This window comes from Krasilnikoviella flava (genome assembly GCF_900167525.1).
GTDB classification, from domain to species: domain Bacteria; phylum Actinomycetota; class Actinomycetes; order Actinomycetales; family Cellulomonadaceae; genus Isoptericola; species Isoptericola flavus.
This window is the reverse complement of sequence record NZ_FUZQ01000005.1, coordinates 496,780-548,769: the sequence shown is the minus strand read 5'-3', so window position 1 is coordinate 548,769 and position 51,990 is coordinate 496,780. Positions and strand designations below refer to the sequence as shown.

Annotated in this window: 46 protein-coding genes (1 of these 46 only partly in view); 16 read left to right on the top strand and 30 right to left on the bottom strand. The window is 72.4% G+C overall.

The genetic code is table 11. The features are described 5' to 3' along the window. The 5 genes from B5Y66_RS16130 to ctaE all read right to left on the bottom strand — a co-directional run. Nucleotides 1-555, bottom strand: a 555-nt coding sequence (locus B5Y66_RS16130; RefSeq protein WP_079575477.1) for a superoxide dismutase, incomplete at its 3' end; no start/stop codon positions are given. Nucleotides 556-726: 171 nt separating this feature from the next. Beyond that, on the bottom strand, nt 727-2,427 hold the full coding sequence (gene qcrB, locus B5Y66_RS16125) for a cytochrome bc1 complex cytochrome b subunit (protein ID WP_079575476.1): 1,701 nt from the start codon (nt 2,425-2,427) through the stop codon (nt 727-729). Further along, nucleotides 2,424-3,470: a cytochrome bc1 complex Rieske iron-sulfur subunit gene (gene qcrA / locus B5Y66_RS16120; RefSeq protein WP_079575475.1), complete on the bottom strand. Its 1,047-nt coding sequence runs from the start codon at nt 3,468-3,470 to the stop codon at nt 2,424-2,426. Before qcrA ends, qcrB begins: the two co-directional genes overlap by 4 nt. After that, the gene (qcrC, locus tag B5Y66_RS16115; RefSeq protein WP_079575474.1) at nt 3,467-4,246 is read right to left on the bottom strand and encodes a cytochrome bc1 complex diheme cytochrome c subunit; all 780 of its coding nucleotides are present in this window, start codon (nt 4,244-4,246) and stop codon (nt 3,467-3,469) included. The genes qcrA and qcrC overlap by 4 nt, the downstream gene beginning before the upstream one ends. Before the next feature lie 68 nt (nt 4,247-4,314). Further along, nucleotides 4,315-4,968, bottom strand: a complete 654-nt coding sequence (ctaE, locus tag B5Y66_RS16110; RefSeq protein ID WP_079575473.1) for an aa3-type cytochrome oxidase subunit III — start codon at nt 4,966-4,968, stop codon at nt 4,315-4,317. Between the two features lie 264 nt (nt 4,969-5,232). Here ctaE and B5Y66_RS16105 point away from each other — a divergent pair, with 264 nt between their 5' ends. Next, a complete protein-coding gene (locus tag B5Y66_RS16105) occupies nt 5,233-5,685 on the top strand; it encodes a response regulator (protein WP_245807164.1) in 453 nt (150 codons plus the stop codon). Between the two features lie 124 nt (nt 5,686-5,809). Further along, entirely contained in the window at nt 5,810-6,871 is a 1,062-nt protein-coding gene (gene trpD, locus B5Y66_RS16100; RefSeq protein ID WP_139820935.1) for an anthranilate phosphoribosyltransferase, read from the top strand. Between the two features lie 69 nt (nt 6,872-6,940). On the opposite strand, the gene B5Y66_RS16095 is transcribed toward trpD, so the two are convergent. From B5Y66_RS16095 to B5Y66_RS16085, 3 genes are all read right to left on the bottom strand, one after another. Then, nucleotides 6,941-7,222 carry an Lrp/AsnC family transcriptional regulator gene (locus B5Y66_RS16095; protein ID WP_079575472.1) on the bottom strand — a complete coding sequence of 94 codons (282 nt, stop codon included), beginning with the start codon at nt 7,220-7,222 and terminating at the stop codon, nt 6,941-6,943. After that, nucleotides 7,216-9,015, bottom strand: a complete 1,800-nt coding sequence (locus B5Y66_RS16090; protein ID WP_079575471.1) for a DEDD exonuclease domain-containing protein — start codon at nt 9,013-9,015, stop codon at nt 7,216-7,218. Before B5Y66_RS16090 ends, B5Y66_RS16095 begins: the two co-directional genes overlap by 7 nt. A gap of 112 nt (nt 9,016-9,127) precedes the next feature. Further along, nucleotides 9,128-10,942: an AMP-dependent synthetase/ligase gene (locus B5Y66_RS16085; RefSeq protein WP_079575470.1), complete on the bottom strand. Its 1,815-nt coding sequence runs from the start codon at nt 10,940-10,942 to the stop codon at nt 9,128-9,130. Between the two features lie 244 nt (nt 10,943-11,186). On the opposite strand from B5Y66_RS16085, the gene B5Y66_RS16080 reads away from it, so the two are divergent. After that, nucleotides 11,187-12,131, top strand: a complete 945-nt coding sequence (locus B5Y66_RS16080; RefSeq protein WP_079575469.1) for an ROK family glucokinase — start codon at nt 11,187-11,189, stop codon at nt 12,129-12,131. A gap of 15 nt (nt 12,132-12,146) precedes the next feature. Here the strand turns inward: B5Y66_RS16080 and B5Y66_RS16075 are convergent, their stop codons facing one another. Beyond that, a complete protein-coding gene (locus tag B5Y66_RS16075) occupies nt 12,147-12,677 on the bottom strand; it encodes a hypothetical protein (RefSeq protein ID WP_079575468.1) in 531 nt (176 codons plus the stop codon). A gap of 118 nt (nt 12,678-12,795) precedes the next feature. Between B5Y66_RS16075 and B5Y66_RS16070 the strand changes: the two genes are divergently transcribed. After that, nucleotides 12,796-13,521 (top strand): lysophospholipid acyltransferase family protein, encoded by a 726-nt coding sequence (locus B5Y66_RS16070; RefSeq protein ID WP_079575467.1) that lies wholly within the window; start codon nt 12,796-12,798, stop codon nt 13,519-13,521. A 23-nt stretch (nt 13,522-13,544) separates the two neighbouring features. On the opposite strand, the gene B5Y66_RS16065 is transcribed toward B5Y66_RS16070, so the two are convergent. Continuing rightward, a complete protein-coding gene (locus tag B5Y66_RS16065) occupies nt 13,545-14,120 on the bottom strand; it encodes a GNAT family N-acetyltransferase (protein ID WP_079575466.1) in 576 nt (191 codons plus the stop codon). Between the two features lie 168 nt (nt 14,121-14,288). Here B5Y66_RS16065 and B5Y66_RS16060 point away from each other — a divergent pair, with 168 nt between their 5' ends. Next, a complete protein-coding gene (locus B5Y66_RS16060; protein ID WP_079575465.1) occupies nt 14,289-15,515 on the top strand; it encodes a pyrophosphate--fructose-6-phosphate 1-phosphotransferase in 1,227 nt (408 codons plus the stop codon). A 49-nt stretch (nt 15,516-15,564) separates the two neighbouring features. Next, nucleotides 15,565-16,929, top strand: coding sequence for a class II 3-deoxy-7-phosphoheptulonate synthase (locus B5Y66_RS16055; protein WP_176168895.1), 1,365 nt, complete (start codon nt 15,565-15,567; stop codon nt 16,927-16,929). Nucleotides 16,930-16,940: 11 nt separating this feature from the next. On the opposite strand, the gene pknB is transcribed toward B5Y66_RS16055, so the two are convergent. Beyond that, nucleotides 16,941-18,953, bottom strand: a complete 2,013-nt coding sequence (pknB, locus tag B5Y66_RS16050; RefSeq protein WP_079575464.1) for a Stk1 family PASTA domain-containing Ser/Thr kinase — start codon at nt 18,951-18,953, stop codon at nt 16,941-16,943. Between the two features lie 48 nt (nt 18,954-19,001). Here pknB and B5Y66_RS16045 point away from each other — a divergent pair, with 48 nt between their 5' ends. After that, on the top strand, nt 19,002-19,409 hold the full coding sequence (locus B5Y66_RS16045) for an Rv2175c family DNA-binding protein (RefSeq protein WP_079575463.1): 408 nt from the start codon (nt 19,002-19,004) through the stop codon (nt 19,407-19,409). Nucleotides 19,410-19,421: 12 nt separating this feature from the next. Here the strand turns inward: B5Y66_RS16045 and B5Y66_RS16040 are convergent, their stop codons facing one another. Both B5Y66_RS16040 and B5Y66_RS22315 read right to left on the bottom strand, forming a co-directional pair. Continuing rightward, nucleotides 19,422-20,528 carry a polyprenyl synthetase family protein gene (locus tag B5Y66_RS16040; protein ID WP_079575462.1) on the bottom strand — a complete coding sequence of 369 codons (1,107 nt, stop codon included), beginning with the start codon at nt 20,526-20,528 and terminating at the stop codon, nt 19,422-19,424. Between the two features lie 61 nt (nt 20,529-20,589). Then, nucleotides 20,590-21,225: a hypothetical protein gene (locus B5Y66_RS22315; protein ID WP_139820917.1), complete on the bottom strand. Its 636-nt coding sequence runs from the start codon at nt 21,223-21,225 to the stop codon at nt 20,590-20,592. Between the two features lie 177 nt (nt 21,226-21,402). Between B5Y66_RS22315 and B5Y66_RS22310 the strand changes: the two genes are divergently transcribed. The 3 genes from B5Y66_RS22310 to B5Y66_RS22590 all read left to right on the top strand — a co-directional run bounded on the left by B5Y66_RS22310 (nt 21,403) and on the right by B5Y66_RS22590 (nt 24,932). Continuing rightward, nucleotides 21,403-22,662, top strand: coding sequence for a DUF4192 domain-containing protein (locus B5Y66_RS22310; protein ID WP_139820916.1), 1,260 nt, complete (start codon nt 21,403-21,405; stop codon nt 22,660-22,662). Between the two features lie 9 nt (nt 22,663-22,671). Continuing rightward, entirely contained in the window at nt 22,672-23,028 is a 357-nt protein-coding gene (locus B5Y66_RS16030; protein ID WP_079575460.1) for a universal stress protein, read from the top strand. 308 nt (nt 23,029-23,336) lie between these two features. After that, nucleotides 23,337-24,932, top strand: coding sequence for an RNA polymerase sigma factor (locus B5Y66_RS22590; RefSeq protein WP_245807163.1), 1,596 nt, complete (start codon nt 23,337-23,339; stop codon nt 24,930-24,932). An 80-nt stretch (nt 24,933-25,012) separates the two neighbouring features. Here the strand turns inward: B5Y66_RS22590 and B5Y66_RS16020 are convergent, their stop codons facing one another. Both B5Y66_RS16020 and B5Y66_RS16015 read right to left on the bottom strand, forming a co-directional pair. Then, nucleotides 25,013-26,437 carry an FAD-binding oxidoreductase gene (locus tag B5Y66_RS16020; RefSeq protein WP_079575458.1) on the bottom strand — a complete coding sequence of 475 codons (1,425 nt, stop codon included), beginning with the start codon at nt 26,435-26,437 and terminating at the stop codon, nt 25,013-25,015. 206 nt (nt 26,438-26,643) lie between these two features. Further along, nucleotides 26,644-26,859: a DUF7455 domain-containing protein gene (locus B5Y66_RS16015; RefSeq protein ID WP_245807162.1), complete on the bottom strand. Its 216-nt coding sequence runs from the start codon at nt 26,857-26,859 to the stop codon at nt 26,644-26,646. Between the two features lie 135 nt (nt 26,860-26,994). On the opposite strand from B5Y66_RS16015, the gene B5Y66_RS16010 reads away from it, so the two are divergent. The 4 genes from B5Y66_RS16010 to B5Y66_RS15995 all read left to right on the top strand — a co-directional run bounded on the left by B5Y66_RS16010 (nt 26,995) and on the right by B5Y66_RS15995 (nt 30,666). Continuing rightward, a complete protein-coding gene (locus B5Y66_RS16010; RefSeq protein WP_079575456.1) occupies nt 26,995-29,121 on the top strand; it encodes a DNA gyrase/topoisomerase IV subunit B in 2,127 nt (708 codons plus the stop codon). A 93-nt stretch (nt 29,122-29,214) separates the two neighbouring features. Next, nucleotides 29,215-29,646 carry a DUF4430 domain-containing protein gene (locus B5Y66_RS16005; RefSeq protein ID WP_176168894.1) on the top strand — a complete coding sequence of 144 codons (432 nt, stop codon included), beginning with the start codon at nt 29,215-29,217 and terminating at the stop codon, nt 29,644-29,646. Beyond that, nucleotides 29,643-30,257 (top strand): DUF6580 family putative transport protein, encoded by a 615-nt coding sequence (locus B5Y66_RS16000; RefSeq protein WP_079575454.1) that lies wholly within the window; start codon nt 29,643-29,645, stop codon nt 30,255-30,257. Before B5Y66_RS16005 ends, B5Y66_RS16000 begins: the two co-directional genes overlap by 4 nt. Nucleotides 30,258-30,297: 40 nt before the next feature. After that, on the top strand, nt 30,298-30,666 hold the full coding sequence (locus B5Y66_RS15995) for a DUF2200 domain-containing protein (RefSeq protein WP_079575453.1): 369 nt from the start codon (nt 30,298-30,300) through the stop codon (nt 30,664-30,666). A 45-nt stretch (nt 30,667-30,711) separates the two neighbouring features. Here B5Y66_RS15995 and B5Y66_RS15990 read toward each other — a convergent pair whose 3' ends face one another. From B5Y66_RS15990 to B5Y66_RS15955, 8 genes are all read right to left on the bottom strand, one after another. Then, nucleotides 30,712-31,119: a RidA family protein gene (locus B5Y66_RS15990; protein WP_079575452.1), complete on the bottom strand. Its 408-nt coding sequence runs from the start codon at nt 31,117-31,119 to the stop codon at nt 30,712-30,714. A 109-nt stretch (nt 31,120-31,228) separates the two neighbouring features. Continuing rightward, on the bottom strand, nt 31,229-31,789 hold the full coding sequence (locus tag B5Y66_RS15985) for a small multidrug efflux protein (protein WP_079575451.1): 561 nt from the start codon (nt 31,787-31,789) through the stop codon (nt 31,229-31,231). 221 nt (nt 31,790-32,010) lie between these two features. Continuing rightward, entirely contained in the window at nt 32,011-32,289 is a 279-nt protein-coding gene (locus B5Y66_RS15980; RefSeq protein WP_079575450.1) for a hypothetical protein, read from the bottom strand. 51 nt (nt 32,290-32,340) lie between these two features. After that, nucleotides 32,341-33,444, bottom strand: a complete 1,104-nt coding sequence (locus B5Y66_RS15975; RefSeq protein WP_079575449.1) for a dihydrodipicolinate synthase family protein — start codon at nt 33,442-33,444, stop codon at nt 32,341-32,343. After that, complete coding sequence (locus tag B5Y66_RS15970) at nt 33,444-34,460, bottom strand: NAD-dependent epimerase/dehydratase family protein (protein ID WP_079575448.1); 1,017 nt, start codon at nt 34,458-34,460, stop codon at nt 33,444-33,446. The genes B5Y66_RS15975 and B5Y66_RS15970 overlap by 1 nt, the downstream gene beginning before the upstream one ends. 116 nt (nt 34,461-34,576) lie before the next feature. After that, nucleotides 34,577-35,560 carry a Gfo/Idh/MocA family protein gene (locus tag B5Y66_RS15965; RefSeq protein ID WP_079575447.1) on the bottom strand — a complete coding sequence of 328 codons (984 nt, stop codon included), beginning with the start codon at nt 35,558-35,560 and terminating at the stop codon, nt 34,577-34,579. Then, nucleotides 35,557-36,609 (bottom strand): Gfo/Idh/MocA family protein, encoded by a 1,053-nt coding sequence (locus B5Y66_RS15960; protein WP_079575446.1) that lies wholly within the window; start codon nt 36,607-36,609, stop codon nt 35,557-35,559. Before B5Y66_RS15960 ends, B5Y66_RS15965 begins: the two co-directional genes overlap by 4 nt. Then, nucleotides 36,606-37,835, bottom strand: coding sequence for a DegT/DnrJ/EryC1/StrS family aminotransferase (locus tag B5Y66_RS15955; RefSeq protein ID WP_079575445.1), 1,230 nt, complete (start codon nt 37,833-37,835; stop codon nt 36,606-36,608). Before B5Y66_RS15955 ends, B5Y66_RS15960 begins: the two co-directional genes overlap by 4 nt. A gap of 141 nt (nt 37,836-37,976) precedes the next feature. Between B5Y66_RS15955 and B5Y66_RS15950 the strand changes: the two genes are divergently transcribed. After that, the gene (locus tag B5Y66_RS15950) at nt 37,977-39,224 is read left to right on the top strand and encodes a DegT/DnrJ/EryC1/StrS family aminotransferase (RefSeq protein ID WP_079575444.1); all 1,248 of its coding nucleotides are present in this window, start codon (nt 37,977-37,979) and stop codon (nt 39,222-39,224) included. Continuing rightward, entirely contained in the window at nt 39,221-40,174 is a 954-nt protein-coding gene (locus B5Y66_RS15945; protein ID WP_079575443.1) for a Gfo/Idh/MocA family protein, read from the top strand. Before B5Y66_RS15950 ends, B5Y66_RS15945 begins: the two co-directional genes overlap by 4 nt. On the opposite strand, the gene B5Y66_RS15940 is transcribed toward B5Y66_RS15945, so the two are convergent. The 7 genes from B5Y66_RS15940 to B5Y66_RS15910 all read right to left on the bottom strand — a co-directional run. After that, nucleotides 40,171-43,377 carry a heparinase II/III domain-containing protein gene (locus B5Y66_RS15940; RefSeq protein ID WP_079575546.1) on the bottom strand — a complete coding sequence of 1,069 codons (3,207 nt, stop codon included), beginning with the start codon at nt 43,375-43,377 and terminating at the stop codon, nt 40,171-40,173. The two genes, B5Y66_RS15945 and B5Y66_RS15940, sit on opposite strands and share 4 nt — an antisense overlap. 43 nt (nt 43,378-43,420) lie before the next feature. Further along, complete coding sequence (locus B5Y66_RS15935) at nt 43,421-45,154, bottom strand: dipeptide ABC transporter ATP-binding protein (RefSeq protein ID WP_079575442.1); 1,734 nt, start codon at nt 45,152-45,154, stop codon at nt 43,421-43,423. Continuing rightward, nucleotides 45,151-45,951: an ABC transporter permease gene (locus B5Y66_RS15930; RefSeq protein WP_217700821.1), complete on the bottom strand. Its 801-nt coding sequence runs from the start codon at nt 45,949-45,951 to the stop codon at nt 45,151-45,153. The genes B5Y66_RS15935 and B5Y66_RS15930 overlap by 4 nt, the downstream gene beginning before the upstream one ends. Nucleotides 45,952-45,967: 16 nt before the next feature. Next, entirely contained in the window at nt 45,968-47,023 is a 1,056-nt protein-coding gene (locus B5Y66_RS15925) for an ABC transporter permease (RefSeq protein WP_079575440.1), read from the bottom strand. 2 nt (nt 47,024-47,025) lie between these two features. Beyond that, entirely contained in the window at nt 47,026-48,807 is a 1,782-nt protein-coding gene (locus B5Y66_RS15920) for a peptide ABC transporter substrate-binding protein (RefSeq protein ID WP_176168892.1), read from the bottom strand. Nucleotides 48,808-49,008: 201 nt separating this feature from the next. Next, a complete protein-coding gene (locus B5Y66_RS15915) occupies nt 49,009-50,277 on the bottom strand; it encodes a hypothetical protein (protein WP_079575438.1) in 1,269 nt (422 codons plus the stop codon). After that, nucleotides 50,274-51,990: the 3' portion of a polysaccharide deacetylase family protein gene (locus B5Y66_RS15910; RefSeq protein ID WP_245807161.1), read on the bottom strand. The gene runs 50 nt beyond the window's last position; only the last 1,717 of its 1,767 coding nucleotides appear in the window; its start codon lies beyond the right edge, outside the window; the stop codon is at nt 50,274-50,276. Before B5Y66_RS15910 ends, B5Y66_RS15915 begins: the two co-directional genes overlap by 4 nt.

The following is a 51,990-nucleotide window of genomic DNA, read 5'->3' as shown; positions in this document are numbered from 1 at the left end:
GGCGATGTTCCACACGGCCTTGACGTAGTCGGCCTTGACGTTGAGGTAGTCGAGGTAGAAGGCGTGCTCCCACATGTCCAGCATGAACAGCGGGGTGATGCCGACGGGCACGTTGGCCTGCTGGTCGAAGAGCTGGAAGATGGCGAGGCGCTGGCCGATGGAGTCCCAGCCGAGCACGGCCCAGCCGGAGCCCTGGATGCCGGTGGCGACGGCGGTGAACTGCGCCTGGAACGTCGAGAAGGAGCCGAAGGCGTCCTTGACGGCCTCGGCGAGCTCGCCCTCGGGCTGGCCGCCGCCCTCGGGGGACAGGTTGTGCCAGAAGACGGTGTGGTTGGTGTGGCCGCCGAGGTTGAACGCGAGGTTCTTCTCGTGCAGGTTCACCGCGGCGAGGTCGCCGGACTCGCGGGCCTCGGCGAGCTTGTCCAGGGCGGTGTTGGCGCCGGTGACGTAGGCGGCGTGGTGCTTGTCGTGGTGCAGCTCCATGATCTTGCCGCTGATGTGCGGCTCCAGGGCGCTGTAGTCGTACGGCAGGTCGGGAAGCGTGTAGACAGCCATGCTGAGTTACCTCCGGTTGCGTGCCGCACGTCGTGGCCGGCGTGCGGTGGGGACGTCGTCGAGGGCTGCGATCCCGCCGGGCTCACCGGCGGGGGACGACGATGGCCCGCGCACCCCGCCCGAACGATCGGGGGAGGGGAGCGCGGGCCATCGTTCCAGCCTGCAGGAGACTCAGTGCTCCCGCTCGACGGTTCCAGACCCCGAGACCAGCTCGGGGGTGTCGTGGGCCGGCTCGAGCTCGTCGTGCTCGCCGTGAGCATGTGCCGCCGCCAGCTCGGCGGGCGTCACGGGCTCCACGCGGTCCTCGTAGAAGAACCGCGAGAGCTTCTGCCAGCGCTTGTCCTTCTTGTAGCCCTTGCGCTTGACGCCGCGGGAGTCGGTCGCCGGCTCGATCGCCAGAGGCTGGCGCGCCTCGTAGTTGACGCGCAGCCAGCGCTCCTGCTCGTCGAGCGGGCGGTGGACCTCGATGTACTCGCCGTTCGCGAACCGCACGATGCGACCGGTCTCGTGGCCGTGCAGCACCAGCTCGCGGTCCTTGCGCTGCAGGCCCAGGCAGATCCGCTTGGTGATCCAGTACGCGAAGACCGGGCCGACGAAGAACAGGATCCGGAAGACCCAGGTGATCGTGTTGATCGACAGCGCGAAGTGCGTGGCGATCAGGTCGTTCGACCCGGCCAGGGCCAGGATGACGAACGCCGTGAGGAACGCGACGCCGAGGCCCGTGCGGGCGGGGACGTTGCGCGGCCGGTCGAGCACGTGGTGCTCGCGGTGGTCGCCGGTCACCTTCGCCTCGACGAACGGATACACGAACAGGAAGGTGAACAGCAGGCCCGGGATGATGACGGCGGGGACGAGGATGTTCAGCGAGAGCGTGTAGTCGCCCCACGTGACGATCTCCGCCTGTCCCGGCATGAGGCGTAGTGATCCCTCGAGGAACAACATGTACCAGTCCGGTTGGGCACCTGCGGACACCGGTGACGGGTCGTAAGGGCCGTAGTTCCAGACGTTGTTGATCGCCATCGTGCCGCCCATGAGGGCCAGCACACCGAAGATGATGAAGAAGTTGCCGCCCATCTTCGTGGCGAACGCCGGGACGGCGGGGTAGCCGACCACGTTCCGGTCGGTGCGGCCGCCGCCCGGGTACTGCGTGTGCTTGTTCAGCACCATGAGGAACAGGTGCACGCCGATGAGCGCCAGGATCAGCGCCGGCACCAGCAGGATGTGCACCGTGAACAGGCGCGGGATGATGTGCTCGCCCGGGAACTCGCCGCCGAAGACGAAGTACGACAGGTACGACCCGATGATCGGGATCGACTTGATCACGCCGTCGGTGATGCGCAGGCCGTTGCCGGAGAGCACGTCGTCCGGCAGCGAGTAGCCGGAGAATCCGGCGGCCAGCGACAGGATCATCAGCAGCGTGCCGACGAGCCAGTTCAGCTCGCGGGGCTTGCGGAACGCGCCGGTGAAGAACACGCGCATCATGTGCACCACGATGCCGGCGACGAAGATCAGTGCCGACCAGTGGTGGATCTGCCGCATGAGCAGACCGCCGCGCACCTCGAACGACATGTCGAGCGTCGAGGAGAAGGCCACCGACATCAGCTGGCCGTCCATGGTCGCCGGCGCGCCGTGGTGCGTGGTGAGCGCCATCGACGGGTCGAAGAACATCGCCAGGAACACGCCGGAGATGAGGAGCACGACGAACGAGAACAGCGCGATCTCGCCGAGCATGAAGGACCAGTGGTCCGGGAAGACCTTGCGGACGAGCTGCTTGGTGAGCACGCCGATCTTGGTCCGCTGGTCGAGGTAGTCCGCGGACTTGCCGATCACCGTGGTCGGTTCTGCGGTGGGGGAGGTAGTCGTGGTGCTCACTTCAGGCGCTCCCAGTAGCTCGGGCCGACGGGCTCGTTGAAGTCGTCCTCAGCCATAAGATACCCCTCGTCGTCGACGGTGATGGGGAGCTGCGGCAGCGGGCGCTTGGCCGGCCCGAAGACCACCTTGGCGCCGTCGGCGACGTCGAACGTCGACTGGTGGCACGGGCACAGCAGGTGGTGCGTCTGCTGCTCGTAGAGGGCGACCGGGCACCCGACGTGGGTGCAGATCTTCGAGTAGGCGACGATGCCGTCGTACGACGCGCCTTCGCGATGGTCGCGCTTGAGGTCCCGCGGGTCGAGGCGCACCAGCAGCACGACGGCCTTGGCCTTCTCTGTGATCCACTCGTGAGTCTCGCGCTCCTCGGCGGGCACGTCGGGGATGACGTGCGCGACGGAGCCGACCGTGACGTCCGAGGCCTTGATCGGGCGGCCGGAAGGGTCGTACGCGAGGCGCATGCCCTTCCGCCAGATCGTGTTCCGGAACTTGCCGACGTTCCAGTCACCGCCGACGCTCGAGACGAGCGGTACCGCGATGGCCAGCGGGAAGAGCGCGAGCGCGGAGAAGACCGCACCCTTGAGCACAGGCCGGCGGGCGATGCCCGAGTCCTCGAGCCCGTCCTTGAACTGCTGCTGGACGACCTCGCGGACCTCCTCGGAGCTGCTGCTCGAGTGCCGCTCCTCGACGTACTCCTTGCTCGACATCAGGGTCTTGGCCCAGTGCACGGCCGCGAAGCCGATGCCGAAGAGGGAGATGGCGAGCGCGACGCCGAGCAGGACGGTCGAGAGCCGCACGCCGGGCGTCGTGCCGTCCGGGCGGACGGCGAAGTATGCGACGAGCGAGCCGATCGTCCCGAGGCAGGAGATCGCGAACAGGATCGCGATGATCCGCTCGTTGCGCTTGGCGGCCCTGGGGTCGGTGTCCGCCAGGCGCGGGTGGTGCTCCGGGACGCCCGGGTCCGCGAAGCGGTCGGTCCGGGCGACGGTGCCGTCGCCGTCGTGCCGGGTCAGATCATGACCCTGGGGGTTCTGGTTCTCGCTCACGAGGACTTTGCTCCGATCCACACCGCGCCGCCGATGATCAGGCCGATGCCGATGATCCAGGCCCACAGGCCCTCGCTGACCGGCCCGAGCGATCCGAGGGTGAGGCCACCGGCCGAGCCCTGATCCTGCTCGTCGAGGAACGCGATGATGTCGCGCTTCTCGTCAGGCGTGATGTTGGCGTCGTTGAACACCGGCATCGACTGCGGGCCGGTGAGCATCGCCTGGTACACATTGCGGCTCGACGTGTCCCACAGCGGCGGCGCGAACTTGCCCTCCGAGAGGGCGCCTCCGGCGCCGACGGCGTTGTGGCACATCGCGCAGTTGGTGCGGAACAGGGCCATGCCGTTGGCGGCGTCGCCCTCGCTCCCGTCCACCTGCTCGTCGGTGGGGATGGCCGGACCGGCGCCGAGGGACGCGACATACGCGGCGAGCGCGGCGGTCTGCTCCTCGTCCATCTGGCGAGGCTTGGCCTCGGCCTGGGGGCCGTTCATCTGCATGGGCATCCGACCGGTGGAGACCTGGAAGTCCACCGCGGCCGCGCCGACGCCGACGAGCGACGGCGCCTCGGAGGTGCCCTCCGCGTTCGGGCCGTGGCAGGTGGCGCAGTTGGCCTGGAAGAGCTTCTTCCCGGTCTCGATGTCCGCGGTGCTGGCGGTGTCGGCCTGGGCCGGGCTCGGGGCCAGGGCGGCGTAGACGCCGCCCGTGACCAGCAGCGCCAGCAACAGCAGCACGACCGGCGCGAGCCGGTGGTGCCTGCGGGCGGCGAGTGCCTTCACGAAATGATCCTCGTCTCGCAGATCGAAGGGTGCAGGGTCAAGGCCGGCAGCGACACCGGCCGGGGGGTTCAGCGCAGGAGGTAGATGACGGCGAAGAGGGCGATCCACACCACGTCGACGAAGTGCCAGTAGTAGGACGTGACGATCGCGGTGGTGGCCTCGTGGTGGCCGAAGTTCCGGGCGGCGAAGGAGCGGCCCAGGAGGAACAGGAAGGCGATCAGACCGCCGAGCACGTGCAGGCCGTGGAAGCCGGTCGTCAGGTAGAAGACCGAGCCGTACGCGCTCGACGAGATGGTCAGGCCCTCGTGCACCAGCTCGGTGTACTCGAAGATCTGGCCGCCGATGAAGAAGGCACCCATGAGGTAGGTGAGCGTCATCCACTCGTGCATGCCCCACTTGTTCACCTGCAGGATCGTGCCGGAACGCACCGGCTTGAACCGCTCGGCGGCCCACACGCCCATCTGGCAGGTGACCGACGACAGCACCAGCACTGTGGTGTTGATCGTCGAGAAGGTGATGTTGAGCTTGTCCGCCTCGGCGGCCCACTCGGCCTCGGGCATCACCGAACGGACGGTGAAGTACATCGCGAAGAGACCCGCGAAGAACATCAGCTCGCTCGCGAGCCAGACGATCGTCCCGACCGACACGGGGTTCGGACGGTTGACGCTCACGTGCTGGTGGGCATGGGGGGCAGCAGCCGTTGCGGTCGACACGTCAGCCATTATGGCCGATATACAGCCGGTTCGAGCCACTCGGGCGGGCGCTGCGGAAAGTCGATGTGCACAGAATCTGCGGAAACTCGCCACTCTGCCGCTACGAGGTGACGGATCCGTGGAGAGTGCCAGTAAAAGACCACGTTCGGCACCTGCCCGAGGTGACGCGGGTGTGCCACGATGCCAGCAAACGTCGACGTCCGTCGGCCGGGTGCCGGTCCCGGGCGTCGTGCCCGTGCCCGGTGCCGTGCACGTCCGCGAAGGGGAGCCTCGATGACGGATCAGACGACCGAAAGCCCGACCGACGCGATCACGCCGACCGCCCGGACGGGCCCGGCGGCCCGCGGGCCGCGCATCCTGCTCTACAGCGACGACCGGTCCGTGCGCGACCAGGTGCGCACGGCGGTCGGTCCGCGGCTGCGCGCGCACGCCCCGGAGATCGCGTGGGCCGAGGTCGCGACACCGGCGGTGTTGATCGCCGCGGCCGACCGCGGCGGGTGGGACCTGCTCGTGCTGGACGGCGAGGCGGACAAGTCCGGCGGCATGGGGCTGTGCCGTCAGCTCAAGAACGAGATCTACCGCTGTCCGCCCGTCGTGGTCCTCACCGGCAGGCCCGACGACGGATGGCTAGCATCGTGGTCGCTCGCCGACGCCGTGGTGCCGAGGCCGCTCGACGCGATCGAGCTGCAGCGCACCGTGGCCGACCAGCTCGCCGCGACGGCCTGACCGACGGACCCGCGAGGGTCGTGCCAGGGGCGTCCGGACCGCGCGACCACCGAACCGGAGGAACCTGGTGCCCACGAACGACCGCCCCGAGAACACCTTGCCGTCGCCGCCGGCGGAGCAGGCCGTGCCGGCCGAGCCCGCCGAGCCGACATGGCCGGGTCTGCTCTCGGAGCTCATCGCCGGGCGCGACCTGACCACGCGCGACACCGCTTGGGCGATGGACGCGGTGATGGCGGGTGAGGTCTCGCCGGCGCGCCTCGCCGCCTTCCTGGTGGCGCTGCGCGCCAAGGGGGAGACCGTCGAGGAGCTCACCGGCCTCGCCGACACGATGCTTGCTCATGCCCGCCGGTTCACGGTGCCGGGCCCCAGCGTCGACATCGTCGGCAGCGGCGGCGACCGGGCGCACACGGTGAACATCTCCACCATGGCTGCCGTCGTCGTGGCCGGGACGGGCGTCAAGGTGGTCAAGCACGGCAACCGCGCCGCGTCGTCCTCCTCGGGTTCGGCCGACGTCCTGGAGGCCCTGGGCGTCCGCCTCGACCACGGTCCCGACCGGGTGGCGGAACTGGCGGAGCAGGTCGGCATCACGTTCTGCTTCGCGATGGTCTTCCACCCGTCGTTCCGGCACGCCGGCGTCGCTCGCAAGGAGCTGGGCGTGCCCACCGCCTTCAACTTCCTCGGGCCGCTGACCAACCCGGCTCAGCCGCGGGCCACGGCCGTCGGCGTGGCGGACGCACGGATGGCCCCGCTCGTGGCCGGCGTCTTCGCGGCCCGGGGCACCCGGGCGCTCGTGTTCCGGGGGGACGACGGCCTCGACGAGCTCGCCGCGACCGGCGGGTCCACGGTCTGGGAGGTCCGTGACGGTGCCGTGACCGAGACGCACCTGGACGCGGCGGCTCAGCTCGGCCTGCGCCGGATCGAGATCGCCGACCTGCGTGGTGCGGACGCCCAGCACAACGCGGCCGTGGCGCGCGACGTCCTCACGGGGGTCGACCGTGGGCCGGTGCGCGAGACGGTCCTGCTCAACGCGGCCGCCGCGCTCGTGGCCGACGGCAGCCTGCCGGGGACCGTGACCGGGTCGCTCGCCGAACGGCTCACTGCGGGCATCGAGCACGCCGCCCGGAGCATCGACGAGGGTGCCGCAGCGGCCCTGCTCGAGCGCTGGGTCGCCATGACGCAGGCCTGAACGGGACGGCGCCGGCGCGTGGTGACCCACGCACCGGCGCGGATCCGAAGCTGCCGACGACCGACGCGGTCAGTCGTCGAGGCCGAGGGCGAACGCCTGCTCGAGGTCCACGTGGGAGTAGGTGCGGAAGGCGATGAGCGTCTCGGTGCGGACCACACCGGGGATCTTGCTGATCCCGTCGGCGATGACGTCGGCCAGCTCCTCGTGCTCGCGCACGCGCACCATGGCGACGAGGTCGGCCTTCCCGGTGACTGAGTAGACCTCGCTGACTCCCTTGAGGTCGGTGACCTTGGTGGCGACCTCAGGGATCTGGTCGGCCTCGGTGTCGATGAGCACGATCGCGGTCAGCATGCCGTCATCGTAGCCACGGGTACCGGGTCCGCGACGTCGTCCGGGCGCCCGTCGGGGTCGACCCACAGGTCCGCGACGGTGGTCGACACGGTCGCGAGGTCGGCGTGCGCCGCGGCGGAGCGCACCGGGCACGCCCAGGTGTGGCTCACGTGCACCAGCCGGACACCCGGCTCCTCCAGCCAGGCCAGCACGAGGGCGGCCTCCTCCGGGTGGCACGCCGGCGCGGGCGCCACGGGCGGGGCGACGTCCTCCGCCGTCGCGCGCAGGGCGTCGACGACGGGCAGGGGGTCCTCGTCGGGCCGCGTGACCGCAGTGGCGGCGAGGCGGGCGTGCTTCACCACGACGAGCTCCCAGCCGCCCGCCGACGTGGGCCGAGCGGCGACGAGCTCGGCGCACCGGGCGACAGGGTCCAGTCGCTGGGCGCGCGCCGCCCCCTGGACGAAGGCGCGCAACCGGTGGGTGACCAGCCCGGCCTCTTCGAAGCGTTCCTGCGCGGCGAGCCGGCCCACCCGTGCGGCGAGAGCGTCCACGACGGCCGAGGGATCGGAGGTGAGCGCTGCGCGCGCCGCGTCCGCGACGGCGTCGTATCCCTCGTCGGCCGTGCCGGTGGCCACGCACGGGGCCGAGCAGCGGCCCATGCCTGCGAGGGCGCACGGGCTGCCCGCGGTGCGCGCGACGCGAGGGAGGCGGGCCGTGCACTGCCGCAGCGGCAGGGCGTCGTGCAGGGCCTCGACGGCGGCCAGGGCGGTCTGGCGCGAGGGGTAGGGGCCGATGTGCGGGGTGCCGGCACGCACCTCCCGGACGACCGACAGCCGGGGGTAGGCCTCGTCCGTGAGGCGCACCCACGACTGTCGCTCGGGGTGCTTGGAGCGCCGGTTGTACCGCGGGGCGTGCTCGGCGATCAGGCGCAGCTCCCGCACCTGTGCCTCGAGCGGTGTCACGCAGACCACCGGGGTGACGGCGTGCGCGATGCGCACCATCTCCGTGATGCGGCCGCGCTTCTCGGCCGCGGTGAAATAGGAGCGCACGCGCTTGCGCAGGTTCGTGGACGTGCCGACGTACAGGACCTCGTCCCCGGGCCCGCGGAAGAGGTAGACACCCGGTGCCTCGGGCAGCCCGTCGGCGAGCGTGCGCTTGCGGCGCACGTCCGGGGGAACCGGGTCGGCGGCGCCCGCCAGGTCCTCCAGGTGGGTGATGCCGAGCGGCGCCAGCCGCTCCAGGAGGGCGTGCAGCACGTCGACGGTGGCTCGGGCGTCGGCCAGTGCGCGGTGGTCGGGCGTCACCTGCGCCCGGAAGAGCGCGGCCAGGGTCGACAGCTTGTGGTTGGGCGCCTCGTCGCGGGTGACGACGCGCCGGGCGAGCGGGACCGTGTCGACCACGGCGAACCGCGGCCACTCGTAGCCGAGCCGGTCGCACGCCGCCCGGAGGAAGCCGACGTCGAACGGCGCGTTGTGCGCCACCAGCACGGCGTCCCGGGCGAACTCCAGGAAGCTCGGCAGGACGAGCTCGAGCGGGGGAGCGGTGGCGACCATCGACGTGGTGATCCCGGTGAGCCGGGCGACGAACGCGGGGACGGGACGGCCCGGGTTGACCAGGGACTGCAGCTCCCCGAGCACCTCGCCGCCGCGGACCTTGACCGCGCCGATCTCCGTGATGCCGCCGTCAGCTGCGCGCCCGCCGGTGGTCTCGAGGTCCACCACGACGAAGGTGACGTCGTGCAGCGGGGTGCCGAGGTCCTCGAACGAGGGCTGGAGCGCGGTGGTGCTCGTCGGGGACGGGGTGGTGCTCGGCATGCCGGGACCGTAGCGGGGACCTCCGACAAGCTCGTCCGCGCACCCGTGACCGGACAGCGGTCGAGCCCGCCGAGACAGCGTCTCGGCGGGCTCGACGGGCAGTGCGGGAGCGTCAGCTCGCGGACGTCTGCCGGGTGTCGACGTACAGCTGGTCGATCTCGGCGGCGAAGTCCTTGACGAAGACGTGGCGGCGCACGCTCTGCTTGGGCGTGAGGTAGCCGTTCTCCACCGTCAGGTCACCCGGCAGCACGGCGAACTTGCGGATCGACTCGGCCTTCGACACCGCCTGGTTGGCGCGCGTCACCGCGGCGTCGAGGGCGGCCAGGACGTCTGGGTCGGTGGCCGCCTGGGCGGGCGTGAGCTCCGGCTTGTCGTGCATCTTGAGCCAGCCCGGCAGGCCCTCGGCGTCGAGCGTGACGAGCGCTCCGATGAAGGGGCGGTTGTCGCCCACGACGACGCACTGGCTCACCAGCGCGTGCGCGCGGATGCGGTCCTCGAGGAGCGCGGGGGCGACGTTCTTGCCGCCGGCCGTCACGATGATCTCCTTCTTGCGGCCGGTGATGGTGAGGAAGCCGTCGTCGTCGAGGGCGCCGAGATCGCCGCTGCGGAACCAGCCGCCCTCGTCGAACGCCTCGGCGGTCGCCTCCGGGTTGTTGTGGTAGCCCTTGAAGACCTGGATGCCGCGGAGCAGGACCTCGCCGTCCGGGGCGATCTTCACGCCGCACCCGGGCAGCTGCGGGCCGACTGAGCCGATCTTCGTCGCGGTCGGCCTGTTCACGCTGGTCGGCGCCGTCGTCTCGGTGAGCCCGTAGCCCTCCAGGACGGTGAGCCCGAGGCCGCGGAAGAAGTGGCCGAGACGCTCGCCGAGCGGGCCGCCGCCCGAGACGGCGTACTGGGCCTGCCCGCCGAGCACCGCGCGGAGCTTCGAGTACACGAGGACGTCGGCCACCTTGTGCTGGACGCGCAGCCACAGCGAAGGGCCGGAGGCGGTGTCGAGGCCGCGGGAGTACTCGATCGCGGTCGCGGCAGCCCAGTGGAAGATCTTGATCTTGCCGCCGGCGGCGGCCTTCTGCTCCGCGGCGTTGTAGACCTTCTCGAAGACGCGCGGCACGGCGAGGATGTACGTCGGCTTGAAGGCACCGAGCCCGGCCGTGACGGTCTTGAGGTCGGGCCAGTGCCCGAGCACCGTGCCGCTCGCGATCGCGAGGATCTCGACGTACCGGGCGAACACGTGGGCCAGCGGCAGGAAGAGGAGGGTGCGGCCGCCGTCCTTGAAGACCTCGGGCACGACGGCCACCGCGTTCACCGCGAGCAGCGCGAGGTTGCCGTGCGTGATCTCGGCGCCCTTGGGGGTGCCGGTGGTGCCGGAGGTGTAGATGATCGTCGCGACGTCCTCGAGGCAGGAGATCCCGCGACGGCGCGCGATCTCGTCGTCGCCGACGTCGGCCCCCGCGGCCGTCAGCGCGGCGATCGCGCCGTCCTCGATCTCGAGGACCTCGCGCAGCGCCGGGGCGTGGTCGGACACCTCGGCCACCGTCGCAGCGAGCCCGGCGTCCTCGACGACGAGCACGGTGATCCCCGAGTCGGTGAGGATCCACTCCACCTGCTCGGCCGACGACGTCTCGTAGATCGGCACGGGCACGGCGCCCGCGGCCCAGGCGGCGAAGTCGAGGAGCGTCCACTCGTAGCGGGTGTGGGACATGATCCCGACGGGGTCGCCGGGCTGCACGCCCTTCGCGACCAGGCCTTTGGCCACAGCCACCACCTCGGCGTCGAACTGTGCGGCCGAGACCGGCTGCCAGCCGTCGCCGGAAGGACGCTCGGCGAGCGTGGCGCGCGGGTCGCTCGCCACGCGGGTGGCGAGGAGGTCGTTGAGGTTCGACGTGGCAGGCAGCTCGACCGCCTGCGGAATGGTGATCTCGTCCATGCTGACTCCATCGTCCATGCTCAGTGCATTGGCCTGGGGTTCGTTCCCCGCCGTCACGATACCGGGTCTCATGAGTGGTCAGGGACACGTTTCGGTGACGGTCGGGTGACGGACGAGCGTCGCACCTTCCCGGTCGTGGTGGATACTCTGGTCCCAGCGCGCACCGCGCGCCCCGTGTCGCGCCGGCGACCGGGTGATGCGCCGTGCGGACGCGGCGTCCTGAGACACGAACGCGAGGTTCTGCATGCACGCCATCGGAGTCGACATCGGCGGCACGAAGATTGCCGTGGGTGTGGTGGACGAGGCGGGCAACATCCTCGCGAAGGTGCGCCGCGAGACCGTGGCCGACGACGTCGCCGACATCGACCGGGCCATCGCGGACGCGTGCGCCGAGCTCACCAAGGAGCACGAGGTCGGCGCGATCGGCCTCGCCGCGGCGGGCTTCGTCAGCCCGGACCGGCGCTCGGTGCTGTTCGCTCCGAACATCGCATGGCGTGAGTACCCGCTGGCCGAACGGGTCGAGGCGCTGCTGGACGTCGACGTCCCCGTGGTCGTGGAGAACGACGCGAACGCTGCCGGCTGGGCGGAGTTCCGGTTCGGCGCGGCCCGCGAGGCGACCGACATGCTCATGCTCACCGTCGGCACGGGGCTCGGAGGCGCGATCGTCGTGGACCGCGAGCTCGTCCGCGGCAAGTGGGGCGTGGCGGCCGAGGTCGGGCACATGCGTGTCGTCCCGGGTGGCCACTACTGCGGCTGCGGGCACGAGGGCTGCTGGGAGCAGTACGCCTCGGGCACCGCCCTGGTGCGTGACGCGCGGCAGGCCGCGATCGCGCAGCCGGAGCGGGCGGGGCGGCTGATCGAGCTCGCCGGTGGTGACGTCGCCGGGCTCGAGGGGCCGCACGTCACGCAGGCCGCGCAGGAGGGCGACGACCTCGCGGTGGAGCTGCTCGCCACGCTCGGCCGGTGGATCGGGGAGGGGTCGGCGTCCGTCGCCGCGCTCCTGGACCCGGAGCTGATCGTCATCGGCGGTGGCGTGGGCGCGGCCGGCGACCTGCTCCTCCTGCCGGTCCGCAAGGCGTACGAGGCCCAGCTCTCCGCCCTGGGGCACCGGCCGGTGGCGCAGATCGAGCTCGCCGAGCACGGCAACGAGGCGGGCATCATCGGCGCCGCCGACCTCGCCCGGCGCTGACGCGTCTCGGCGACGTCAGACGACGGCGCCGGTGCCGTGGTCGTCCGGGTCGCGTCGGTGCGGCATCCGCCAGAGCAGGACGCCGAGCCCCACCAGGAACAGCACCCCGGCCACCGGCCCGGACCACGCCGGGATGCGCAGGACGGGCATCGCCGCGCGGACGACCACTCCCACCACCACCAGCACGGGGATCCCGACGACGAGCGACCACGCCAGGGTGAGGAGCGGGTCGCGGGAGAGGACGGGCTCGGGGTCCGGCGGCAGGAAGTGAGACTCCGTCTCTTCGAGCTCCTCGACCTCCGGGGTCGCGGGCCAGTCGCGGGGACCCGGGTCCACCGTCCGCGCCGGCCCCGCGGTGTCGGGCGCAGGTGACGCGGCCGCGTCATCGGCGCCGTTCCGCGGCTCGTCGCCCGCCGGGTCGGCTGCGGCGCGTTCGTCGAGCGGTCCCAGCTGCGCGACGATGTCGGCCCAGCGGGCCTCGAAGGCGTCGTCGGGCAGGTCGTCGTCCGGGAGGTCCGGTTCGGCGTCCGGGTTCGGTGCGGGCATGGGTTCACTCTATTGTCGTGGGCGATGCAACGCGTCGGTGGCGACGCCCGTCGGCGCCACGGCCCGTCGCAGGCGGACCGCTGACCGGGGCGCTGCCGACACTGGGCGAGGAGGACCGTTGTTCTACTGGGTGATGAAGAACGTGCTGGTGGGGCCGTGGCTCCGGCTGGCGTTCCGCCCCTGGACCAAGGGCGTCGAGAACATCCCGTCGTCGGGCCCGGCGATCCTGGCGAGCAACCACCTCGCCGTCATCGACTCGTTCGTGCTGCCGCTCGTGCTCGACCGGCAGGTCCAGTTCCTGGGCAAGTCGGACTACTTCACCGGCGGCGGCGTCCGCGGCCGCATGGTGGCCGGCTTCATGCGGGGCGTCGGCACCATCCCGGTGGACCGCTCCGGGGGGAAGGCCAGCGAGGCTGCGCTGCGCACCGGGCTGCGCGTGCTCGACGAGGGCGACCTGTTCGGCATCTACCCCGAGGGCACGCGCAGCCCAGACGGGCGCCTGTACCGCGGCAAGACGGGCGTGGCGCGGCTGGCCCTGGAGTCCGGCGCCCCCGTGATCCCGGTCGCCATGGTCGGCACCGACGTCGCGCAGCCGCTGGGCCGGTCGATCCCCAAGCCGATGCCCATCGGCATCGTCATCGGCGAGCCGCTCGACTTCAGCCGCTACCGCGGGATGGAGGGCGACCGGTTCGTGCTCCGCTCGGTGACCGACGAGATCATGTACGCGATCCTGCGGCTGTCCGACCAGGAGTACGCGGACGTCTACGCCGCGACCATGAAGGCCCGGCTCGCGGCGGCCGCCCAGCACCCCGAGCAGCCGCAGGACCCTGCCCCCGGATCCTGACCAGGTTCCCGCCGGGGCGCGGGTCAGTCGACCGTCAGGGACAGCCAGGCGTCCGGCGGCACCTCCGGCCGCCCGGGGACCAGTCGGTGGTCGACCGTCCACGCGTCGCCCGTGACGTCGGTCGCGACCCGGGGCCAGAACGCGGCGGCGGCGATGTTGGCGTCCTGGAACGCGATCTCCCACGGGCCGGGGAGGTCCCGCAGCACCGTGCCCGCGAGGTCGCGTCCCACGCCGCCGCGGCGGGCCGCGCGCACCACGAAGAACGCGGACAGCACGCGGACCGGTGCGTCGAGACCACGGACCAGGGCGAACCCCACCGGGTGCTCGACCTGGCCGCCCGCGGGGTCCTCGGCGACCGTCGTCGCGAGATGGGTGCGCCACCGCGCCCGCGCGCCGTCGTGCCCGAGGTCGTCGAGCGCCGCGAGGAGCCGCTCGTCGCGGAACCGTCCGTCGGGTCGGGGGAGCTCTCCCGAGACCGCGGACATGTCGTGCCGGAAGAGGAGCCAGAGGCGCTCCAGGACATCGCGGTCTGCCGCGGTCGCGCGGCGGACGCGGAGACCGGTCGTGGTCCGGGCGGAGGGCTTGCCAGGTGTCGTCATACGCAAGAGCCTCCCGGCGCCGGAACGGCGGGGAGGCTCGGGGACATCATCTCACGCGTGGCGCCCTGGGGGCGAGGCGGCCCGTCCGGTGGACGGCGGGGATGGCGGCGCGGCGCTGCTCTTAGGATGGAGTCGCTGTTCGTCCCCCACCGAGAGGTAGCCCCTGTCATGTCGGTTCGTCGCGTGGCTCTCCTGACCGCCGGCGGCTTCGCGCCCTGCCTGTCCTCCGCCGTCGGCGGCCTCATCGAGCGGTACACGGAGCTCGACCCGTCGATCGAGATCATCGCCTACCAGTACGGCTACCACGGGCTCCTCACGGGCACGAAGATCGTGGTGGACGACGAGGGCCGTAAGCAGGCCGGGATCCTGCACCGGTTCGGCGGCTCGCCCATCGGCAACTCGCGGGTGAAGCTCACCAACGCCGCGGACTGCGTCAAGCGCGGCCTGGTCGAGGAGGGCGAGAACCCGCTGGAGGTCGCCGCCGAGCGCCTCAAGGCCGACGGCGTCGACGTGCTGCACACCATCGGCGGCGACGACACGAACACCACCGCCGCGGACCTCGCCGCCTACCTGCACGACAACGGCTACGAGCTCACGGTCGTCGGCCTGCCCAAGACGATCGACAACGACGTGGTGCCGATCAAGCAGTCGCTCGGCGCCTGGACGGCGGCCGAGGAGGCCGCGGGCTTCGCCGCGAACGTCATCGGCGAGCACCGGTCCGGCCCGCGCATGCTCATCGTGCACGAGGTCATGGGCCGCCACTGCGGCTGGCTCACCGCGGCCAGTGCCAAGGAGTACCGCACGTGGCTCGACGCGCAGGAGTGGGCCCCCGCCCTCGGCCTGACGCGCGAGCGCTGGGACGTGCACGCCGTCTTCCTGCCGGAGCTCGAGCTCGACATCGACGCCGAGGCCGCCCGCCTGCGCGGCGTGATGGACGAGATCGGCAACGTCAACATCTTCCTGTCCGAGGGTGCGGGGATGAACGAGATCGTCCAGCAGCTCGAGGCCGCCGGCGAGGAGGTGCCGCGCGACCCGTTCGGGCACGTCAAGCTCGACACGATCAACCCGGGCCAGTGGTTCGCCAAGCAGTTCGCCGAGAAGCTGGGTGCCGAGAAGGTCATGGTGCAGAAGTCCGGCTACTACTCGCGCGCTGCGGCCGCGAATGCGGAGGACCTGCGCCTCATCAAGTCGATGACGGACCTGGCGGTCGAGTGCGCGCTGCGCGGCGAGGCCGGCGTCATCGGCCACGACGAGGAGGACGGCGACCGCCTCAAGGCGATCGCGTTCCCGCGCATCGCCGGCGGCAAGGCCTTCGACGTCTCGGTGCCCTGGTTCGGCGAGATCCTCGAGGGAATCGGCCAGCCGCTGGTGCCCGCGAAGCCCGCCGCGCACTGACGTCGGGCCACCGAGGCAGACCACGCAGCCACAGGCAGGAGTAGCCCGCATGACCACCGCCGTCGACACCGTGGCGCCCGGGAGCGACCCCGAGGGCCTGGACCGGTTCCGGGCCCTCAAGGCGCGCCAGCAGCCCACGTGGCCGGACGCCGACGCGCTCGCGGCGGTGGCGGGCAGGCTCTCGCAGGCCGCGCCCCTCGTGGTGCCGGCCGAGGCCCGGCTGCTCACGGAACGCCTCGCCGCGGCAGGCCGCGGCGAGGCGTTCCTCCTGCAGGGCGGGGACTGCGCGGAGACGTTCGCCGACGCGAACGCGACCCGTATCCGCAACAAGATCCGCACCATCCTGCAGATGGCCGTGGTGCTCACCCACGGCGCGAGCACGCCCGTGGTGAAGATGGGCCGGCTGGCAGGGCAGTACGCCAAGCCGCGCTCGTCGGACCTCGAGACCCGTGACGGCGTGACCCTGCCCGCCTACCGCGGCGACATGGTCAACGGCCACGAGTTCACCAGTGCCTCGCGCACCCCGGACCCTCGGCGCCTCGAGCAGGCGTACCGGATCTCCTCGGCCACGGCGACCGTCGTGCGCGCCTTCACGCAGGGCGGCCACGCCGACCTGCGCCGCGTGCACGAGTGGAACCGCGGGTTCATGCGCAACCCCGCGTACGCGCGGTACGAGCGCACCGCCGCCGAGATCGACCGCGCGATCCGGTTCATGGAGGCCTGCGGGGCCGACTTCGACGCCCTGCGCTCCGTGGAGTTCTACCTCAGCCACGAGGCGCTCATCCTCGACTACGAGCGAGCCCTCACACGTGTCGACGCGCGGTCCGGCGAGGCCTACGCGACGTCGGCCCACTTTCTGTGGATCGGCGAGCGCACCCGCCAGCTCGACGGCGCGCACGTCGAGTTCCTCTCCCGCGTCGCCAACCCGATCGGGGTCAAGCTCGGTCCGACGACGTCAGCCGACGACGCGCTCGCGCTCGCGGCGCGGCTCAACCCCCACAACGCCCCCGGCCGCCTGACGTTCGTCACCCGCATGGGCGCCGGCAAGGTCCGCGACGTGCTGCCCGGAGTGGTCGAGAAGGTCACCGCCGCAGGGGTCGCCGTCACCTGGGTGACGGACCCGATGCACGGCAACACGATCACCTCCGACAGCGGCTACAAGACGCGGCGGTTCTCCGACGTCCTCGACGAGGTCACCGGCTTCTTCGAGGTGCACCGCGCCCTGGGCACGGTGCCCGGCGGGCTGCACATGGAGCTCACGGGCGACGACGTCACCGAGGTGCTCGGCGGCAGCGAGGAGATCGACGACGCCGGGCTGGCGCTGCGCTACGAGACGCTCGTCGACCCGCGCCTCAACCACCAGCAGTCGCTCGAGATGGCCTTCCGCGTGGCGGAGATGCTCACGAGCTGGTGACCCCCCCGTGGTCACCACACCGTGAGCGTGACCGTGCTGCCCTTCGGGGCCTTACCCGTGGTGTCCTGGAACCGGACGGTGTCCAGCAGCCCGCCCAGGTAGGTGTTCTCCTCGACCTTGAAGCCCGCCTTCTCCAGCGCCTTGCGGGCAGGCTCGGTGTGCTTGCCCACGACGTTCGGCACCTCGACCAGGGGCGGGCCCTGGGAGATCGTCAGGGTCACGGTGTCCGTGCGGTGCGCCGTGGCGCCGTCCCGGGGTTCCTGGGCCAGCACGTGGCCCCGGGGGACGTCCTCGGAGTACTCGGGGTCGGCCAGCTCCACGGCGAGCCCCAACCCCTCGAGGTCGGCGACCGCGGCGTCCTTCTCCTTGCCCACCTCCTGCGGGACCTGCACCGGCGCGGGCCCGTCGGAGACGGTGAGCGTCACGACCGTGTCGTGCCGCTGGCGCGAGCTCTCCTCCACCGACACGTCGAGCACCTCGCCGCGGTCGGCCTCGTCGTCGTACGACCGGGCCGGGTCGCCGACGGTGAAGCCCGCGTCCTCCAGTGCGGCGGTGGCGTCCTTGCGGTCGGCGCCGACGAGGTCGTCGGGCACGGTCAGCATCTGCACCCCGCGGGACACGACCAGCTCGACGGAGCCGTCGGTGCGCACCCGGTCGCCGGGCGCGGGGACGCTGGTCACGACCGAGCCCTCCGGGACCTCGTCGTCGAAGGCACGGCTCGTGGTGGTGCCGAGACCGGCACCCTCGAGCACGGCGCGAGCATCGTCGGCCGCCACCCCGGCCACGCCGGTGGGCACCGAGGTCCAGGCTCCGGGGCCGTCGGCGAACCACCACCAGGTACCCAGTCCGCCGCCGCCGAGCACCAGGACGAGCGTGAGGATCCACGCGACCGCGCGACGGCGCCGCGAGGGGCGACGGTAGGCCTCGGTGGGTTGCTCGACGAGCGCGTCCGTGAGCTGGGCCGGGGCGCTCGCCGAGACCTCCTGGAAGAAGGCGGTCGGGATCTCGTCGACCGCGTCGGTGCCACCCTCGCCGCCGTCGTCCCCGTCAGCGTCGCCGTCACCGTCGGCCGCGTCGACCCCGCCGGGGCCGGACGGGCCGGGACGGGCGGCGACGGCGGGCGGGTCGGCGCGGCGCGCGAGCAGGTCGGCGTCGAGAGACGCGCGCAGCGCCTCGACGGCCCCGAGCGCCGCCCCGGCGTCCGGCGGGCGCTGCTGCGGGTCCCGGGCCGCGAACGACGCGACGAGCGCGTCGATCTCGGCGGGCAGCCAGTCCACGAGGCCCGACGGCGCCGGAAGGTCCTCGTGCACGTGGTGGAAGGCCACCTGGATCGGCGTCTCGCCCGCGTAGGGGAGAGTGCCGGTGACGAGCTCGTACGCGAGCACCCCGACCGCGTAGACGTCGGTGCGCGCGTCGCACGTGCTGCTGGTGATCACCTCGGGCGCGAGGTACGCGACCGTGCCCAGGACGGTTCCCGTGGCGGTCGTGGTCACCTCGGTGACGGCCCGGGCGAGGCCGAAGTCGGCAACCTTCACCCGGCCGCCCGCGGCGGGGTCGCCGTCGCCCACGACCAGGACGTTCTCGGGCTTCACGTCCCGGTGCACCAGGCCCTTGCGGTGCGCGGCGGCGAGCGCGGCGAGGACCTGCGCGACGACGTCGAGCGCGCGGTCCAGGGTGAGCGGTCCCGACGCGTGCAGCTCGCGCCGCAGGTTGGTGCCGGGCACGTACTCCATCGCGAGGTAGCTGGTGTCGCCGTCGACGCCCTGGTCGTAGACCGCCACGACGCCGGGATGGGTGAGGCGGGCGGCGGCGCGCGCCTCGCGACGGAACCGCGAGACGAACGCGGCGCCGTCCACGCCGTCCGCCAGGTGCGGGTGCATCACCTTGATCGCGACCTCGCGGTCGAGGCGGCGGTCGGTGGCGCGGTACACGGTGGCCATGCCGCCTCGGGCGACGCGCGCGACGATCTCGTACCGCCCGTCGACCAGGCGGCCGAGCATCGGGTCGGTCGTCGTGATGGCCACGCGACGAGTGTAGGGGCGGCCGGATCGGCAGGCCCGTAGGCTGGCCCGGTGAACGACACGACCGCGCCGGAGCCCGGCAGCCACACCGACGACCGCACCGCCCTGGAGTCCCTGGTGGACGAGTGGCTGACCCTGCCCGACGTGGCGGAGGCGCTCGGGACCCCGGTGAGCAAGGTGCGCGGGCTGGTGTCAGAGCGCACGCTCGTCGGGATCAAGCGCGGAGAGCGGAACACGTTCCAGGTGCCCGCCGTGTTCCTCGTCACCGACGACGGCGCACCGCACGTGCTGGGCACGCTGCGCGGCACGGTGCTGGTGCTCTCCGACGTGGGGCTGGACGACGCGGCGATCCTGCGCTGGCTGTTCGAGACCGAGCCGTCGATCGGCAGCTCCCCGATCAGGGAGCTGCGTGCCGGGCGCCGGGCCGAGGTGCGCCGGGTCGCCCAGGCGCTGCTCTGACCTCTCGCGGACTCAGGCGGCCCGGTCGACGGCGGCTCGGGCAAGGTCGAGCAGCACCCCGCGACCGGGCTCGTCGAGGCGCGCCGCGGCGAGGGCGTCCAGCGCGCCGTCCGCCAAGGTGTCGATGAGGGCCTCGACGCCGTCCAGCGCGCCCGACCCGGCGATGACGCCGCGCAGCCGCTCGACGGCGGTGTCGTCCAGGCCAGGGTCGCCCAGCCGTGCCACGACGAGGTCGTGGTCGGCCGACCCCGCGGCCGCCAGCGTGCGGGCGACCAGCACGGTGCGCTTGCCCTCGCGGAGGTCGTCGCCCGCCGGCTTGCCCGTCACCGACGGGTCGCCGAACACACCGAGCACGTCGTCGCGGAGCTGGAACGCCTCGCCGAGCGGGAGCCCGGCGTGCGAGACGGCCTCCACGCCGGCGGCCGACGTCCCGGCGAGGACCGCGCCGAGCACGAGCGGACGCTCCACCGAGTAGCGGGCCGACTTCGCGCGCAGCACGCCGCGGGCGCGCTCCTCGTCCGCCGCGGGATCCAGGCCCCAGGGCTCGGCCTGGACGAGGACGTCGAGGTACTGGCCGACGACGACCTCGGTCTGCATGGCGTCGAACAGCGCCCGGGCCGCGGACGACCGGTCGGCGGGCAGGTCCGCGACCGCGGCCGCGATCTCCCGCTGGCACGCCACGAGGCAGAGGTCGCCGAGCAGGATCGCGGCGGCCGTGCCGAACCGCTCTGCGGAACCGGCCCAGCCGGCGTCCGCGTGGCGCGCCTCGAACGCGCGGTGGGCGGTGGGCTCGCCGCGGCGCGTGTCCGACGCGTCCATGACGTCGTCGTGCAGCAGGGCGGCCGCCTGGAACAGCTCGAGCGCGGCCCCGGCCCGCACCACTGCGTCTCGCTCGGGACCCGTCGCCGCGCCGCCGTGGGCGCGGTAGGACCAGTAGCAGAACGCCGCTCGCAGGCGCTTGCCGCCGTGCAGCAGCACGGCAGCCTGGTCGGTCAGGGCCGTCGCCGGGGCGCCGATGGCGGCGACCTCCTGCGCGAGGGCGTCCAGATGCTCCTCGACCCGGGCGTCGACGTCGGTGCGGAGGTTCTCGAGGTCGACCAGCGACGCAGCGGTGGGCATGCCGACAGCCTAAGCGCCCGGTGCGGGCGCCTCGACGGGCATGACGGTCGCGCCGCCGGGGTCAGCCGGCCACGACGGAGCCGCTCACCGTCACGAGGCGGCGATCGCCGTCGTCGAGCACGCCGAGGGTGACGGACTCCAGGACGGGGTCCGCGTCCTTCTTCCCCTTCGGCGTGCTCTCGCGGCCGAACGTGGTCTGCGCCGTGAGGCCCGAGAAGGTCGACGTGCCGGACTCCTCGAAGCCCTCCTTGCCGAGGCGCTTCGCGAGCTGGTCGATGACCTCCTGGGTGCTGCGTGTCGTGCTCAGGTTGAGGGTGACGTCCGTGAGGGCGCCGTCGCCCGGCGTCGCCGAGCTGGCGAGCACCGTGGCGTCCTCCGGGGCGCCGAGCAGCTTCTCGGGGAATCCCTCCGCGTAGCCCCCGACCGCCGTGCCCGGGTCGAAGGTGGGCAGTGCGGACGCGTCGCTCGGCCCGGGGCTGGGGGTGGGAGAGTCGGTGGCGCCGCGCACTCCCACGCCCGAGCCGGCCGTCCCCGTCGCGGAGGCCTCGTCGCCGGGGCTGCCACCGCCGTCGAGCAGGCCGCAGCCGGACAACGTCAGCAGAGCGACGAGGGCGGCGGCGCCGACGTCGCGTGCCCCCGCGGCGAGCGTGCGTGCCGGCCGGTCCGGGCGACGAGGGCGGCGGGGGAGCGGGGGCACGGCGCCTACGGTAGCGGCCCGCGGAACGAGGCCCGCGCCCGATCTGCGACCGGACCCCCACCACCTTGCGGACGTCGCGCCGCCGGCGTGGGCGCCGAGCCTGCCCCCAGCTCGGCTCCGTCCACAGACGGGCGTCGGGCGGCGCCGCGGTGCACGACAGGACGCTGGGATCGAGCCATGGACGCCGCATACGCCACCGACCGCACCGGGGAACCGGCATCGCCTTTCGACGCCCCGCTCGTGCTCCGATCCTCACGCGACCTGCTCGCCGCCGTCCCGTACCTGCTCGGGTTCCGGCCTCGGGAGTGCGTCGTCGTCCTTGCGGTCACGACCGACGGCCGGGTCGGGCTCGTGGCTCGGATCTCGCTGACAGACCTCGACGGCACCGGGGGCGACGTGAGGACCGTGGCCCGGGCCGCCGGCCGGGTGGGCGCATGCCTCGCGCTCGTCGTGCTCTACACGTCCTCCCCGCCGGTGCAGGCACGGGCGCGTGCCGCAGCCGTGGTGGGTGCGCTGGACGAGTCGCTGGACCGGGCGGTCGACGTGGAGACCTGGCTGGTGGGATCCGAGAGGTACCGCGGGCTCGACTGCACCGACCCCGCCTGCTGCCCGCCGCAGGGGCGCCCCGTGGCCGAGCTCGAGCAGGGCGAGGTCGGGGCCGCGTTCGTGGTCGCGGGCCGGGCGGTCGCCGCCTCGGAGCAGGAGGCGCACCGGATCCGCCGCGCGTCGGCCGGCGTGCGTGACCGTGTCGCGAAGGCGGCGGCCCGCGCGGAGCGGACGCGCGCCGCGGCGCGCGGACAGGCGGCGGCCGCCCCCGGTAGGGGGCCCGGCCCGGGCGGGGTCGACGCCCTCGGACGGTGGCGGGCCGAGGCGTACGGCGTGTGGTGCGACCTGGTGCGGCAGGCTGCCGCAGAGCTGCGCGCCTGCCCGCCCGGCGACGTCGTGCTGCCGCCGGCGCGCCTGGGCCGCCTGGCAGTGGCGCTCGCGGACGTCCCTGTCCGCGACGCCGTCCTGCTGTCGCTCGTGCCCGGCGGGCGGGAGGCGGCGGACCACACCGTGGGAGCGGGCCCGGACGGCGACCCGCGCGAGGTGGAGGCCGCCACGTCGCGGGCGATCGCCAGGGTGGTGGACCCTCGGTGCGGCGTGCCGCCCGATGGGCCCACCGCGGACGCGGCCCGGCTCGTGCTCGAGCAGGTGGTGGGCGCAGCGCCGCGGCGGTGGCACGCTCCACCCCTCGCGCTGCTGGGGTTCCTGGCATGGTGGCGCGGCGACGGGTGGCTTGCCGCGCGCCGGGTGCGCGAGTCTGCAAGACAAGATCCCGCGTACCGGCTCGCGGCGCTCCTGGCAGGGGTGCTCGAGGCCGGCGTCCCGCCCGGATGGGTGAGCTCGGGGCGGCACCCGTCCACGGCCGGTGTGGCTGGGCGCGCGGTCGGGTAGCGTGCCCCCATGGCGATCGTCGTCGGACTCCTGAGCACGGCCGAGGGACAGGCGGCACTCGCCGCAGCGAAACGCGAGGCGCAGGAGCGGTCAGTCCCGCTCACCGTCGTCGTGACCAGGGACGACGGTGGTCCCGAGAGGCAGGCGGTCGAGGACGACCTGGCCTCCTCCGGGCTCGTGTTCTCGGTCGTCGGCGGCACAGGTGACCTTGCCGAGGACCTCGTGCGCACGGCGCACGACGCGGGGGCCGAGCTCATCGTCGTGGGGCTGCGCCGGCGCAGCCCGGTCGGCAAGCTGATCCTCGGGTCGGGGGCGCAGCGCATCCTGCTCGAGGCGCCCTGCCCGGTGCTGGCGGTCAAGCCGTGACGACCGACGCGCGCGCCACGCCCGGCAGTGTGACGCTCGTGACCGTCCGGAGGTGGCCGGCGGCGTCCGACGGAACGGGCGACGGGCGCCGATCGGCCCGCCATGCCGGGAATCTTCGCCCCGCCCCGTGCGTTGTGCCAGCACCGGAGAACGGACGACGTGGGTACGGGACAGGGCGCAGGAGCCCGTGGTGCCCCTCCGTCGCGGATGTCGCCGGTACAATAGAGGTGTCCGCCTGAGCCACGACAGTCCGAGTCGGAGGCCTCGACGGCGGTGCACCGTCCCCTCGAATGCCGAAAGGTCGGTTTGTGGCGTCCACTGCGCAGAACCCTGCACTTCCCCGCGAGTTCGAGCACCCTGCCCTGCAGGGGCTGCTCGCTCGAGGCACCGCCGACGGCCGGGTCGACGCCGAGAGTTTCCGCGCTGCCTGCGAGAACGCCGCGGTGGCGGACCCGAAGCGTCTGAAGGCGGTCCTGCGCGCCTTCGCGACCGCCGGCGTCGAGATCGGTGTGCCCACGGCCACCAAGGTCGCCGCTGCCAGCTCGGGCCGGAGCACCACCACCCGTGCGAAGGCACCGGCGGCGCGGTCCGCGAGCGCGGTCAAGACGTCCACCGTGACGACCTCCACCGTGAAGTCCTCGACGGACGACGAGCCGGACGAGGCCACGCCCGCGGCGAAGACGCCGGCGGCGAAGGGCGCGTCGGCCAAGACCGCCGCGGCCAAGGGCACCAAGTCCACGCGCGCTCGTAAGACGGCAGCGAAGGACGAGCCGGCCCCGGACGGCATCGAGGACGTCGAGAACGACGCCGACGACGAGTCGGAGAACGAGGCCGCCGAGCGCACCACCGCGAGGGGTGGCAAGGCCGGCGCCGGCAAGGACGGCAAGGGCGAGGACGAGGAGACCGGGTTCGTCGTCTCCGACACGGACGACGACGACCAGCCCGCGCAGCAGGTCGTCACGGCCGGCGCCACCGCCGACCCCGTCAAGGACTACCTCAAGCAGATCGGCAAGGTCGCGCTGCTGAACGCGGAGCAGGAGGTCGAGCTCGCGAAGCGCATCGAGGCCGGCCTGTTCGCGGAGGAGCGCCTCTCGAAGAACTACGCGGACTACGACAAGACGAAGGCGAGCGCCGACGAGCGCCGCATGTACCGCGACCTGCGGTGGATCGCGCACGACGGCAAGCGCGCCAAGAACCACCTGCTCGAGGCCAACCTCCGTCTCGTGGTCTCCCTGGCTAAGCGCTACACGGGCCGCGGAATGCTGTTCCTGGACCTGATCCAGGAGGGCAACCTCGGTCTGATCCGCGCGGTCGAGAAGTTCGACTACACCAAGGGCTACAAGTTCTCGACGTACGCCACTTGGTGGATCCGGCAGGCGATCACGCGCGCCATGGCCGACCAGGCCCGCACCATCCGCATCCCGGTGCACATGGTCGAGGTCATCAACAAGCTGGCCCGCGTGCAGCGTCAGATGCTCCAGGACCTCGGCCGCGAGCCCACCCCGGAGGAGCTGGCCAAGGAGCTGGACATGACCCCGGAGAAGGTGGTCGAGGTCCAGAAGTACGGTCGTGAGCCCATCTCGCTGCACACCCCGCTGGGCGAGGACGGCGACAGCGAGTTCGGCGACCTCATCGAGGACTCCGAGGCGGTCGTGCCGGCCGACGCCGTGAGCTTCACGCTGCTGCAGGAGCAGCTGCACCAGGTGCTCGACACCCTGTCGGAGCGTGAGGCGGGCGTCGTCTCGATGCGGTTCGGCCTGCAGGACGGCCAGCCCAAGACGCTCGACGAGATCGGCAAGGTCTACGGCGTCACGCGCGAGCGGATCCGCCAGATCGAGTCCAAGACCATGTCGAAGCTGCGGCACCCGTCGCGGTCCCAGGTGCTGCGGGACTACCTGGACTGATCCGCGCACGACGCACGAGAGCCCCGGAACCCTGCGGTTCCGGGGCTCTCGTGCGTCCGCGGTCGGCGGAGGTCGCGCGGTCAGCGCGCGTCGCCCCCCACGACCGACCACCGGGCGGACGGGTCGAGGACCCCGTGGGGATCGAGCTGCCGGCGCAGCGTCACGAGCCGGTCGTACGTCGCCGGGCCGTACGCGTCGCGCACCAGCGGCGCTGAGACGTCGTCGCGCGGCCCGGCGAAGTTGAGCAGCGATCCACCGGTGGCCCACGGCGCCATCGCGTCGTGCACCGCCTGGAGGTGTACGGCGACGTCGGGTGGGCCGACCGGGCTGCCGAGCGCGCCGGTGAACAGCGTGTATGCGGCGTCCCGGCCGCCGACGGCGTTCGGCACGGCCGGTGGCCGGGCGAGCGTGCCGCCCAGGAGCCGGATCTCGCCCGCGAGCACGGGAGAGTCGGGCGGCACCGCGCCGAGGAACGTGTCGACGGCGTCCTCGGTCAGCTCGCGGAGCAGACCGCCGCGCTCGACGAACGGCATCGGGTCCTCCGGGTCGGCGTGCAGCGCGCCGATCAGCGCGTACGGCAGGTCGCCGACCGTGTCGAGGAGCGTCGGGGACACCTGGCGCAGGGCATCGACCACCGGGTCGGGGGCGGCGAGGTCGCCGTGCCGGACGTAGCGGACCACGAGCACCGCCCGCCCGCGCAGCGGCTCGGGCACGTCGGGCAGAGGCGGCAGGTTCAGCCGCGCCACGGAGGTGGAGACGTCGTCGGCGAGAGTCGACGTGAGCTCGCGCCACCGGTGCAGCACGGCGGGCGCGTCGTCGACGTCGAACCAGAGCGTCCCGGCGCGCACGGCGCGCAGGGGGAACAGGTCGAAGGTCATCGCGACCACCACGCCGAACGCGCCGCCGCCGCCGCGCAGCGCCCAGAACAGATCCTCGTGCCGGTCCGGTGTCGCGGTGACGAGCTCGCCTGACGGGGTGACCACGTCCATGGATCGCACGTGGTCCGCAGCGAAGCCGAAGGTGCGGGCCAGCGGGCCGAGCCCGCCGCCGAGCGTGTAGCCGACCACCCCGACGTGCGGGGACGACCCGCACAGGCCGCCCAGACCCCAGGCAGCGCCGGCCTCGAGCACCGTCGCCCAGGCAACGCCCGGGCCGACGGTGGCGGTGCGGGCGTCCGGGTCGACGGAGAGCCGGTCGAGGGCGGCCACGTCGAGGAGCACGTCGTCAGGGCCGGTCGGCGGGGCGCTGTGCCCCGTGGAACGGACGCCCACGCGGACGCCCTGGTCGGCGGCGGCGCGGACGGTCGCGACGACGTCCGCGACGGTTCTCGCACGCACGACCAGCGCCGGCCGATGGGCGAGCGCGAGGTTGAAGCCGGGGAGCGCGGCGCCGTAGGCGGGCTCGCCGGGCGACAGGATCTCGCCGTCGAGCCCCTGCGTGAGTGTGGCGTGCAGCCGGGCGTGCCTCGACGGGTCGCGGGTGGTGGTGGGCGCGGTGCTGGTCATGGTCTCTCCTGGCGCTCGGGACTGTCCCGAGAACTGAGAGCGAGGAGGAGGGACGGCGGTGACGGCATCGCGGGGTGACGTCTGGGTGAAACCGCCGCGCCGGGGGATGACCGGGTGCGGCGGGTTCGAGCGCCCCGGACGCACAAGAGCCCCGCACCGAGGTGCGGGGCTCTCGTCGTTCGTCGGTCTGCCGGAGAGGCGGCGGGTCAGCCCGCCCCGTGCTCGGCGTGGAGCCGGTCGGTCTCGTCCTGGATGTGGACGGCGACTCCCTGGTAGGCGTCCGCGTGCGCTCGTGCGTGGTGCCCGCAGAAGAGGAGCTCTCCGACGGGCAGGACCACTCGCACGTACGCCTGGGCGCCGCAGCGGTCGCAGCGGTCGGCGGCGGTCAGCGGCTGGGTCGGTTCGGTCGTCGTGGTGCTCACGTGACTATCCAACCAGACCGGTGCCCCGGAGCATCCCTGACCCGGGGCAGGTTCGCTCCGGGCATAGCGGCGTGGGGCACACCTCGGCGGCGTGGGCCGACGGTACAGGCGTTCGAGTCGTCTACCCTCGTTCCCGTGACAGCCACCTCCGAGTCCGGGTACACCGCACGCCACCTCACCGTCCTCGAGGGTCTCGAGGCGGTGCGCAAGCGCCCCGGCATGTACATCGGGTCCACGGACTCGCGGGGCCTCATGCACTGCCTGTGGGAGATCATCGACAACTCCGTCGACGAGGCGCTGGGCGGCCATGCGACGGCGATCCGCGTCGTCCTGCACGCGGACTCGTCCGTGACCGTCGAGGACGACGGGCGCGGCATCCCGGTCGACATCGAGCCGAAGACGGGGCTGTCCGGCGTCGAGGTCGTCTTCACCAAGCTGCACGCGGGCGGGAAGTTCGGCGGCGGTTCGTACACCGCGTCGGGAGGCCTGCACGGCGTCGGAGCCTCCGTCGTCAACGCGCTCTCGGCGCGCCTGGACGTCGAGGTCGACCTCAGCGGCAAGACGCAGCGCATGACGTTCCACCGTGGCGAGCCGGGCATCTTCACCGACCCGGCGACCGGTCCGTCGCCGGAGTCCCCTTTCGAGCCGTTCGTGTCCGGGTCCGAGCTTGCCGTCGTCGGCAAGGTCAAGCGCGGCGTCAGCGGGACCCGCGTGCGGTACTGGGCGGACCGTCAGGTCTTCCCGAAGACGGCGGTGTTCAGCTACGACGAGCTCGTCACCCGGGCCCGCCAGACGACGTTCCTCGTGCCGGGCCTCAAGCTCACGCTGCGCGACGAGCGCGGGCTGCCCGGCACGCCGGGGGAGACCGGCCCGCACGAGGAGGTCTTCCAGCACGACGGCGGCGCGGTGGACTTCGTCGAGTTCCTCGCGCCCGACGCCCCGGTGACGTCGACCTGGCAGCTGCGGGGCAGCGGGCAGTTCACGGAGACGGTGCCGGTGCTGGACTCCCGCGGGCACATGTCGCCGCAGGAGGTGAGGCGCGACTGCGAGGTGGACATCGCCCTGCGCTGGGGCGGCGGCTACGACACGGAGGTGCGCACCTTCGTCAACATCATCGCGACACCCAAGGGCGGCTCGCACCTGTCCGGCTTCGAGCAGGGCCTGCTCAAGACGGTGCGCAAGCAGATCGAGGCCAACGCGCGCCGGCTCAAGGTCTCCACCAAGGACGCGGCGGAGCGCATCGAGAAGGACGACGCGCTGGCCGGCCTCACGGCCGTGGTCACCGTCCGGCTCGCCGAGCCGCAGTTCGAGGGGCAGACCAAGGAGGTGCTCGGCACCGCGCCGGTGCGCGCCATCGTCTCCCGCGTCGTCGAGAAGGAGCTGGGCGCGCTGCTCACCTCCACCAAGCGCGACGAGAAGGCGCAGGCGGCGCTGCTGCTCGACAAGGTCGTCGCCGAGATGCGCGCCCGCGTGACCGCGCGCAAGCAGAAGGAGATCTCCCGCCGCAAGAACGCTCTCGAGGCCTCGTCGCTGCCGGCGAAGCTCGCGGACTGCCGCAGCGACGACGTCACGCGCAGCGAGCTGTTCATCGTCGAGGGCGACTCGGCCCTCGGGACGGCGAAGCTCGCGCGGTCCAGCGACTTCCAGGCGCTGCTGCCGATCCGCGGCAAGATCCTCAACGTCCAGAAGGCGTCGATCAGCGACATGCTCCGCAACGCGGAGTGCGCGGCCATCATCCAGGTGCTCGGCGCCGGATCGGGCAGGTCGTTCGACCTGGAGGCCGCGCGCTACGGCAAGATCGTCCTGATGACGGACGCCGACGTCGACGGCGCGCACATCCGCACCCTGCTGCTCACCCTGTTCTACCGGTACATGCGCCCGATGCTCGAGGCGGGCCGGGTCTTCGCGGCCGTCCCGCCGCTGCACCGCGTGGAGGTGCTGGGCAGCGGACGGCGCAAGAACGAGTACCTGTACACGTACTCGGAGGCCGAGCTCACCGCGACGCTCAAGAAGCTGGACCGCGCCGGGCGCCGGTACAAGGAGGACATCCAGCGCTACAAGGGCCTGGGGGAGATGGACGCCGACCAGCTCGCCGAGACCACCATGGACCCGCGGCACCGCACGCTGCGCCGCGTCACGGTGGAGGGCGCCGAGGCCGCGGAGCGGGTGTTCGAGCTGCTCATGGGCAGCGACGTCGCGCCCCGCAAGGAGTTCATCGTCGCCGGCGCGAACACGCTCGACCAGTCGCGGATCGACGCCTGACCGTCGACCGGCCTCGGCCCGGACCCGCACGCCCCGGCGTCCGGATGGCGGCCCGAGCGGCGGGCGACCCCGGGTGATGGGTACCCTCTGGCCGTGAAGATCCCCCGCTCGACATCTCGTTCGGCACCGTCCCGTCTGCTCGCGCTGCTCCCGGCGACCGCCCTCGCCGCGGGCCTGCTCGCCGGGTGCTCCGACGGCGGCGCGTCCGACGCCGGCTCCACGGCGTCCGCCAGCGCGTCGGTCGACCCGACGGAGCAGGTCGCCGAGAGCCTCAGCAAGTTCTCATACCCGGGCGAGGACGGCAGGACGGCGCTCGAGCTGCTGGAGCAGCACGACCCGGACGCGCAGGTGCAGGGCAAGGGCGAGAACGCCTACGTCACCGCGATCGGCGGCCGTGAGGCCGACCCGGAGACCGAGTTCTGGGGCCTGTACGTCGACGACGAGATGGCCCAGGTGGGCGCGGGCTCCCTCGAGACGAAGGACGGGGAGACCATCACCTGGAAGCTCGAGGAGATCGAGAAGTGACCGCCGCGAGCTCCCACCTGGACGCCCCGCTCCCCGCACGCGAGCTCGCGCGGCGCTGGTGGCGCCCGGCGGTCGCGGTCCTGCTCGTCGTGGGCGCCGTCGTCTGGCGCCTGGTGAAGACCGACCTCGGCGCGCCGCCCAACCTCGAGCTCTCGACGGCCGCGGCGTTCGCCGCGGCGGGGCTGCTGCGCCACCGGCTCGCGATGCTCGCGCCGCTGGTCGTGGTCGCGCTGAGCGACGTCCTGCTCGGCAACTCCTCGGTGCTGGTGTTCACGTGGACCGCGTGGGCCGTGATCGGCGTCGGCGCCTGGTGGGCCGGCCGCACCCGAGGCGCCACGGGCCGCCTGGTCGCCGCGCTGGGGTTCGGTGTCGGGAGCTCGCTGTTCTTCTACGTGTGGACCAACGCGGGCGTGTGGTGGCTCGGCCGGGGGACGTTCTACCCGGAGGGTCTCGACGGCCTGGTGGCGAGCCTTGTCGCGGGGCTGCCGTTCCTGCGGCCCATGTTGATCGGCAACCTGGTGCTGGTCCCGCTGGCGGCCGGGCTGGTCGCGCTGGTGGCGCGCCTCGAGCGCGCGACCGGACCGGCTGTCGACGCGGTCCCCGCGCGGTAGCCTCGACGGCAGACCTGACCGTCACGACAGGAGGCGACCGATGCCTGCCGACCGGATCCGGCGGATGACCTTCGCCAGCATCTACCCGATGTACGTGCAGAAGGTGGAGCGCAAGGCGCGCAGCACGGACGACCTCGACCGCGTCCTCACCTGGCTCACCGGGTACGACGGCGAGGGCCTCGAGCGAGTGATCGCCGACGAGGTCGACCTGGAGACGTTCTTCGCCCAGGCCCCCGCGATGAACCCGAACACGTCTCTCATCACCGGCGTCATCTGCGGTGTCCGCGTCGAGGAGATCGAGGACCCGCTGATGCAGCAGATCCGGTGGATGGACAAGCTGGTCGATGAGGTCGCGAAGGGCAAGAAGATGACGTCGATCCTGCGCGGGGACGTCGGCGTCGGGGCGTAGCGGTCCGTCCGGGCGGAGCCGCCCGGTCGTTCCGCGCCCGCCGGCTCACGGCAGGACGGCGACGGCGTCGACCTCGACGAGGTAACCGGGTGCGGCGAGCGAGGTGACGCCGATCCAGGTGCTCGGCTGCCGGAGCTCCACACCCAGCGTCGCCGCCGCCCGCTCACGCCCGACGACGAACTGCTCGGCCTTCGCCTCGTCGAGGCCGACGACGTAGACGGTGACCTTGGCGAGGTCGGCGGCCGTCCCGCCCACGGCGTCAAGCGCGGCGGCGATGTTGAGGTACGCCTTCTCGGCCTGCGCCGCGACGTCGTCGCGGCCCACGAGGTTGCCCTCGGTGTCCCAGGACACCTGTCCCGCCAGGTACACGGTGCGCGATCCCTGCGTGACGGCGACCTGATGGTGGACGTCGACCCGGTGGACGCCGTCGGGGTGCACCAGCTGAACGGTCATGGTCGTTCTCCTTCGTTTCGGACGGACGGGTCTGGCTCGGCGTCGCGCCGTGGCTCTCAGGATGCCCGGTGCGGGTCGGTTCGGGTCGGTGCGTGCCGCCGGAGCGTCGTCACCGGACGACCTGGAGGACGCCGCTGATGATCAGGGCGGTGGCCGTCGTCCAGATGACGATCGCTGTCGCCTGCCAGACCAGGATGCGCGCCTTGCCGATGCCCGTGGCCGCGAGCATCGTGGCGGTGAACTGGGTGGGCAGGACGAGGGGGCCGAGCAGGCTCACGCCCGGGACCCCGTAGCGCTCGTAGGCGCGCTGGAACTTGGCCCGGCGGGCCACGGCGCGCGCGTCGTCGGTCTCCGGGACCGTCGGCCTCGGCCCCCGGGTGGGCGGGCCGCCGACGGTCGCCTCCGCCCGTGCCCGGGTGCTCGCCCGGCGCCGGGTGACGACGGCGTCTCGCGCCCCGGAACCGAGGAGCACCAGGAGCGCGACGCTGAGGAAGTTGCCGGCCATCGCGGCCACGGTGGCGACGACCGGGTTGATGCCGCCGAGGATGCCGATCGCCACGCCGCCCTCGCCCTCGACGAAGGGGATCGCTCCGGCGGCGGCCACGATCAAGGGCTGCAGCAGGTCGGGCACCTGCCCGACGAGGTTCTGGAGGCTGTCGACGAGGTCCATGGCGTGCTCCTGTGGTCCGGGGTGCCAGGGCGGGCCCCTGGACTGCCTCCAGTTCACCGGGCGGACGGCCGATGCAGTAGTGCGCGGCGTCACCGACTTCCGGGCGTTTCGCACGTCGCGCCCGTGACAAGTGTCATGGCCGTGACCTGCACGGACGGGTCACGTGCCCGCGCGACCCGGCCCCGCACCGCACAACGGGGCGTCGCCGTCGCAGACGACGCTCAGGCGCCCATTTCGGCCGGGGTGCCGGGGCTCAAGTTCACGCGGGACTTGTCCCATCGCCGGTAGGCGACGAACGCGATCAGGATCATGGCGAGCAGCACGACGACGGCGGGCGCGCTCGCCTCGGTGCCGAACTCGCCGCCGGTGAGCCAGTCGGGCGCGTCCTCGGCCGGAGGAAGACCGCTGACGTCGAGAGCGGCGGCAGTCCGGAGACGGGGATGCCGTCGATGTTGCCCCTCGTGAAGGTCCAGCCGGCGTGGAAGCCGATGGCGAGCCACAGCGACCCGAGCCGGAGCACGAGCCTGCCGTGACGCGGGAAGGCGCACCGGTCAGGCCAGCCAGCGGTCCAGGTTCTCGGCGACGAATGCGTCGTCGCGCAGCGCCGGGTACGCGCGCCACACTCGGTCGATTTCCGCGAGCTGGCCGGGGGAGAGGCCCTCGGCAGGGTCGAGGAATACCAGGTTCTCCAGCAGCCCCTGCCGGCGCAGCGCCTCGTGGACACCGGCGATGCAGCCGACGAACGCGTTCGCGGCGTCGAACAAGACCCCATTGGCGTCGGTGAGGGCGGGGTTGAGACGGAGCAGCTCGTGCAGCGCTGCGCCATCGCCGGCCTTCGCCGCACGCGCCAGGTCGAGTAAGCGGACGGCCTCGCGCACCCACACGGCCCACTGGCCCAGGAGTCCGCCGACCATCTCGAACCGGTCCACGACGCCGGTGGCGTCGGTACCGGTGAACGAGGTCAGGAGGTCCATGACGATGTGGTCGTCGTTGCCGGTGTACAGAGCGACGTCGTGACCGCGCTGCGAGGACGCCAGGCCGTGGACGACGTCGAGCGTCGCGTACCTGTCGAACGGCGCCGCCTTGATGCCGACGACGCTCGGGATGTCGACGAGGCGGCTCCAGAAGTCGCGCGACAGGCGACGGCCGCCGACGGCGAGCTGCAGGTAGAACCCGATGACGGGCATGACCTCGCCCACGGCGCGGGCCCGGTCGAGCAGGTAGTCCTCATCGACGTCTCCGACGCCGTGCGGCGCGAGCAGGCACAGGTCGTACCCCAGCGACGCGGCGAGCTCGGCCTCCGCGACGGCCTGCGACGTCGGACCACTCAGCCCGGCAACAAGCACGACGTCGGCGTCTGGGTACTCCGCGGCCGTCTCTGCCGCGAGGCCGAGCACGGGCTCGAGCAGCCCGCGGCCCGGCTCGTGCACGGCGAACTGCGTCGTGTGGACGGCAACGGCGAGCCCGAGCGAGCCTGCCTCCACGTAGTACCGGCTCAGCGCGCGCTGCCGGCGCTCGTCGATGCGGCCGCCGGCCGTCAGGGCGAGCGGGTGCGCCGGGATGACGCCGCCCGCGCGGAAGCGCGTGATGGCGTCGATCGCCGTGGGTGCGGACGCGGTGACGACGCGCACACCCGGAGCGGTGGGCGTGGCCATCAGAACTTCCCGTCGCGCCGCTGGAACTTGGTGGGCTTGCCGTGGACCTCGCCGCCGTCGGCGATCCAGTGGGCCGTGAGGTCCACCAGCTCGTCGACGTCGAACGCCGGGTACCCATAGCGGTCGTGGCAGCGGCTCGCGTCGGACAGCAGCGCGGTGGGTGCCTCCGAGCCCACGAACGTGACGTCCCGGCCCAGGCGCTGCCCGAGCGCAAGCGCGAGGTCGTGGACCCGGAGCGTGTCGGCCCCGGTGACGTTGAGCACGAACGGGGGCGAGTCCGCGCGACGGAGGGCCCGCAGCGTGACCTCGTTCGCGTATCCCTGCCACACGAGGTTGACGTGGGAGGTGGTGATGTCGATCGGCTCCTCGGCGAGGATCTGCTGTGCGAGGTCGACCAGCACGCCGTACCGCATCTCGACGGCGTAGTTGAGGCGGATCAGCGAGACGGGAGTGCTGTGGCGGCGCGACATCGCCTCCAGCACACGCTCGCGTCCGAGGCAGGACATGGCGTACTCGCCCACGGGGCCGGGGGCGTCGCCCTCGCGGGAGCCGCCGTCGTCCGTCGCCACGAGCGGGTACACGTTCCCGGTCGAGAGCGCGACGATCCGGGACGAGGCGAACCGTTCGGCGACCCGTCCTGGGAGGTAGGTGTTGGTGTGCCAGGTTCCGGCCTCGTTGCCGTCGGAGCCGAACTTTGCGCCCACGAGGAACACGACGTTCGCGGAGTCCGGGAGGTCGGCCAGTGCCGCCTCGTCCGTGAGGTCAGCCACGAGCGTCGCAGCCCCGGCGGCCTGGAGACGTTCCGCGGAGCCCGGGGTGGAGAACCGCGACACGGCCGTGACCCGAGCGCCGCTGCCGGCCTCCGCCACGGCGTTCGCGGCGAGCCGGACGAGGCTCGGCCCGAGCTTCCCGGCCGCCCCGAGCACGAGGACGTCGCCCTCGAGCTCTCCCATGTCGGCCACGAGGCCGGCGCTCGGCGTCGCGAGCATCCGCTCGAGCTCGTCCACCGTACGCATCTCGTCTCCTGTCTGCCGAGTGTCTGTCGAGTGAATATTGCCGGTCCGTAAACGTGAATATGGCCGTATCTAATCACACGATGGGCGGCGTGCGGGAGAGGTGCGACCCTGTCTCGTCAGGCCCAGGCCTCGACGCGGCCGCCGTGGCGTGCGCTGCGGGCCGCCAGCAGAGCCACGCGGCTGGCTCGCACGCTTGCGGCCGTCGTCACCTCCGGCTCCCGGCCGGCCGCGACGGCGGCGAACGCGTCCTGCGTGGGCCGCAGCCCGGGCCCGAGCGGCTCGTCCCACGAAGCCCGGTCGTGCGTGACGACGTGCAGACGATCCCGCGCCCAGTCGAGCTCCGCCGTCCCGAGCGTCCCGGTCAGCCGCATCCGATACCGGCCGTGCACGTCGGACGCCGCGGGCCAGACCCAGTGGGCCTCGACCGTCGCCGTCACCTCGCCGGCCGCCAGCAGCAGTGCCCCGGAGTCGGACCACTCGGGGTGCTCCGGCAGCGGTCGGCGCGGTGCCAGCCCGCTGACGGTGCCCGACGCCGCCCCGCTCAGCGCGAGGACGAGGTCGACGTCGTGGACGGGCAGGTCGCCGAGCAGGTCGCCGTAGCCGTCGCGGGTGAAGAACCACGAGGGCCGGGTGTCGGGGAGGAGCTTGTGCGGCCCGGTCGCCGCGACGAGCGCGAGGTCGCCGAGCGCCCCGGCGGCGAGCAGCCGGCGTGCCGCGAGGGTCACGGGGTGCCATCGCTTCTCGAGCACCACTGACACCCACCGCCCGGTCCGCTCGACCTCTTCCTCGATCGCCACCACGTCGTCGAGCGTCGTGCACAGCGGCTTGTCGGAGATGACGTGCGCGCCCGCCCGCAGAGCGTCGACAACGACGGCGGCGCGCCCGCCGTAGACGCCGAACGCCGCGACGACGTCGGGCTCCGTCGCCGCCAGGAGCTCCCGGTGGTCCGCGTACGCCCGCACGCCGGGCGGCGTCCACCGCTCACGGGCCGCCGGGTCAGGGTCGCTCGTGCCGACGAGCTGGAACGGTCCGTGCTCCAGTTCGTCCAGAGCGTAGGCCGTGTGTGGATGGGCCATGCCCGCGACTGCGACGCGGATCATGCGGCAACCGGGGGGAGGGGGAGATCGACCCGGCGCCCGGTCGCGGCGGAGCGGTACGCGGCGTCGATGAGCGCCACCGTGCGCCAGCCGTCGACGGCGCGGACCCGGGCCTCGCGGCCGGCCCTGCGTGCATCGAGCACGTCGTGCCACGCCTGCATGTGCCCGGCGATCCCGATGGCGGCGGGGTCGTTGGACCCGGCGGCCACCTCGGAAGACGCGTTCGGCCGGGGGACGCCGTCGACGTCCCAGCGCACGATGTCCGTGTGCGCCAGCTCGATCACGCCACGTGTCGTGCGCAGCGTGAGGCGAGCCGGGTCGCCGGGTGGCGTGGCCGTGGACGTCGCCACGATCCCGAGCGCGCCGGCCGTGGCGCGCAGCGTGACGACGGCGGAGTCCTCCGCCGGTCCGCCGTCGCCCAGCACGGCCGTCTGTGCCGTCACGCTCGCGACCGGGCCGAGGAACCACGACAGCAGGTCGACTGAGTGCAGCCCCTGGTTCATCAGGGAACCGCCGGCCGGCATTTCGCGACGCCACGGCGCGGCGTCGTAGTAGGCGACGTCGCGTCGCCACGGCACGAGCACCTCGCCGAGCAGCAGCGTGCCGAGCTCTCCGTCGTCGAACAGCCGCCGGATCGCGACGTGCTGGGCCTCAAGCCGCCGTTGCGCGATCGGGTAGACGCGGCGGCGGCGCGCAGCCGCGACCTCGAGCACACGCGTGGCGTCGTCCGTCGTGGTGGCGAGCGGCTTCTCGACGACGACGTCCGCACCGGCGTCCAGCGCGGCGACGGCATCGGCGGCGTGTCGCCCGCTCGGGGTCGCGACGGCGACCACATCAGGGACGCCGCCCGTGAGGAGATCCGTGGGGGTTACATGCCGCGCGTCTGGCCACCCCGCCCCCCGAAGCGCCTCGGCCGATCCTCCGCTGGCCGCGACGAGGCGGACATCCGCGCCGTCGCGAGCCAGGGCGGCAAGCGCCGCCGCGTGCGAGCGGCCGATGCTGCCCAGGCCCAGGATCCCGACGGTCGTCGGGCGCGTGGCCGCGGCGCTCACGCGAGCTCGTTCGCGGCCTGCGCAACCTTCGTGATCGCTCGCCCGACGGCGGCGACCTGCTCGGCGGTGCCGAGGAGGACGTGCTGGGGGAGCCAGAGCGTGTCGCGGCTCACGAGGTCGGCACGCGGGCAGGAGGACTCGGGTACCGGCTGTCCGAGCCGCTCCGCGAGCGCGCGGATCTCGGCCACGAGGGCGGTGTTGCGGTGCAGTGGCACGTAGCCGGTCGACACGCCCGGGACACCCTCCGCCGTGAGGGCGCGCACGGCAGCGTCGCGGAGCCCGCGGCGGCCGAGCTCCGGGATCCGGAAGATGAAGAGGTGGTGGCCGTGCGCCGTGACACGAGGGTCCGGCGTCGCGACCGCGACCCCCTCGACGCCGGCGAGCTGTTCGTGCAGCGCCTCGGCGTTCGTCGCCCGGACCGCCTGCTGCTCGGGGAGCCGTGCCAGCTGCGCGCGCAAGATCGCGCCCTGGAACTCGGTGAGTCGCAGGTTGTAGCCGACGGCGGCGTGCTCGTACCAGCCGCCGTCCGGCACTCGACCGACATTGACGAGGGAGTACACGGCGCCCGCGAGCTCGTCGTCGTTCGTCGTGACGATGCCGCCCTCACCGGCGCTCATGTTTTTCGAGGTCTGGAAGCTGAAGGTACCGAGGTCGCCGAACGTCCCGACGCCGCGACCCTCCCACTGCGCGCCGACGGCCTGGGCGGAGTCCTCGATGACGGTGATGCCGTGACGGCGCCCGATCTCAGCGAGCGCCGTCATATCGGCAACGTTGCCCGCAATGTGGACGGGGATCACGGCCTTCGTGCGCTCGGTGATGGCCGCCTCGACCGCCTGGGGATCGATGAGGTGCGTCGTCGCGTCGACGTCGGCGAACACGGGCACTGCCCCGACGAAGAGCGGCGCCGCCGCCGTCGCGATGAACGTGTACGGCGGCACGATCACTTCGTCGCCGACCCCGACACCCGCGGCCCGGAGCGCGGCTGCGATCGCCAGGGTGCCGTTGGAGAGCGCAACGGCATGTCGGGCCTGCTGCGCCTGCCCGAACTCCCGCTCGAACGTCGCGACGACGTCGCCGTGCGTGCTCCCCCACTTCCCCGAGTGCAGGACCTCGACCAACCCGCGCTCCTCCTCCGGGCCGGACTGAGGCCAGCTCGGGAAGGCGGGCAGCCTGCCGAGCTCGGCGTGCCCGCCGTTCAGGGCCAGGGAGGACTTGGTCTCGGACATGGTCGGCCTCATCGGTGCTCCATTTTGGCTTGCCGGATTATGCATTTACGGTAGCGACAATAAGGCGAGGCGTCGATAGGGTGGAGGCAACCGGCACGTCAGCACGACCACCCCCGACACCACAGCCACCCGGAGGCATCGATGCCCGACACTCTCGCTCTGGACGGCGGTACGCCCGTTCGCCGCATCTCGTTCCCGTCCGTGGGCACCCCGGGGGGCCGCACGCTCGGCGTCGAGGAGGAGCGCGCCGTCGTCGACGTCATCCGGAGCGGCCAGCTCAACTCCACGGTCGGCGGCGTCACGCGTGGGCTCGAACAGGACTTCGCCCGCTACTACGGCGTGCCGCACGCCGTGGCTTCGGGGTCGGGGACGTCGGCGATCCATCTGGCCGTCGCCGCCGTCGACCCGGATCCCGGCGACGAGATCATCACGACCGGCCTGAGCGACGCCGGGACCGTGCTGCCGATCCTGGCGCAGAACGCGGTACCGGTGTTCGCCGACGTCGACCCCGCCACGGGCAACCTCGATGTCGAGTCGGTGCGCGAACACATCACGCCCCGCACGCGGGCGATCATCGCCGTCCACCTGTTCGGGCAGCCGGCACCGGTCGCGCAGCTGCGCGAGCTCGCCGACGCACACGGCATCGTGCTCATCGAGGACTGCGCGCAGGCGTACCTCACGGCGGTCGGTCCGGACGGCGCGCTCGCGGGCACCGTCGGTCACCTCGGCTGCTTCAGCCTGCAGCAGTCGAAGCACATCACCGCCGGCGACGGTGGCCTCACCATCACCGCCGACGACGCGTTCGCGCGGCGCGTGAGACTGTTCGCGGACAAGGCGTGGCCGCGCGACACCGACGAGCGCACACACCTGTTCCTTGGGCTCAACTACCGGATGACCGAGCTCCAGGCTGCCGTCGCGCGGGTGCAGCTGACGCGGCTCGCCGACGTCGTGGACGACCGCCGCCGGACCGCGAAGGCTCTGACCGAAGTCGTCGCGGGGCTGGCGGGGCTCACCCCGTCCGCGAGCGAGGGGAACAGCTACTGGCAGTTCCCGGTTTTCGTCGAGCCGGACGCCGTCGGCGCGGACGCGCACTGGTTCGCACGGGCGCTGGCGGCCGAGGGGATCCCGGCGTCGGGCGGGTACATCCAACGACCGCTCTACCTGACACCGGTGTTCACCGAGCGTCTGACGTACGGGTCGTCGGGCTACCCGCTGAGCTCGCCGCCGGCCGATGCCGTCCCGGTGTACGCGCCGGGCCTGTGCCCGACGACCGAGGAGCTCATCGCCGCGCGACTGCTCGTCATCGCCTGGAACGAGAGGTACACCTCCGACGACGTCGCGGACATCGCCGCCGCGCTCCAGAAGGTGCACGCCGGGGCCGGTCGATGAGCGGTGTTTCCCGGGTCGGGATAGTCGGTGCCGGGTACATGGCGAAGCGCCACGTCGCGGCACTTCTCGCGTTGGGCATGGAGGTCGGGGTGTACTCCAGGTCGGCCCGACACCCGGGGGTCCTCTCGGGGTTGCCGCGATACCAGACGTACGACGACCTGCTCGATGCCGTGGGACTGGTCGTCGTCGCGACGCCGACCCCGAGCCACCGCGAGCTCGTGGAGCGCGCCGCGTCCGCGGGCGTGCACGTGATGTGCGAGAAGCCGCTGTCCCTCGGATCCGCCGACGCCGCGGCGTCGGCGCTCGCGTGCGAGCGGGCGGGTGTGCGCCTGTTCCCGGCGCACGTGGTGCGCCACATGCAGCCGTACGCCGCAGCCCGGGCCGCCGCGCGCGTGGGAGAGATCGGCACGGTCCGGATGACTCGGCTGTCGCGGACCGGCGGCCCTCCGACGTGGGCGACGTGGTTCGCGGACCCCGCGGTGTCGGGTGGAGTTCAGACCGACCTGATGATCCACGACCTGGACGTGGCGCGCTGGATCGCTGGCGAGGTCGTCGCTGTCGACGCCGCCGCTCCGTCCGGTGCGAGCACGTCCTGTGCGGCCCTGCTGCGGCACGCTTCTGGAGCGGTCAGCTGCGTCACCGCGTCCTGGGAGCACGTCGAGAGGCCCTTCTCGACGGCATGGGAGGTCGTCGGGGCGGAGGGTGTGCTCGACGAGCGTTGGTGGACCCAGCATCAACCTGCCACTCCGCCCGGTGACGCCCACGCGATCCAGATGGCCGACGTGCTCGACGCGATCGCGACCGGCCGAGCCGCGGTCACGGAGGCAGCCGACGGCGTCGCGGCCGTCGCGCTCGCCGAGGCCGTCCGCGAGTCGGTCAGGACCGGCCGTACGGTGCGCCCGCGCTCCATGGTGCGCGCGGACACACCCGACCGACAGCAGTACTCCTAGCGGGTCCAGGCGCCATCGGCCGGGATCTGCACGGTACGGCCCGGCTCGACGTCGTAGCGGAACCCGGCATCCGGGTTCGCCGCACGGACGTACGACCGCACGAACGTCGTCGGCACGTCGAGCTCCAGCCGGCGGCCCGAGCATCGCGCAGCGGTGACGCGGTAGACGGCGTTTCGGACGCCGTCGTCCTCCACGTACACGCACCGCCCGACGAACGACTGTGCGTCGGCGTCGTCCATCGGCGCGTCCAGCTCGACGACGAGCGTGCTCGACGCCGCGAGCTCTGCCGTCCGCCCGGTCACGATGCCCGTGGCGCCACCTCGGGGGCGAACCAGCACACGCGAGCCCTCGCGCACCTCGACGGCGTCGTGCCCCACGGCTCGTTCCGGCCGGCCGCTCGCGTCGAAGCGGACGAGCGCGAACGCCCCGTCCACCACGATGCGCCCGTCCACCTCGAGGCGCCGGCCTCCCGCGGCGTCGTGCACCAGCCAGTCGACCCGCCCGTCGGCGAGCGTCACGGCGACGGCGGTCACGTCGTCGGCGTCCACAGCCCCACCGTCCGGTGACGTCACCGGCAGCGCCCGGACGTCGGCAACGACGGGGGAGTCGACGTACGGCTCGATGACCGACGTGAACGTGCTCCGGAGACCCTCGCCGGACCGCTTGGCCAGCATGAACCGCAGCGAGGCCGGGTTGCCCGGCTTGTTGCGCGGCGGGATGCCGTCGGCGAGCGCGACCTCCGCCACGGGCGTGAGCATGGTGAGCCGCACGTGCACGTCCGGATCGACCTCGTGCACGCCGTACGTGTCCGTGATGTCCCAGTCGACGGAGAACGCGCCGGAAGGCGTCCCGCGCTCGACGCGCGTCAGCCAGTCGAACCCGCTCGCGCCGGGACGAGCCGGGCCGGTGGGGTTCGGCGGCTCGACGTCCGGGCCGGCGTACGTACCGGTCGGCTGTGCCGCCAGGGTGACGCCGTCCGCCGTCGCCGGACCCTCGGCCGCGTGGAACGAGAACACGTGCTCGCTCCCGCCGTGCACCCGGAAGAGGTCGAGCACGTAGCTGCGCTCGTCGTCGACGTCCACGAGCATCGACGTCCGCCGGTACCGGGACGCGTCGGGGTATGCCGCCGGCGCCTCGACGTCCGTGAGGTGCACGCCGTCGCCGCCCGAACGGAACGCCAAGGGTCGCCCCACCACCTGGGTGGCGTGCGGCGTCGCGTCCACGACGACGGTGGCGCTCGCCACCGTGTTGCTCTCCCACTCCCGGCGCCGCGCGTTGTTGTCCGCGAACTCGGGATAGCCCAGGCCGGGGGCGAGGTCGAGGCCGTGGGCGAACAGCCCCAGCGCGAGACCATTGCGGTGACCGTGCAGACGGTTCGTGCCGTAGAACGTGGTGAGCCCGCGAGCGTGCGCCCCGGTTCCCGTGCGGTGTGCCGCCAGCCCGAACCCGGTGAGGTTCTCGCTCGGCAGGTCGAGCGGACCCTCGGTGTCGATCACGGCCTGGATCCGCTCCGTGATGCGCGCGGCGTCGGCGCTGAACACGTCGCCCCGCAGCCCGTCCGTCGAGTCGCCGTTCATCCGGTGCGCCATCTGGGCGTCGACCGCGCGGTCGTAGCGCTCGAAGGCGGCGACGTACTGCGTCGCGAGCCCGAGCAGGTACGGCTTGCCCGTCTGGCCGGAATCGCCGATCGACGGCGTGTACGCGCCGAGCATCGTCAGCCCGGGCCGCCCGGCGAACATCGCGGCGTACTTCGGGTGCTCGTACAGGTCGGCGGCGGGGTAGGTGTCGTACCCGGCGAGCGCGTCCGCCACGGACTGCAGATTGCTGATCGGCAGGATGTTGTAACCCGGCGCGCCCTCGCCGTACCAGCCGTCACGGTCGACCTGGTCGACCAGCGTCGGGCCGATGTTCCCGCCCGTGTTGCGCCACGATCCCGCGCTCCCGGTCAGGCCGCCGGCCGCGAACAGGAAGTCGAGCCACTCGGCGGCCGAGGCGGGCTCGTCGAGCACGACGGCGGTCATCGCCAGCGTCGCCTGGTGCATGCCGAAGTTCCCGAAGATCGATGTGTCCTGCACCGCCGGGAACACCTGTCGCAGGATGCCGTTCTCGATGTTCGCGCGGATGTCGGCGACCGTGGCCTTGGGAGCGAGCCCGTACTCGTCCGAGCGTGCCGACAGGTACTCGACGACGCCGGCGTCGTCTGTCTCCGCGATCACCGGGTAGAAAGCGTCGTAGCACTCGACGAGCGTCCGCGTGAGGCCGCTCTCCCAGATGCACCCCACGGCCTTGCCGACTCCGCGCAGCCCGTCCGAGTGCAGGTACCCCTCGGCCCGCGGGTACACCGACGTGTCCATGGCGGGGTAGAGGTCCGCGAAGCGGTCGAGCAGGATGACGCCGAGCCGCGCGTACTGCGCGTCGCCCGTGAGCAGGTACGAGTCGCGGAGCCGCATCAGCCCCTGCCGCAGGCTCGTCTGCTTGACGCCGTTGACGTCCGCCGGCGGGCCGTACCATCCGAACCAGTGCGCGTAGTACGCGCAGAACGTCCACTTGGCGCCGTCGTCGTCGATCCAGCCCCAGCCGTCGTCGACGCCCCACGTCGGGCCCCGCTCCGGGTAGAGCGTGTTGACGAGATGGGCGGGGTCGCCGAGCTCCCGCTGGAAGTTCCCGTGCTCGTCGAGGGCGCTCGCGTAGAACGCGGCGAAGTCGTTCGTCGGGAACAGGTAGCCGCTTGAGGGGTCCTCGAGCTTCCACGGTCGGGCGTACGGGTCGGCGAGCCATGGGTAGTTCCCGTACTCGAAGATCTCCTCACCGGTCACGGGCGAGCCGAGGTCCTGGTTCACGGCGTAGCTGCGGGGGAGGCCCTGGCTCGTGATCGAGCGCCACAGCCAGTCCTCGCCCGCGTCGACCAGCGGCTGGGCCCCGGCGACCGCCTCGTCGCGCATGGCTGCCGCCCAGGCGAGCGCCGCGACGTTCGCCCGCGCAGCGGCCACCTTCTCGGGCGTGTAATACGTCGCGCGGGTCTTCACCGGGGTGGACGACGGCGTGGCGGTGCCGGCCGGTCCGGGGGGTGCGGCGGCGCTCGAGCCGGCCTCGAGGGTCGTCAGGCCGTAGGTACCGGCGCCGGCAGCCGCGAGGCGCAGCAGGGTGCGGCGGCTGAGAGCGAGATCGATCCGCGCTCGGGGCACGGAAGGGTGGATGGTCACGTGCACTCCTCGTCCTCGAAGGTCGTCGGCCCGCGGGCCGACGTCAAGCTGTCGCTGCGCTGGTGGCACCGACCCCGCGGACGGGAAGGATCGCGCCCAGGAGCTGATGGGTGTACGGGTGCTGCGGGGAGGCGAAGATCGTCCTGCGGTCACCGCGCTCGACGATCGCGCCGTCCTTCATGACGGCGACCTCGTCCGACATCGTCTCCACCACCGCCAGGTTGTGGGAGATGAGCAGGTAGGCGACGCCGAGCCGGTCCTGGATCTCCGACAGCAGGTCGAGGATCTGGGCCTGGATCGACACGTCCAGGGCCGACGTCGGCTCGTCGCACACCAGGACGTCGGGCTCCGGCGCGAGCGCCCGAGCGATCGCAATCCGCTGTTGCTGACCGCCGCTGAACTGCTGGGGGTACCGCCGCGCGTCGTCCCGCGAGAGCCCTACCAGCTGCAGCAGCTCGGAGGCCCGTTCGATGCGCTCCGCAGGTGTGCCGATCCCCTGCAAGCGCAGTGGTTCCGTGATGTTCGCGCCCGCCGTGTAGTGCGGAAGGAGGGAGCCGTACGGGTTCTGGAACACCATCTGCATCCGGCGGCGCTGGACGTCCGACACGTCGCCGTGCACGTCGTGCCCGTCGAGGAGCACCCGCCCGGAGTCCGGTTCGTGCAGCCCCATGACGAGGCGGGCCACCGTCGACTTCCCGCTCCCGCTCTCGCCGACCAGGCCGAGGGTCCGGCCGCGCTCGATGCTCAGGCTGACGTCCCGCACCGCGTGCGTGGTGCCCCCGCGCGAGGTGAACGACTTCTTGAGGTGCTCGGCGACGACGATCGGCGCACCCGCGGGCGAGGCCGGCACCTCGTCACCGGTGCCGCGATCGGCGACCCTGGCGGAGCCCTCGAGCGGTGCACGCTTCGCGGGAGCCGCGAGCACGACCGGTCGGGCGTCGGCACGGGCGACGTCGCCCACGTCCAGCGTCGCGTCGAGGAGCATCCGCGTGTACGGCTCGCGCGGGGAGTCCAGGACGTCCGCGATCGGGCCGGTCTCGACGACCTGCCCCTGGTTCATGACGAGCACGTCGTCGCAGAACCTGCGGGCGACCCCGAGGTCGTGAGTCACCATCACCATGCCCGTGCCGCGGGCCTTGATCTCGGCGAGCAGGTCGAGCACCTGCGCCTGCACCGTGACGTCGAGCGCCGTGGTGGGCTCGTCGGCGATCACGAGCCGAGGCTCGGCGATGATCGCCATGGCGATCATCGCGCGCTGCCGCATGCCCCCCGAGAGCTGGAACGGGTACATCCTCGCCCGCCGCTCCGGGCCCGGGATCCCGACGTCTGCCAGGGTGGCGATCGCTCGTTCCCGGGCCTCGGACCGTGAGCACAGGCCGTGCCAGGTCAGGGCTTCCGCGAGCTGGCGCCCCACCGGGATCGTCGGGTTGAGCGCCTCCATGGCGTTCTGGAAGACCATCCCGATCTCGCGCCCTCGAATCGTCCGCATCGCCTTGTCCGGCGATCCGACGAGGTCGACGCCCGCGAACCGGGCCTCGCCGTCCAGGATCCGTCCCGTCTTCGGCAGGAGGCGCAGCAGCGACCGCACCGTCACGCTCTTCCCGCTCCCGGACTCACCCACGATCGCCAGGGACCGACCCGGGCGGAGTGTGAACGAAACGCCGTTCACTGCCACGAAATCGTCGCCGTCGGCACGGCGGAACCCGGTCCGCAGGCCCGAGACCTCGAGCAGAGGGGCTGCCTCGTCGAGCTGCACGCGTGCGGGTCGCCTGCTCATCGCCGCCCCTCCGACGTGATGTCGAAGGCGTCGCGGACGCCGTCGCCCATCCAGGTGAACGCCAGCAGGGTGACCGCGAACGCGATCGCCGGCGAGATGATCATGTGCGGCGACGACGTCGCGAACCGCACGCCCTCGTTGATCATCGCTCCCCAGGACGGCATGTCGGCGATCCCGAGCCCGAGCATTGAGAGACCCGCCTCCGTGGTGATCGCGGCCGGGACGGCGAAGCTCGTCGTGACGAGGAGCGGTCCGAGTGCGTTCGGGAGGATGTAGCGGGTCGCGATCGTCGGTCCCTTCGCACCCATGCCCTGGGCCGCCTCGACGAAGTCCCGCTTCTTGAGGGTCATCACCTGCGCCCTGACCAACCTGGCCTGGGTGACCCATCCGGCGACGGCGATCGCCGCCATCACGGACCAGAAGTTCCGGCCGAACACCGTCACCAGGAGGACGGCGAACAGGTACGTCGGGAATGCGTACATGATGTCCGTCGCCGCCATGAGGGCGCCGTCGGCCCTGCCGCCCCGGTAACCGGCGACGACGCCCACGCTCAGCGCCACGACGACGGAGATCACCTCGGCCACGAACGCGACGAGGAACGCCGTCCGGAACCCGTACACCAGCCGGGAGAGGATGTCGCGGCCCAGCGTGTCGGTCCCGAGGGGGTGCCCCGGCGAGCCGATGGGAGCGAGCTGCTGGCCGTAGTCCGTCGTCTGCGGCGGGTACGGGGCGACGAGCGGCGCGAAGATCGCGACGAGCAGGAGGACCAGGACGACCCACAGGCTGATGAAGGCCATCCGGTTGCTCCGGAACCTACCCCAGGCCTTGGACCACGGCCCTGCTGCCTTCACTGCTTCCGGCGCCGGGCCGGCCGACGTCCTTCCTGCTGATACGGCTGCCACGGAGCTTTCGCCCACTTTCTGCGCGCACGCGCGGGTCGAGGAGGCCGTACACGAGGTCGACCACGAGATTCGTCGCCATGAGGATGATCGCGAAGAAGAGCGTCGTCCCCATGAGGAGCGGCATGTCACGGCTGGACGCGGCCTGGGTGAAGGAGAGGCCGAGCCCGGGGATCCGGAACATCGTCTCGATGAACACCGTCCCGGTCATCAGCGCGGCGAGCATCGGTCCCGTGACCGTCACGAGCGGGATCAGAGAGTTGCGCAGCACATGCTTGCGGATGACGACGCCGGGGCGCCCGCCCTTCGCGATCGCCGCCGTCACGTACTCCTCGCTCAGGGTGTCCAGCATGGAGGACCGGACGTATCTGGCCAGGACGGCGAGGGGTCCGATCGCCAGGGCGATGACGGGAAGGATGAGGTGCTGCGGGCCGTCCCACCCGGCCGCGGGGAGGACGTGCATCGCGCCCGCGAAGATCAGGACCAGGAACACCGCCGTGAGGTAGTTCGGCAGCGCATGCCCGAGCGTCAGCACGAACATCGACCCCGTGTCCCACGCCGTGCGCTGCTTGAGTGCCGCGAACACCCCGGTCGGGATCGCGATCGCCAGCGCGATGAGCGTGGCGAGGACGGCGAGGGTCGCCGACACCGGGAACCCCTGGGCGATGATGCTCTCCACCGACTGCGCCGGGTACTTGTACGACGGCCCCAGGTCCCACGTCAGCGCACCCTTCATGAAGACGAGGTACTGCTGCCAGGCGGGGACGTCGTCGCCGTACCGCGTCGCGAACTGGCCGGCGACCTCCTGCGCCGCAGCACCCGCCATCCCGGTCGAACCGGAGCTGGCCCGCTGGATGTCCGCGAAGCTGCCCGGAGCCAGCTGCAGCAGCGTGAACGTGAGAGCCGAGATGACGACGAGGGAGAAACCCACGCGCGCGAGGCGCCGGCCGAAGAACTCGAGGTAACCCATGTTCACTCCGCCACGTCGTCGACCGAGACGTCCTTGAAGTAGTACCGGTCGGCCTGAGCACGGATCTCGAGGCCCTGGACGCGCGGCTGAGCGACGTACACGACATCGTTCCACGCGACCGGGAGCAGCAGCTCCGCCTCCTCGCGCAGGGTCGCGGCGTCGAAGAAGATCTCCTGCTGCTCGGCCTCATTGGTCGTCGACTTGGCCTCCCCGACCCGCTCGGCGAACGCCTGCGCCTCGGGGGTCGAGGCCGTGCTGAGGATGTCCTCGAGCTGCTTGGTGCGGTCGCCCGGCGCGAGCGCGGCGTCGTTCTGGACGGCGAGGAACTGCTCGTACCTGGCGGCGTCGAGCCCCGCCTGGCGGACCATTTCCGGGGACCACAGCTGCTCGACCTGGTACGGCCACGTGCTGATCCCGGAGAACGACCCGTACCAGTAGCCGACGTAGTCCGCGTCGTGCATCTCATCGCGGCGCTCGACGTAGACGCCGACCTCCACGACGTCCTTGACCGCCTCGATCCCGAGGTTCGTGTTCCAGGTGTCGATGATCGCGTCGAGCTGCGGGAAGTCGGAGCCGGCCAGGATGGTCAGCGTCGGGAACCCCTCGCCGTCCGGATACCCCTCGTCGGCGAGAATCTCTTGCGCCTCGGCGACGGCGTCCTCGCCCCACATGGCGTCGTGGGCGGCCATCTCCTCGCTCCAGCCCGGCGTGGCCGGGGACGTCAGTGTTGTGGCGGGCGACGTCATGTCGCTGATGCCGGCGATCTCCTCCCGACCGAGGCCAAGGCTCAGGGCGCGCCGGATGTTCGGGTCCTCGAGGATCGGGTTCGCGCTGTGGATCGGCGCCAGGTAGGCCGTCCCTGCGTTCTCGAGCACGTACATCTGCTCGCTCAGCTCGGGGTCGGCGAGGAACCGGGTGATCTCGGCCGGCTCGCTGATGGCCTGGATGTCGACCTCGCCGTTCTCGTACGGCACGGTGGTCGTGATCGACCCCTGCTCAATGAGCTGGACGTTGACCTCGTCGAGCGCGACGTTCTCCGCGTCCCAGTACTCGGGGTTCTTCTCGAGCCGCATGCTCGAGTTCGCCGTCCACTCCACGAGGTTGTACGGGCCGTTGCCGACCCAGTTCTCGGGCTGCTGCCAGTCGCCCTCGCCCTGGACCGCGTCGGGGTTGAGCGGGAGCATCGAAGGGTAGGTGAGGCCCATGACGAAGCCGGGGTTCGGCGCCGCGAGGGTGAACTCGAGCGTCTGGTCGTCGACGGCCTCGATGCCGACCTCGTCGAAGTCGGTGACGACGCCGGTGCTGTACTCCTCGGCGTTGAGGATGCCGAGCGGTACCTGGTACGACGACGCTCCGGTGGTCACTCCGCTGTCGCCGCGCGCGGGGTCGAGGAGGCGCTCGTACGTCCACTCGAAGTCGGCGGCAGTGAGGGGCTCGCCGTTCGACCACGTGACTCCGTCGCGCAGGTGGAACGTGTAGGTGAGTCCGTCCTCGCTCACCTCCCATTCGTCGGCGACGCCTTCGCGGACGTCGGTCCCGTCCGGCGTCTGCAGCACAAGCCCCTCGAGCAGACCCATCTGCACCAGCCACATGCCGAACGTGATGCTCTGAGGGTCGATGTGGGCGAAGTTCGTCGCCTGGACGGTGATGCTGCCGCCGGCCTCGGCGCCTCCGCCGTCCCCACCCCCGGAGTCGGGGAACAGCGAACAGCTGGCGAGGGCGAGCGTGGCCGCCGCGGTGAGGGCGGCGACGCGGGCGGTACGACGGCAGCGCGTGCGGGTCATGGGGATCTCTCTCTCGGTAGACGGTCCCATCGAGTCCTCCTCGACTCGATCCAAATTCGGTCTGTCCGTAACTCTGGTACTGCCCTGGCGTTATGGTGCCTGACGTTATGGTGCCCGCGTGGTCGGCGTCAACGGATTCGGCGTCCCGTTCGGTAACCTCGATGTCAACTTCTCGTTGCCGGCGCTCTGCCCACGGCGCGGTCAGCCCATCGCCAGGGCCGAGATCTCCGTCCGGATCGCCTGCTCCGCGGCAGGAGCGAGCGGCGCCGGGATCCCGAAGTACACGGGCGCCTCGCACGGTTCGTAGCCGCCCTCCTCGAGCTGCTTGGCCGTGACGAGGTAGGTCGTCATCCCGTCGGTGTAGCCGAGCGGCACGCAGGTCCCGCCGCTCACCCGGCGCACGTGGAGGCCGTAGGCGCTCACCGGCTCGCCGGACATGCCGAGCAGAGACAGCCCAGACGTCAACCGGAGGTGGACGAGCTGGAGCACGGGGGGGCGTGCGTATCCTCCCGGGTCCTCCAGCGCGAGCCGGGCCCACTCGCCCCGCACGTCGTCCCGCTCCGCCATGCGCGCGACCAGGGGCAGGGCCAACCGGTCCTGCAACGGGAGCTCGAGGGGCCGACGGCGCACCGCCAGCGCGGCGTCGCCGGCGCACGTGGCGTGCGCGAGGGCGTCTCTGGCCACGCTCGCCACCTCCGCGGCGAGCTGCTCGACGTCGTCCTGGTCGCCGTCGGCGAACGAGCCGTCGGCCGCGTAGCGGGCCGGGTTCACGTCGCCGCAGCACCCCTGCAAGGGCATCGCGAACGGCGTGGTGTCACGTTCGAGGGCAGCAGCGACCGTGCCGTGGAGGTCCGGGGTGACGGCGTTGCCGTGGTGCACCACGGGGTGGCACGCGAGGTGCGTGAGCACGGCCGCGGGAGCCCCGTCGTCGTCTACGAGGCTGACCACCGTGAGATCGGGGTCGATGGGCGAGCGGGGAACGGCGCCACCCGTGCGCGCCCAGCGCCGGTCGACTGCCACATCGGTGGCCGCGCGCGCCGTCTGGACGCGCACGGGCGTCTCGCCGGCCAGGGCGCGCTCGATGCTCGCGAGCGTCCGGTCCGTGAGGAACGCCAGGTAGTCCTCGTCCGGCTCGCCCAGCGACGGCGTCATCCGTCGCGCCACCTGCGGGCCGGAGTGGTTGTGCGTCGCGTGCAGCACGAGCGAAGCCGGGTCCAGCCCGAAACGCGCGGCGTAGGCCTCGCGCAGCGTCGCGACGACGTCGTCGCCCCACCAGAGCAGGTCGGCGGAGACGAGCACGACGGGTGCCGCGGTGCCCGCGCGGAGTGCGAGCGAGCGCACGTGCAGCGGGGACAGTACCTCCGTCGCCGGCCCCAGGTCCGCCCGTGCTGCGAACCCGGCGAGCGGGACCGGTGTCGGCGGCGTGACGTCCGTGCGGTCGACGCCGATCCGCAAGGCGGGTGCGCTCACCTCGCCAGCGTCCAGGTGGTGGTCCCGGCGGGAAGGTCGGCGGCGAGCTCCGTGAACTTCCGGCCGTGGCGCGTGACGCCGGTGAGCGCGTGCGGCGGCCCCGCCACGCTCACGCCCGGCGGGAGGAGGATCGCCGCGCCGGCCACGGACGCGTCGGAGGAGACCCGGAGGACGAGCTCCTCGCCGTCGGCGACGACCTCGACGCTCACACCGCGCCGGGCGCGCTCCCACGCGTTGATGCGCTCCGCGGTCCACCACTCCATCCCGCGGCGCCGGGCCTCGTCGGCGAGCTCGAGGCACGCCGCGCGGGTGAGCGGCCGGATATTGAGGTGCGGGCCGTGGAACAGGAAGTGGGCGACGCCGTGCTGCTCCTGCGCGCCGTCGAGGATCACGTCGCGGATCGAGGCGTGCCCCGCCCAGGCGAGGTCCTGGGTGTGGAGCGGCAGGTTGAGCACGTCGTGGAACGTGCGCTCGGACCCGTCCTCGGCGAGCGGGAACGAGACGTGCGCCGTCCCAAAAGGAAAGCCCACGGTGCCCTGCTTGCTCGGGCCGCGGGACTCGTCGATCTCGATGCCGAGCCGCTCGCACCAGGTGTAGAACTCCGTCCAGCCCTCCCAGCGCGTGTAGTGGTTCTTGTTCGAGACGATGTGCTCGCGACCGGTCACCGCCTGCGCCCACGCGTACTGCGCGCGGATCTGCGGCCAGCCCCACGAGGCGAGGTCGGCGTCGTGCATCGCGTTGTAGTGCAGTGCATGCTCGTGCCCTGCGGCCGTGATCTCCTCGTAGATCTCGGGGCCGTACCCGCCGGGGAACACCTGGCACCACGTCACCTGGACGTCGGCGTCGGCGAACGCGTCGAGCGCCGCGCGGCCGTCTTCGGGGCTGTTGCCGTCGGAGTCGTGCGACATGTGCGCGATCGCTGAGAGCCCGGCGGGCCAGTAGCCCAGCCATGGCACGACGCTGCCCGAACGCTCCGCCGCGAACCAGGTCGCCTGCAGCAGGAGGGAGCGCCACCAGTCGGCGTGCGGTGTGTCGAACATCGGAACGGCTGACGGCGGCGGATAGGTGTGCGTGTAGTTGGCCGGCACGGGGCCCTCGCGGGGCGGCAGGGCGCGGTCCGTCTCGAGGTCGAGGGCCATGCCGTCCTCGGCCTTGAGGATGTCGTCGTCGATGGGCGCGGTCCCGTCCGAGGCGGGGGCGCCGTCGGCGGTGACGGCGTAGCCCTGCTGGATGCGGACGACCGACTGCAGGAGATCGGCGCCGAAGGTGAGGACGACGCCGTCGCCGTGCGTGTGGACGGTCACGGCTGCCGCGCCGCCGGGCCAGGTCGCGAGCGTGCGGGTGCTCGGCGCGGGTGTGAGCTCGACGCCACCGACGGCACGCAGCGGCCGTGGGGGGAGGTGGGTCCAGGCGTCGTCCGGCACGATCTCGACCTGCGCGGTCCGTACCGTTGCGCCCTCCTCCACCCCGGCGAGCGCGGCGAGCGCGCCGGGCGCCGTCGCGAGGACGAGAGCGCCCCCGTCGGCGACGAACGAGGCGAGCCGGGCGGCGTCGTCGGCGGTGACGGGTGTGGTGACGAGAACGACGCCGCGCGGGTCGGAGGAGGTGGTGTGCGCGATGCCTGCGTGCGCGAGCACCTCGGTGGCGTAGGCGGCCCACGGGGAGGGTGTGCCGGACCTTCCCGACGCCCAGAGCGTCACGCCCGCCATGGCG

What these genes read in the sequence shown, in the direction of transcription:
- B5Y66_RS16030 (WP_079575460.1), top strand. Translation starts at nt 22,672, where the DNA reads ATGGCGATCGTCGTCGGACTCCTGAGCACGGCCGAGGGACAGGCGGCA.
- B5Y66_RS15985 (WP_079575451.1), bottom strand. Translation starts at nt 31,789, where the DNA reads ATGGACCTCGTCGACAGCCTCCAGAACCTCGTCGGGCAGGTGCCCGAC.
- B5Y66_RS15930 (WP_217700821.1), bottom strand. Translation starts at nt 45,951, where the DNA reads ATGGCCTTCATCAGCCTGTGGGTCGTCCTGGTCCTCCTGCTCGTCGCG.
- B5Y66_RS15945 (WP_079575443.1), top strand. Translation starts at nt 39,221, where the DNA reads ATGAGCGGTGTTTCCCGGGTCGGGATAGTCGGTGCCGGGTACATGGCG.
- B5Y66_RS16060 (WP_079575465.1), top strand. Translation starts at nt 14,289, where the DNA reads ATGTCGGTTCGTCGCGTGGCTCTCCTGACCGCCGGCGGCTTCGCGCCC.
- B5Y66_RS15920 (WP_176168892.1), bottom strand. Translation starts at nt 48,807, where the DNA reads ATGACCCGCACGCGCTGCCGTCGTACCGCCCGCGTCGCCGCCCTCACC.
- B5Y66_RS16090 (WP_079575471.1), bottom strand. Translation starts at nt 9,015, where the DNA reads ATGCCGAGCACCACCCCGTCCCCGACGAGCACCACCGCGCTCCAGCCC.
- B5Y66_RS22310 (WP_139820916.1), top strand. Translation starts at nt 21,403, where the DNA reads ATGGACGCCGCATACGCCACCGACCGCACCGGGGAACCGGCATCGCCT.
- B5Y66_RS16080 (WP_079575469.1), top strand. Translation starts at nt 11,187, where the DNA reads ATGCACGCCATCGGAGTCGACATCGGCGGCACGAAGATTGCCGTGGGT.
- B5Y66_RS16075 (WP_079575468.1), bottom strand. Translation starts at nt 12,677, where the DNA reads ATGCCCGCACCGAACCCGGACGCCGAACCGGACCTCCCGGACGACGAC.
- B5Y66_RS16020 (WP_079575458.1), bottom strand. Translation starts at nt 26,437, where the DNA reads ATGACCAGCACCGCGCCCACCACCACCCGCGACCCGTCGAGGCACGCC.
- B5Y66_RS15975 (WP_079575449.1), bottom strand. Translation starts at nt 33,444, where the DNA reads ATGGCCACGCCCACCGCTCCGGGTGTGCGCGTCGTCACCGCGTCCGCA.
- B5Y66_RS15925 (WP_079575440.1), bottom strand. Translation starts at nt 47,023, where the DNA reads ATGGGTTACCTCGAGTTCTTCGGCCGGCGCCTCGCGCGCGTGGGTTTC.
- B5Y66_RS16095 (WP_079575472.1), bottom strand. Translation starts at nt 7,222, where the DNA reads ATGCTGACCGCGATCGTGCTCATCGACACCGAGGCCGACCAGATCCCT.
- B5Y66_RS15950 (WP_079575444.1), top strand. Translation starts at nt 37,977, where the DNA reads ATGCCCGACACTCTCGCTCTGGACGGCGGTACGCCCGTTCGCCGCATC.
- B5Y66_RS15995 (WP_079575453.1), top strand. Translation starts at nt 30,298, where the DNA reads ATGCCTGCCGACCGGATCCGGCGGATGACCTTCGCCAGCATCTACCCG.
- B5Y66_RS15990 (WP_079575452.1), bottom strand. Translation starts at nt 31,119, where the DNA reads ATGACCGTTCAGCTGGTGCACCCCGACGGCGTCCACCGGGTCGACGTC.
- B5Y66_RS15955 (WP_079575445.1), bottom strand. Translation starts at nt 37,835, where the DNA reads ATGTCCGAGACCAAGTCCTCCCTGGCCCTGAACGGCGGGCACGCCGAG.
- B5Y66_RS16055 (WP_176168895.1), top strand. Translation starts at nt 15,565, where the DNA reads ATGACCACCGCCGTCGACACCGTGGCGCCCGGGAGCGACCCCGAGGGC.
- ctaE (WP_079575473.1), bottom strand. Translation starts at nt 4,968, where the DNA reads ATGGCTGACGTGTCGACCGCAACGGCTGCTGCCCCCCATGCCCACCAG.
- B5Y66_RS15965 (WP_079575447.1), bottom strand. Translation starts at nt 35,560, where the DNA reads ATGATCCGCGTCGCAGTCGCGGGCATGGCCCATCCACACACGGCCTAC.
- B5Y66_RS15970 (WP_079575448.1), bottom strand. Translation starts at nt 34,460, where the DNA reads ATGCGTACGGTGGACGAGCTCGAGCGGATGCTCGCGACGCCGAGCGCC.
- B5Y66_RS16085 (WP_079575470.1), bottom strand. Translation starts at nt 10,942, where the DNA reads ATGGACGAGATCACCATTCCGCAGGCGGTCGAGCTGCCTGCCACGTCG.
- B5Y66_RS15935 (WP_079575442.1), bottom strand. Translation starts at nt 45,154, where the DNA reads ATGAGCAGGCGACCCGCACGCGTGCAGCTCGACGAGGCAGCCCCTCTG.
- B5Y66_RS16105 (WP_245807164.1), top strand. Translation starts at nt 5,233, where the DNA reads ATGACGGATCAGACGACCGAAAGCCCGACCGACGCGATCACGCCGACC.
- B5Y66_RS16065 (WP_079575466.1), bottom strand. Translation starts at nt 14,120, where the DNA reads ATGACGACACCTGGCAAGCCCTCCGCCCGGACCACGACCGGTCTCCGC.
- B5Y66_RS16040 (WP_079575462.1), bottom strand. Translation starts at nt 20,528, where the DNA reads ATGCCCACCGCTGCGTCGCTGGTCGACCTCGAGAACCTCCGCACCGAC.